Below are 57671 nucleotides of genomic sequence, written 5' to 3' on the forward strand. Positions count from 1 at the left end.
CGACGGCGGCGTCGATCTGGATCACGGCCATCCTCGGCATCCTGTGCGGCATGGGGTCGTGGCAGATCGCGGCCATGGCCCTCGTCCTTGTGTTCGTGCTGTTCGTCTGCGGCAAGTCCATCGAACGGGCGCTGCACCGCCGCTGGCTGGACAAGCCGGCCGACGAACAGCGGGCAATCAGCCTGCACGACGAATAAGCGGATCAGTCCCCGGCGGCGTCGCCCCCGGATGCGGAGCCCGGCGGCACGACCGGCAGGCGGATCGTGAAGACGGTGCCGACGCCCGGCTTCGACGCCACGTCGATGCGGCCGCCGTGCTTGTTGACGATGCTGTACGACAGCGACAGGCCGAGGCCCGTGCCGCTGCCGACCGGCTTCGTCGTGAAGAACGGCTCGAACACGCGCTTCAGGTTTTCCGGCGCGATGCCGGAGCCGTTGTCGCTGATCCTGATCCACACCCAGCCCTCCGACGCGCCGGTGGCGATCGTGATCACACCCTTGCTCTGGATGGCCTGCGCGGCGTTCACGAGCAGGTTCATGAACACCTGGTTCAGCTGCGACGCCAGGCATTTGATCTCGGGCAGCTTGCCGTAGTGCTTCTCGACGGTGGCCTTGTACTTGATCTCGTTGGCGACGATGTTCAACGTGGTGTCGATGCCCGAGTGCACGTCGGCATATTGCCAATCCATCTGCCCCACGTGCGAAAAGTCTTTCAAGGCCTGGACGATGTCCTTCACGCGCTTGAGCCCGTCCATCGACTCGCTGACGAGGTCGGCGATGTCTTCCTTCAGGTAGCCGAGGTCAGCCTTGCGCCCGATCGCTTCGATCTGCGCCGCGAGCGGCGAGCCGGGCGCCTCTTTTTTCACGGCGTCGCTGTACGCGTCCACGACCGACAGCAACGTGCCCACGTAGTGCCGCAACGTGCCCATGTTCGAGTTGACGAAGCCGATCGGATTGTTGATTTCGTGCGCCACGCCCGCCGCCAGCTGGCCGATCGACGCCATCTTTTCCGATTGCAGCAACTGGTCGTGCGCCTCGCTCAGCCGCGCGATTAGTAGCTGCTGCTTCTGCTCCATCAGCTTGCGCGCCGTGATGTCCGTCAGCGAGCCGATCACCTCGACGGGCGTGCCGCGGTCGTCGTAGATCAGGCGCAGCCGGTCGTACATCCACAGGAACTCGCCGCCCGCCGTGCGGAACCGGTATTCGTACGTCTTTTCGCCGTCGACGAACAGCTGGGCCAGGCTGGAAAAGATGCTGGGCGCGTCGTCCGGGTGGATGTGGTCGAACCAGAAGTTCGGGTCCGCCACCATCTCTTCCGGTCGATAGCCGAGCACGTTGTACGCGTTGTTGCTCACGAACGTCATCTTGAAGTCGCCGCTGGGCACCGTGGCATAGATGATGGCCGGCGTGTTGTCGATCAGATATTGCAGCCGGACCAGCGGCGACGTGGCGTCGGCTTGCGCAGGTGCGGGGCTCGACGTCAACGAGTCGAAAACTTCAAATTCCATGGCGGGGCTCGACGTAAGTGCGGAGTTCCATTATCCGGAGGAAACGGACAAAAATGGTGCTTTGTTGAAACTCTAATACGCAAGTGTCATGGACACTATCGCCTGATTACAACACTCCGCACGCAAGCGGCCCGTCAGTGGCCGCCGGCCAGCTTGTCCGCATGCAGGTGGACGAGTTTCCAGGCGCCCTCCTCGCGCCGGAACACCTCCGCGACGCGCAAGTCCATGGGCACGGGCTGCGGCTGGCCCGTGACGTTGACGACGGAACGCTGGATGCCGGCCCGGTACGCGAGGTCGCCGTCGACGGCGCTGTGCAGCACCTCGAAGCGGTTCTCGCCGCCGGGGCCGAAGAGGGTGGCGGGCGGGCGGTCCGTGGACATGGCGCCGAGCGGGCCGCAATCGCCGCCGACGAACGCGTCGGACGCCGCTCTCCGCTGGCGCATGAAGGCATCGAAATCATCCCGCATGGTTGTCCCCCGTGTCGATGAAGCCGTGGCGGGACAGTCCAGCCGAAGCCGTGCGCGTCGCCGCATGGTGCGGCGTCCGCGCACCAGGATGCGTCAGTGCGCCGCGCTGTCGAGCGTGACCTGCGCGCCTTCGAGGCCGTCCGCGCTCGCGGTCAGCGTCACCTTGCCGCCCTCGCCGGCGCGGGTCTTGACGATGGCCAGCGCCAGGCCGTTGTACGCGTTGCGCTCGTGCGACTGGAACGGTTCCAGGTTCGTCGCGTCGCCGTTGTCCGTCGCGACGATCTCGCCCGGGCCGGACAGCTTGAACCCGATGCGGTCGTGCGAGCGCGGCACCTGGCGCCCGTCCTTGTCGGCGATGGCCACCGTCACGAACGCGAGGTCGTGGCCGTCGGCCGTGAGTTTCGTGCGGTCGGCCGACACGACGAGCTTCGCGGGCTTGCCCGTCGTGGCCACGGTGTCCTCCGCCCAGCGCTTGCCGTGCTTGTAGACGACGGCCTTCAACGTGCCGGGCTGGTACACGACGTCGTCCCAGCGCAGGCGGTAGTCGCGCGGGCCGCGCTTCTTGCGGCCCAGCGACTTCCCGTTCAGGAACAGCTCCGCTTCGTCGCCGGACGTGTACAGGTGCACGGGCGTCACCTGGCCCACGCGCTCCGGCCAGTTCCAGTGCGGCAGCAGGTGCGCCATCGGCAGGTCCGGACGCCAGCGGGCCTGGTACAGGTAGAAGCGGTCCTTCTTGAAGCCGGCCAGGTCGACGATGCCGAAGTACGAGCTGCGCGACGGCATCGCGATCTTCTTCAACGCGGCCAGTTCCTGCGCGGCGCGCTGCTGCTGCGCGGGGTCGGTGAAGTTCAGCAGGTTCGTGTTGTCGTCGTTGTACGGTGTGGGCTCGCCCAGGTAGTCGAAGCCCGTCCACACGAATTCGCCCGCGACGAACGGATTGTCGTCCTGGCCCTTGAATTCCGCATCGGGCGTCGTCGCCCACGGCGGCGCCGTCAGGTCGTAGCTGCTGACCTGGAAGTTCGCGGCGCCCTTGGCCTTGTCGTCGCTGACGGGGAAGAAGTATTCGCCGCGCGAGCTGATCGTCGACGACGTCTCGCTGCCGAAGATCGGCAGGTACGGCGCGGACGCATGCACCTTGCCGTATTCGCCCGGCTTGTAGTTGTAGCCGAACAGGTCGACGACGTTCTGGAAGCCGTTATAGCCGGAGTCGACGTGGTTGTACGCCGACGTGACGGGACGCGTGCGGTCCTCGCCGCGCGCGATCTCCGCGAGATGCGCCGCCAGCTTCCAGCCTTCCGGCCTGCCCTGCTCCGGAATCTCGTTGCCCGTGCTCCAGGCGATCACGCTCGGGTGGTTGCGGTCGCGCCGGATCTGCGCGCGCAAGTCCTTCTCGTGCCACGCATCGAACGACAGGTGGTAGTCGTTCGGCGTCTTCGCCTCGTGCCACATGTCGAACGCCTCGTCCAGCACGACGAAGCCCATGCGGTCCGCGAGGTCCAGCAACTCCGGCGCCGGCGGGTTGTGGCTCGTGCGGATGGCGTTCGTGCCCATCTCGCGCAATACCTCCAGCTGGCGCTCCAGCGCCCGCACGTTGATCGCCGTGCCCAGCGCGCCGAGGTCGTGGTGCATGCACACGCCGTTCAGCGGCACGCGCTGGCCGTTCAGCAGGAAGCCGCGCGCCGGGTCGAACGTGGCGGTGCGGATGCCGAACGGCGTCTCGACGACGTCCGTGACCTTGCCAGCGTCCGTCACGGTCGTCACCGCGACGTAGCGCTGCGGGCTCGCGATGCTCCACAGGCGGGGCTTGGGTACGGTCAGCGTCTGCGTGAGCTGGGCCTGGCGGTCCGCGACGACCTTGGCCGGCGCCGATTGCGCCTGGCGCGCGACGGGCGCGCCGCTGCGCTTGCCGGCCGCGTCGAGCGCGTAAATCTCCGTTGCCACCTGCACCTGCGCGGCCCGGCCGTCGCTTTCCACCGTCGTCTGGATCGACACGGTCGCGGCGTCCTTCGACACCTGCGGCGTCGTCACGAACGTGCCGTACTGCGCGACGTGCACGGGCGCCGTCTTGACGAGCCAGACGTTGCGGTAGATGCCCCCGCCCGGATACCAGCGCGACGAATTGGGCGGATTGTCGAGCCGGATCGCGACCACGTTGTCGGCGCCCGGCTTCGCGTACGGCGTCAGGTCCACGCGCCAGGATGCGTAGCCGTACGGCCAGCCCCCGACGTAATGCCCGTTGATCCAGACGGCGGCATGCGACATGGCGCCGTCGATGTCCAGGTACAGGCGGCGGCCGGCATCGGCCGCCGGTAACGTGAAGTGCTTGCGGTACCAGCCCACGCCCCACCACGGCAGCTTGCCCGTCTCGCCCGGGTATTCCTGCTTGAACGGCCCTTCGATGCCCCAGTCGTGCGGCAGGTCGAGCTTGCGCCACGCGGCGTCGTCGAAGCCCGGCTGGGCGGCGGGAATGGCTGTTGCCGGGTCGGCCAGCTTCGCTTCGTCGAGCTGGGCGCTGCCGGCGGGGTCGCCTTTCGCGAAGCGCCAGTCGGCGTCGAACGACGTGCGTTCGCGTGCGGGCAGGTCGGCGGCATGCGCGGCGCCGCACAGCACGGCGACGCCGAACGCGATGGCGGTGAGGGAACGGGGAAGGAGCGTCATGGTCACGGATCGGTCGTTGGCGGGTTATCGAAAGGGAAAGCTGGAGTATGAGCCACCCTTCTGCACGCCAGCTATACGAATTGGCCGGGCGGGTATCCAAAAGCGCGATAGCACGCGGCCCGGCCGAACGCGGCCCGGCCGAACGTGGCCCGGCCGAACGCGGCCCGCTCAGTGGCCCGCCGTTCCCCGCTTCGCCTCGAACTCCACGAACGCTTCGCGCACGGCCTCGTCCAGCTCCTCGTCGATCCACGGCTTGGTGAGGAACTTGAAGATCGCGCCCCGGTTCACGGCGTCCGTCACCGACTGCAGGTCCGTGTACCCGGACAGCACCATGCGCACGGCGGCCGGGTACATCTGCTTCACGCGTGCGAGGAATTCGGTGCCGCTCATGCCGCGCATGCGCTGGTCGCACACGATGACGCCGACCTCCGTCGTCGCCAGGATCTCGAACGCCTCGCGCGCGCTGCTGGCCACGAGCACGCGGTAGCCGTTCTGGCGCATGGAGCGCCGGATCGCCGTCAGCAGGTTGACCTCGTCGTCCACGTACAGCAAGGTGCGGTGGTACGGCTGCGGCGAGAGCTTGCCGAGATCGAGCGCCTTGTCGTCGCGCAGCATGCGCGCGCACTCGTCCGCGGGCGAGGGGCGGCCGAACAGATAGCCCTGGATCTCGTTGCAGCCGTTCTGCGCCAGCAGCGCCAGCTGCCCTTCCGTCTCGACGCCTTCCGCGATCACCTCGAGCCGCAGGCCGTGGCCCATCGCGACGACGGCGCGCGCGATCGCCAGGTCGTCCGGGTCGGACGTCAGGTCGCGCACGAACGACTGGTCGAGCTTCAACCGGTCGACGGGGAAGCGTTTGAGGTAGTTCAGGTTCGAATAGCCGGTGCCGAAATCGTCGATGGCGAGGCGCACGCCCATTGCCTTCAGCTCGCACAGGATGTCGACGGTCTTCTGCGGGTCTTCCATCGACGCGCTTTCCGTCAGCTCCAGCTCGAGCAGCCTGGGCTCCAGCCCCGTCTCGGCGAGGATGCGGCCGACCGTCTCCACGACCCGTTCCGAAAACTGGCGCGCCGACAGGTTCACCGACACCGGCACGGCGCGCAGGCCCGCGCGCTGCCACGCGCAAGACTGCTCGCACGCGCGCCGCAGCACGCGCTCGCCGATCGCGAGGATCAGCCCCGTCTCTTCCGCCAGCGCGATGAAGCGGCCCGGCGGGATCAGGCCCTGCTCCGGGTGCTGCCAGCGCAGCAGCGCCTCGAAGCCGATGATCTTGCCCGTCGACAGACTCGCCTGCGGCTGGTAATGCACGACGAGCTCGTCGCGCTCGAGCGCGCGCCGCAGCGCGTTCTCGAAGCGGAAGCGCTCGTGGACGCCGTCGTTGAGTTCCGGGCGGTAGAACGCGTAGCGCTCGTCCTTGCTGGCCAGCGCGCGCTGCAGCGCGGCCTCGGCGTCCTGCGTGAGGCCATCGTAGTCGTCGGCGTCGTTCGGGAACAGCGCGATGCCGACGCACGGGTCCAGGTGGACTTCTTCGTCGCCGTGCACGAACACCAGGTCCATCCGGTCCAGCACGTCGCGCGCGAGCGCGGCCAGCTCCGCCTCGTTCGAGCGCAGCGCGACCAGCGCGAACGTGCGCTCGCCCGTGCGCGCGACCGTGAGATCGGCCTCGCCCAGATCGCCCAGGCGCGCGGCCACCTGGCGCAGCAACGACTGCTCCGCGTCCAGGCCCAGGCTCGCGCGGATCACCTGCAGGCGCGTCAGCCGCAGCAGCATGAGGCCCAGCAGCGGCTTGCCGTCGTTGACCCTGGCCTGCATCTGGCGCACGCGGTCGCGCAGCAGCACATCGTTCGGCAGGCCCGTCTCACGGTCGAAGTTCGAAAGGTAGCGCAGGCTTTCCTCGGCGCGGCGCAGCTCCGTCACGTCCATGCCCGTCGTGACGACGTATTGCACGGCGCCGTCGGCGCGGCGCAGCATCGTCGACGACCAGATCACGGCGCGCACGCTGCCGTCGCGCGCCACCCACTCGCCGCTTTGCTGGACGGGGACGGCGCCGGCGGGCGACGCGTTGATTTCCACGGGCGCGCTGTCGGCACGGCGGAACAGGTCGCGGAACGGCCGGCCCAGCACCTCGTCGGCGCGCCAGCCGGAACTCTGCTCACAGGCCGGGTTGAACAGCCGGATATTGCCGTCGCCGTCCAGCACGCACACGAGCGCGCCGCTCAGGTTGACCACGGCCGACAGCAACGCCCGTTCCGACTCCAGCGCGGCCGTGCGCTCGTCCACGAGGCGCTCCATGTTCCCGTACAGGTGCGCGCGCTCGATGGCGACGGCGATCTGGCTGCCGACCGTCTCGAGCACTTGCCGGTCGTCGTCGGCCAGTGCGCCGTCGGCGATCGTCAGGCACATCATCCCGCGGCTGCGCACGCCCGTCGTCAACGGCACGCGCACACTGGGCTCGCCGCGGCACGTGGCGCGCGCCACGACGGCCGGCTGCCCGGCCGCGGGCGCAGCGGCGCAGTCGCACGGGTCGACAACGGCGCCGCTGGCATCGCGCGCCACCGCGAACGACGGCCTGCCGTCATGGTCGAGCAGGTGGATCGTCGCGCCCGACACGCCCGGCAGGTCGAGCACGCGGTCGAGCGCGCGCTCGGCCACGTCCTGCTCCGACAGCACGGGGTTGATCGCCTCGGCGACGCGGTACAGGCCTTCGAGCGACTGGTACGAGTGGGCGATGCGCTCCTGCTGGGCGCGCAACTGCTCCGTCATGTGGATCGCTTCCTCGTACGTCGAGATCAGGAGGTCGAAGATCTGCTGGCGCTCCGCCGTGATGAAATGCGTCTGCCCGCCCAGGTTGATCTTCATGCCCAGCTGCACCCGCTCGTTCGAGCGCAGCGCGCGGTTGGCGAGGATGAAGCGGATGCGCCCCAGCAGGTAGTCGGCCTCGAACGGCTTGCGGATGAAATTGTCGGCGCCGCAGTCCAGGCCCTTGATCACGTCGTACAGGCTGCTGAGGGACGTCAGCAGGATCACGGGGATGTCGCGCAACCCCTCGTCGTGCTTGATCGCCTTGCACATCTCGAAGCCGTCCATGCGGGGCATGGCGATGTCCGTCACGACCAGCGTGGGCGGTTGCTGTCGGACCGACTCCAGGCCGGCGCGCCCGTCGGCGGCGACGCGCACGCGGTAGCCCGCCGTCTCGAGCAGCCGGGCCAGCTGGCGGGCCTGGGTCGCGCTGTCCTCGACGACCAGGATCTCGATGTCGTTGCGGTTGTCGGGTGACGTGCTCATAGCGGCTCACCATGCGCGCCCTGCCGCGGGCGCATCGACAAAGCCGCTTCGGGCGCAAAAGCGGATGAAACCATGACGGACTCCTGTCGGCGTGAGTGCCATGCGACCGATGGCATTCTGCTCACACGATTCGATCCTAGCGGACCTCGGCGAAGGCGTCTCAGGCGGACGCGACTGTCATGCACTACAAATGCGCACGTAAAGATCGCAATACTGAGCTTTACACGCGGATTTCATGAAATTTCTGTTAATAAGGCGCAATTCGGCGCCTTGCACGGCTCAAAAGCGGCATTTGTGTCGTAAATTAAACGACAGCCGTTATCGATAAATTGTTGCTAAAAATTGACATTCATCGATGCGGGCGCCATGCATACGTGCCCCCACATCAGGCTTCCAGATGGCTCAGCTTGCCGAGGCAGCGGCGCTGGAAGCTGTCGAGCCCATCCGTCACGAGGTCGTCGTCCTCAGCCACGACGGCCGCGTCGATCAGCAGGCGCAGCTTGGCGATGCGGTCGCCCAGCGAGAGGGCCTGCGCGAGGTGGAGCTCGCCCGGATCGCCCGCGTGCGCAATCGCCTCCGTGACTTCTTGCGGGAATTCCCAGTGGCGCGCGATGCCGGCCGACAGTTGCCGGCCGCACGCCAGCAATTCGTGGGCGAAGTCGTCCCCGCCGGGAATCGTGCCGTTCGGGCAGACGCCGTCGGCCAGGCGGAACGCAACGATCAGCCCGACGTTCTGCATCAGGCCCGCCAGATAGGCTTCGAACACGCCGGCCGTGAGCCCCGGCGCGACGAGGCTCGCCGCCAGCGCGCACCGTTCCGACTGCCCCCACACGTGCGGCGCGGCGCGGCGCGAAAAGCCGTCCGCCTGCATCTTGATGATGGGGCGGAATGCGACACGGGCCAGCAGCATGCGCAAGCCGTTCTGACCCAGCATCATGATGGCGGCCTCGACCGTCTTCACCTGCGTCATGGGGCGGTAGTAGGCGCTGTTCGCCTCGCGGATCACTTCCGCGGTGAGCACGACGTCCTGCACGACGAGGCGCGACAGTTCGGATGCCGACACGTCTTCCTCGGCCAGGCTGTTGAGCAGCTGCGGAATCACCTCGGGCACGCGCGGCACGAGCCCGGCCGCCTCTTCCGGGCGCGCCGTCAGGCCGCGCACCTGGTCGAGGATCGTCGCCTGCACCTCGGCAGCCGCCTCGTAGCGCGCGCTACCCGTCAGCCAGCGGTAGTACGCGGCGTCGATCTCGTGGCTGATGCGCTCGGCCTGCCGCGCCTGCTGCCGGGCCTGCGCGGCGGCGTCCACCTGGCTGGCGCCGCTGTCCGCGCCACCCATTAAACGAGATAAGAAACCCATGAGATATCACCCCTTGGCAAAACGGTTGAACCGATCGGTCCCGGATTATGCCAAAAAAATTCCGTATTGCAACTATATTAGTCCCGCGGCATCGGATTGCCAATGCCCGGGCATGAATTTGTCGGGGCCGTGCGGCCCGCGCGGTCAGAACAGGCGGATGTTGCCATCCTCGTCCCAATCCACGCGCGTGATGCCCGGCTCCTCCTGCTCGAGCCGGCGCAGCACGGCCTCCTGGGCGTCGTCCGGGGCGTCGTCGAGCACGGCGACAGGCACGGCGGTAGGCACGGCGGTAGGCACGGCGGTAGGCACGGCCGGCTTGGCCTTGTTTGACGCCGCCAGCTGGTCGCGCCGCGCGAACCCCTCCGTGACCGTCGCCACGAGTTCCTCCTGCTCCCACGGCTTGGCCAGGTAGCGGAACACCTCGGCGCGGTTGACGGCGGCGACGATGTCGAGGATTTCCGTCGTGGCGCTGACGACGATGCGGATCGCGTCCGGCTGCAGTCCCTTGACCAGCTGGAGCACGTCGGCGCCGTTCAGGCCCGGCATGCGGTAGTCCGAGATGACGACGTCGAAGTCCTGCTCGCCCGCGCGGTGCACGGCCAGTTCCGGCTCGTCGAAGGCTTCGATCACGACGTCGTCCTGCGGGAACGCGGCGCGCAGCGTGCGCCGCAGCGCGGCCAGCACGGACGGCTCATCGTCAAGAATGAGTATGCGGCGCATCCGCGGCCCCCGATTTCACGAACAATTGCAATTCACTGCCGGCGCGGCGTTCGAACTCGGCGAGCTGCTTCAGCATGCGCTCGCTCAGCACGTGGTCGGCCGACAGCAGCAGCGCGCCTTCCGCGGACAGCAGGTCGCGGCTCAACACCATGCCGGGCTTGAGCTGCGCCACGCCCACGGCGATTTCCGGGATCACCTCCGCGATGGTGCGGCCCGTGCGGATATCGTAGAACGCCTCGACGACGCTTGGGTCGTAGCGCTTGCCGCGGCTTTCGGCCACCAGCTCCGTCGCCTGCGCAGCGTCCATGCGCCGCTGCGCGAGCACGCCCTGCTGCAGCGACTCGAAGTCGTGGGCGACGGCGAGGATGCGCGCGCCGAGCGGGATGTCGAAGCCCGCCGCCCCTTCCGGGAAGCCGGCACCGTCGAACCGTTCGCGGTGGGCGCGGATGATGCGCGCGGCCTCGCGCAATTCCTCGAGCGGCATCAGGAGCTCCTCGCCGAGGTGCGGGTACTTGCGGTACAGGCCCAGGTTGTCGCCCTTCAGCAGCGATTCCGGAATGCCGATCAGCGTGTCGGGGAATCCCGTCTTGCCGATTTCGTGCAGCAGGCCGGCCACGAACACGTCCTGCGCCTCGCGCGCGGTGAGCCCCATGCGCAGCGCGATCCGGCGGGCCAGGTCGGCGACGCGGCGCCCGTGCCCGGCGACTGCGCCGCTGCGCATCTCGGTCAGGCTCGACAACACCTTGATCAAGGTGAGGAAGTTCGTCTTCAGGCGCTCGTGCGATGCCTGCAGGGATTTCTGGGCCGAGGTGAGCTCCGCCGTGCGCTCGCGCACACGCTGCTCGAGCGTCGCGTTCAATTCGCGCAGCTGGTCGTTCTGTTCCTTCGTCAGCGCTTCCAGCCGCACCTTTTCACGCTGCAGCGCCTGCCGTTCGAACGCGTCGCGGATGATCAGGAGGATGGCGTCCTCGTTCCACGGCTTCGTGATGTAGCGATAGACCTCGCCGCGGTTGATGGCGCCGACCGTCGCCTCGTGGTCGGCATGGCCCGTCAGCAGCAGGCGCAAGGTATCGGGCCAGCGCTGGCGCACGGTCTCCAGGAATTCCGTGCCGTTCACCTCGGGCATCTGCATGTCGGAGATCACGATGTCGACGCGCTCCTCCTCCAGCACGGCCCAGCCGGCAGCGGCGCTGCCCGCGCACAGCACGCGGTAATTCTCCCTGCGGAACAGGCGCCGCAGCGACGCCAGGATGTTCGGCTCGTCGTCGACGCAGAGGATCGTGCCCACGGGCTCGTCCAAGGTCATGGCCGCACTCGTATTCATGCCAGCTTCTCCGTACTGTCGTCCGCGTCGGGTTGCCGGATCGGCAGTTCGATGCGGAACGTCGTCCCGACGCCCTCCTCGCTCTGCATGTCGATCCGGCCGCGGTGCTTTTGTATGATGCCATAGGACAGCGACAGGCCGAGGCCCGTGCCGGTGCCGATGGGCTTGGTCGTGAAGAACGGGTCGAAAATGCGCGACTGGATCGCCTGCGGGATGCCGCACCCGTTGTCCGCGATCTCGATCCACACGTTGCCGCCGGACGCGCCCGTGCGGACCGTGATCCGTCCGCGCCGGCCCTCGATTGCCTGGGCGCCGTTGACGACGATATTCATGATGACCTGGTTGATCTGCGACGGGAGGCATTCGACCTCCGGGATCGCGCCGTATTCCTTGACGATGTCGGCCTTGTACTTGACTTCGTTGTTGACGATGTTCAGCGTGGAGTCGATGCCCTGGTGCAGGTCGGCCCACTGCCACTGCTGGTGCGCGTCGACGCGCGAGAAATCCTTCAGGTCCTGCACGATCTTGCGCACCCGTTCGATGCCGTCGCGGGACTCGGCCATCAGCGCCAGTACGTCCTCCTGCAGGAACGCGAGGTCCACCTGCTCGCGCAGGTCGGCGATGCCACGGGCGACGTCCGGGTCCGCGATGAACGGTTCGGCCTCCTCGTACCGGGCCAGCACGCGCAGCAGGCTCGCGACATACGTCTGCAACGTGCCGAAATTCGAGAACACGAAGCTGATCGGGTTGTTGATCTCGTGCGCCACGCCGGCCGCGAGCTGGCCGATCGACGCGAGCTTTTCCGACTGGAGCAGCTGTGCCTGGGCCATGGACAGCTGTTCGTTCAGCGCCGTCAGCTCGGCCTCGACCGCTGCCCGCTCCGCCCCGTCCACCTTGTCGATATCGACGTTATCGTTCATGATCCTTGCTTCCCATCAGCAGGCGGCACGCTTCCGCGAACTGTACTTCCGTCTCGCGGCAGGCGGCCAGCAGGTGTGAATCGGTGAGGCCCAGGCTGTCCCAGGCCGCGTCCAGCAGCGGCGGCACGGCGGCGTGCACTGCACCGTCCAGGTCGAGCGCCAGCACCACCGCATTGGCCGCGTGCACGACGCCGGGAATGTCGGCGAGGTCGGCGCCGGCCGGCGCGTGGTGGTTGCCGATCGCGCGCCGGATCACGGCCGGGAAATTCCACGCCTCGGCCAACATTTGCCCGGCACGCTCGTGGTCCACGCCGAGGATGCGCAGCTCGGCCTCGCCGAGCGTCGCCTCGTCGGCCCCACACTCGTCGAGCACGCGCGCGTACTCGACGGGAAAACCCACGGCCAATACGAGCCGGCCGATGTCGTGCAGCAGGCCCGCGATGAACGCGGCATCGCGATCCAGGCCCGCGTGGCGTGCCAGGCTGCGTGCGCACACCGCCGTTGCGATCGAATGGCGCCAGAATTCCGCGACGCGGGGATGGTGCGCACCGCCGAAGTGATCGATGACCTTGCTCGCGACGGCCAGCGCGCGCGCATTGTCGAACCCCAGCACGAGAACGGCCTGCCTGACCGTCTTGACCTTCGCGGGCAGGCCATAGAACGACGAGTTCGCGATGCGCAGGATCTTCGCCGCCATGCCCTGGTCCATCGACATCTTGTCCGCCAAGGTCGTCACGTCGATGTCGTCGCGTCCGAAGGCACTGATCAGGTCGAGCACGATGGACGGCAGGGCCGGCAGGTCGCGCAAATTGTTCACCACGAAGGCGACGTCGCGTGCCGTCATGACAGCCCCGCCAGGCGGTACTGCTCGACGACGAGGCGCAACTTGCCGTTCGCGGGCCCGTCGCCCGCGTGCCGGCACAAGTACGCCAGGCGCGCCCGCACGCGCGCGCGCTCCGCCGCGAGATGATCCTGCGCAGTGTCGCCATGGTGCACGTCGGCGACGACGAGGAGCGTCGCGACGCCGCGCCGGGCAAGCGCACGCAGCATCGCGCCGTCCAGCACCGTGGCCCGGGCCAGGAGGACGTTGCCCGCCGCGTCGCGCACGTCGTCGTGCAGGACCGTGCCTGCGCGGGCCTCGTCGACGGGAACTGCTCGGAACCGTGTCATCGTCGTCATGCCGCCAAGGTGACCGCGATCAGCCAGCCGCGCGACTGGCTGCCGCTGCCCATCGGCTGCACGCTGGCCGCGAAGCGCTTGCCGTCCTGCTCGTAGTCGAACGAAAACCCGACGCCGCGCGCCATGCGGTCCGGCAGGTCGGGGAACAGCTGGCGCACGTCGCCGCCAAGCAGCGGCCCGCGCCCCGCGAACATGCCTTGCGCGGCCCGGTTCGCGAGCACGACGATACCGAGGTCGTCGCTGGCAAGCACTGGCACGGGCACATTGTCCAGGGCCTCATGGACGATGTCCAGGCTGATCTCGCCGCGCTCGATTTCGCTTTGCTGGCGCGCCAGCACCGTCTCGAGCTGGCGGTTCACGGCGGCGAGTTTCTGGTTCGCCGTGCGCACCTGCAGCGCGAGCAGGCGGTTCTCGTTGGCCATCGCGCTGTACGCGACGGCTTCCTGGATGTGGCTACGAAGTTGCTCGTCGTCCCACGGCTTCGTGAGGAATTTGTAGATGGCGCCCGCATTGACGGCATCCGTCACCGTCTGCAACTCCGTGAAGCCGGACAGCACGATGCGCACGGTGTCCGGGTACGACTGTCGCACCTTGCGCAGGAATTCGACGCCGGTCATCTCCGGCATGCGCTGGTCCGACACGATCACGTCGACGACGTTCTCCGCCAGGATCTGCAGGCCCTCGCTGCCGCTGTTCGCCGTGAGGATGCGGTAGCCGTCGCCGCGCAGCAGGCGCCGCAGCGACGACAGGATGCTCGGCTCGTCGTCCACGAGCAGCAACGTGGGTTGCGTGCGGTTGAAGCGCAGCAGGCGCGGCGCCAGGCCGGCGCCCGCCTGCAGCATGGCCGTCATGGCGTCGAGGGGCAACGGAGGCGCCACGTAGCCGCCCTGCACCTCGTCGCACATGTGGCGCGACAGGAATTCGCACTGCGGTTCCCGCTCGACGCCGTCGGCGACGACGCGCATGCCCAGGCTGTGGCCCATCGTGACGATGGCGTTCACCACGGCGGCGGCGCCCTCGTCGTCCGGCACGCGCGTGAGGAACGAGCCGTCGATCTTGAGCACGTCGAGCGGCAGGCGCTGCAGGTTGGCGAGGCTGGAATAGCCGGTGCCGAAGCCCGCGAGGCACAGGCGGATGCCGAGGTTGCGCAGCGCCTGCAGGCACGCGACGGCACGCTCCATGTCGCCCATCAGGAGGTTTTCCGTCAGCCCCAGGTCAAGGCCGTCCGCCGCCAGGCCGGACTCCGCGAGCGCCGCCGCGATCGACTGCTCCAGGTCGCACATCGTGAACTGGTGCGCCGTCAGATTCACGGCAACGCGCACCGCCGTCAGGCCCTGCGCGCGCCAGAGCGCCGCGTGCGTGCACGCCGTGCGCAACACCCAGTTGCCCAGGTCGCCGCTCAAGCCGCATTCGTCGGCGATGCCCGTCAGGGTGGCCGGGGCCACGTTCTCGCCGTCGCGGTCCCAGTGCACGGACGCTTCCACCGCGGTGATCGCGCCCGTCACGAGGTCGACGCGCGGCTGGTAATGGACGTGCAGCTTGCCATCCGCCAGGGCTTCGCGCAGCGCGAAACCGAGGCGCAGCCGCTCGACGTCGGCGCCGTCCGGCGGCGTGTCGTCCCAACGCACCACCCCTGCACCCGCTTCCTTCGCGCGCGCGAGGGCGCGGTCGGCCGCCAGCAGCAGGCCGTCCGCCGTCTGTCCGCTCAAGGGAAACGCGGCGGCGCCGACGGAGCACGTGACGTACACGGCCTGGTCGGCGTGGTCCAACGGCTCCGCCACGGCGCGGACGATGTCCTGGATCGTGGCCGCCGCCTGCGGCTGCTGCCCGCCGTCCAGCAGGATCAGGAATTTGTCGCCCTTGTCGCTGGCGACAGTCGCCTCCGGCCCGGCCGCGCGCTCGATGCGGCGCGCGATCTCGTGCAGGATGCGCTCGCCGCCTTTGCGCCCGACGAGGGCGTTGACCCGTTTGACCTGGTCGGGACGGAGCGCGGCCACCTGCAGCGGATGCTGGGCCCGCGCCGCGCGCCGCAGCGCGTGCTCGAGCCGGTCGCGGAACAGCGCATGGTTCGGCAGGCCCGTCACCACGTCGTGCGTGAGGCTGAACTCCAGATCGCGCTGCGACACGGTTTCCATCGTGACGTCGCTGCCCAGGATCAAGAGTGCCGTGCCGCCTTGCGCCCCGCCGTGCGGGATCGGCTGGGCGACGAAGTCGACGTAGCGCAGCTGGGTGCCGCCATCGGGGCTCGCGAGGCGCACGGGGCGCGCGCTCTGCACGAGGCGTTCGCCCGTCGCCATGGCGCTCTTCAACAGCGGCATGACGCCCTGCGCCGCCACGTCCGGCAGCGCGACGTCGAACGGCAGGCCGACGAGGTCCGCGCGCCCTACCAGGCGCTTGTACGCGTCGTTTGCATGGACAAACACGAAGTCGGGACCGGCGAGGCAAGCGACGAAGCCGGGTGCGTGCTCGAGCCATTCCAGTGCGACGTACCCATCGGGGCACGGCGGCACCGATAACGGGGCGGACCTCGCCGGTCCGCATACGATGCCGCGGTCCGTGGTCGCTGGATGTTGGGTATTGGCTGCGGTCATGGCAGTGTCTAAAGAACTCTCAAGGCTTAAGATAAATCAAGCCGTACACCGGAACTATAAAACATTGCCGTAGAGAATGTTCGTGTATTGCGCCAACTGTGTCATAACAAAGACACTTTCGCTGTCTATATGACAAGCGCCATGCTCGTTTAGGCCATTTCGCGCACGGATGATGTCGCAATTTCTACGACAAAGGCCAAGGCTCCCGCCGACGCTACAGGCTCGAAAAAAATTGTGCCGGCTGCGGACGCGGCCGCGGTGGCTTCATCGCGCCGGCTGTGCCGAAGCCGATGAAACAGATGGCGCGCTCATGCGCGTTCAGGCCCAACATGTGGCGCATGCCGGGCGACTCCAGCGCGCTGCCGCTCGCGAGCCCGCTGGCGTGGCCCAGGGCCTGCGCGGCCAGCAGCATGTTCTGGACCGCGCAGCCCAGCGACACGAGCTTCTCGGTGCCCGGGATGGGCGTCGCGGGATCGTCGACGAGGATCGCGACGAGCAGGCATGGCGCGTGCTGCGCCTTCGCGCGTGCGGCCGCACGCGCCGCGTCGTCGGCCGCCGGGTCGCGCGCGGCGAGCGCTTCCTCGAACACGGTGCCCAGGTCGTCGCGTCGCGTCTGCGGGACGAGCACGAAGCGCCACGGCCGCAGCAGGCCGTGGTCGGGCGCGTGCGCGGCTGCCTCCAGGATGCGCGCCAGCGCCGCGTCGTCGGGCCCCGGCGCCAGGAGCCGGCGCAGGCCGACGTGGCGGCGCGCGGCCAGCAGGTCCCACAAGTCACCGTCCATGGGCGCGGAGACGACTGTTTTTTCGATGCGATGCATGGCCGGGATGCCGTTGAAGGAACGTAAAATATAGCAAGTTTCTCACAACGCGACGAGCAGGGTTGCGACTCCCGCCCCGGCGCGGGCTCACGTCACCAGTTCACGGCGCCGAGGCCGCCGGTCGGCTCATAGCTGTAGTACAGCCCGACCGTGTCGCGCCGCTGCTGCCGTTCCGGTACGCCCGTGAACGAGAACGTGCGGCGCGACGTGATGTACTTCAGCGCCACGGCGTGATGGGCGGCGAACCGATATGTCAGCGACGCGTCGCCGCGGAACACGCGGTCGGTGCCGCCCGTCTCGGGGCTCGTCAGCTTGCCATCGAAGAATTCGCGCGCGGTGGCATCGAGCGACACCTTGTCGCCGCCGATCAGGCGCACCATGACCATCGCCTGCGGCGCGAAGCCGTAGTTGTATTGCCCGCTCGTGCTGGCGCGGATCGTGCCCGTCGACGTATAGCCGACGCCGGCCGACGCATGGCCCTGCACCGCGAGGACATCGGCCAGCCGCCACTGCGCGTTGGTCCCCAGCGACAGGCCCGTGCTGGCCACGCGGAACAGTTGCGGCGCCAGGTAATCGTAGCTGCCGTACAGCCCGACGATGCCGCGCACGGCGCTGCCGGCCGCATACGGTGCGCCGACCAGCAGGCCGCGCGAGGCAAGGCTTTCCACACCCTGCACGTTCGACAGCCGCAGGCGGAACAGGAAATAGTCGAACGGCCGGTGGTACGTGTAGCCCGGTTTGCCGGGCAGGCCGTAGTCGAGGGCGAAATCGGCCGCGAGCTCGTTGCGGCGCGGCGCCAGCGACGGCCCGATGACGCGCCGCGAGATGCCGCCCGCCCCCAGCTGCAGCCGCGTGTAGACGGCCGGGCTGTTGCTGGGCCAGATCGCGCCGGCGCGCCCCGGCTGCACGTAGCGGTTGAACCCCACCGACGGCGCCACGGCGGCCGCGGCGGCCTCGCGCCAGCGCGGCGACAGGCCGTAGCCCTGCTCCAGCACGAGGTTCGCCATCCGGTACAACGACTCGCCGAGGAAGCTGCCGCCGAAGCTCGTCGTGATCTGGTCGTTGCGCGACGGCGTCGTCGTCTCGCCGGCGATCTCCCACACGGCGCTGCCGGCGAACGCATAGCCCAGCGATTCCCAGAACGTCAACCCGTTGCTGCGCGCGAGGCCGAAGTACACGGACCCCTGGTACGGGTGGCCCAGCTGGTTGATCTCGAACGGGTCCTTGTCGACGACCCAGCTGCTGCGCAGGTTGCGCCGGATCGACCCCACGCTCACGCCGTAGTCGTCCGGACGCACGAACGCGTGGTCGATGCGGTTCAGCGCAACCTGGAAGCCGACGATTTCCAGCGCGGCCGCGCCATAGCTTTTGTACGGCCGGTCATCAAGGGTTCGCGCTGCCGGATCGGCCAGCGGGTCCTGCGCGGGCGGTGGGACCGGGTCGTCTGCCCGGGCGGCGCCGGCCGCCAGCGCGAGCAGCACCGCACCATAGATTGTCTTTGTAGTCGTCATGTCGTCAACCCAACGATCGCTCGACCGCACGCGGCCGGATGTTGAATTAAATATAACGAATGTTATCGATTGACGTCGCACGGTAACCCAACGTGGATGCGATCGCGTCGGCGGATACACGACGTTACCGACCCGTCACGCTGGCGGACGCGGCCTTGGGCTAGGATGGCGCATCGTCTTTTCAGGAGTCCGCATGCGCTCAGCAGCCACCGCCCGTGATGGCCATTACGCCGACCTGGCCAAGGTCCCCGCTGTCACCTTGGGATTCTGGATCATCAAGATCCTCGCGACGACGCTCGGCGAGACGGCCGGCGACACCGTCACCATGTCGATGAACCTCGGCTACCTCGCGGGCACCTGCGTGTTCGCGGCCTTGCTGGCGCTCGCGCTGGCCGCGCAGATCCGCGCCAGCCGCTTCCACCCGTTCCTGTTCTGGACCGTCATCGTCGCCACGACGACGGTAGGCACGACATTGGCCGACCTGTGCGACCGCTCGCTCGGCATCGGCTACCTGGGCGGCTCCGCGCTGCTGTGCGCGCTGCTGGCGGCAACCCTGTATGCCTGGCACCGCAACCTCGGCTCCGTATCGATCCAGCGGCTCGACACCCGCGCGGCGGAAATCTTCTACTGGCTCACGATCCTGTTTTCCCAGACGCTCGGCACGGCGCTGGGCGACTGGGTGGCCGATCCGGACGCGGGATGGGGCTTCGGCTATGGCGGCGGTGCCGCGCTGTTCGGCGCCGGGCTGCTCGTCGTCGTCGCGCTGTACCAGTGGCCGCGGGTTTCACGCACCGCACTGTTCTGGGCCGCGTTCATCCTCACGCGGCCCCTGGGTGCGATGGTCGGCGATTATCTCGACAAGCCCGTCGCCGCCGGCGGTCTTGCGCTGAGCCGCTACGCGGCGTCCGGTGCGCTCGTCGCCGGCATGCTCTTGCTCGCGATCCTGCTGCCCCAGCGCGCGGAACGCCTGGAGCGCGTCGCCCGTGATTGAAGCCTTGTCGATCCTTATGCCTCGGCGTCGCACAGCCGGTCGCGCCCGGCGGACTTGGCCTGGTAAAGACGGCGGTCGATCCGGTCGAGAAAGACGCCGGGATCGTCGCCGGCGCCCGGAACGATGGTGCCGACGCCCAGGCTGACGGTCACCAGCCGGCCAGCCCCCGAGCGGGCATGCGGAATCTCCTCTTGTGCCAGCAGCTTGCGGCAGCGCTCGGCCTTGATGCGGGCACCTTCCGCGTCCGTTCCCGGCAGAAGCAGCACGAATTCCTCGCCGCCGAGCCGTGCGCACAAGTGACCGGGATGCGACGCGGCCGTGTCCAGCACCTGGGCCACACGGCGCAGGCACTCGTCGCCTTGCACGTGGCCATAGTGATCGTTGTACTGCTTGAAGTAATCGATGTCGACGATGACGAGCGACAGCGGGTGGCCCGTGTCGCGTGCCTTCGCCCATTGCGCGGGATAGACGGTGTCGAACATGCGCCGGTTGGCGACACCGGTCAGGCTGTCGCGGTACGAGAGGATTTCGAGCTCGCGCTGCAGTTGAAGAATCTTCTCTTCGGCCTGTTTGCGCGCCGTGATGTCGAACATGAAGCCGACGAGGGAACCGACGCTGCCGTCAGGACGACGAACCACATGGACCACGTCCCGGATCCAGACATACTCGCCGTGGCGCGTGATGGCCCGGTAGTCGGCTTCGTGGTCGACGCCCTGCTGCGATTGCGCCACGCAGAAATCGACCGTCTTCTGGCGATCCTCTTCGTGGATGCGGTCGGCCCAGTCGTTCACGGATTGCCAGCTTGCCGGGCTCCACCCCAGCAGCGCTTCGATTTGCGGGCCGATGTACGTGAAACGCATCGTGGCCCAGTCGATCCGCCACGGGATCGCCTTCGTCGATTCCAATAACGTGCGATAGACGCCGGGCTCGTCGCAAGCGACTGGCTGGAAATGGGGCGGTAAGGAAGTCATGGAGTGAGGGCGCGTGACGGTTACCACATTGTGCACCGGACGGGCTGACTTTCGTCAAGGGAAATATGCACCAGTAAGCCGCCCTGCTCCACTTTGCGGAACTACTTCCTATAGATATCCGGCCGATTGACCTGCCAGAACAGATCGGGATTATCCGGCTTCGAGAAGCCGAGCTTCTCGTATAGCCAGGCGGCCGTCGTCGTCGCCAGAAGCAGCCGCCGGTATCGTTCGATGCCCGGGTAGTCCAGCATGCATTCGACGAGCCAGCGTCCCAGTCCCCTGCCCCGATAAGTCTCGATCACGAAGACATCCGCCATGTACGCAAACGTCGCGTAGTCGGTAATGAGCCGCGCGTAGCCGATCTGCCGGCCGCCGTCGTACAGGCCGAAATTCAGGCTGTTCCCGACTGCGTTACGCACGGTCGCTTCATCGATGCCCGCAGCCCAGGTGCTGCGCGTGAGGTAGTCGTGGATCACGCCAAGCTGCAGTCGCGCGTTATCCGTCGACACCAGAAAATCCTCTTTAGTCCACTCCATGAATGTCGTACCCCGCTCAGTTCAGGCTCTGCAAAGTTGCAAATTGTATCGTAATGTTCCGGAAATTAATTTCTGGTTTGACAAGCGTATAGTTGCGCCCGCAGCGCCGATCCAAACACCATTCAAGACTGGAGCAACGATGAGACGCACACCCTTCGCCGCAAGCCTGTTGATGTCCGCCGTGCTGACCGGATGCGGCGGCGGTGGCGGCGCGAACACGCCGGCTCAGGCGTCACCGGCCACGTATTCATTCGTGCGTCCGAAGGCCGGCGCTCACCTGGTCTTTGCCCAAACGCTGACCGACAATCTGAACAGCACGATCAACAGGACGATGACGCAGGACGTCACCGCGGTGAGTGCCGACGGCAGCTTTGCCGTGCATGAGGAAGACCCGTCCCACAATCGAACCGTTTCCGGTTCGGTCGACCACAGCCTGTATCCCACGGACTATCAGTACAACGCCAACGGCCAGGCCGTGTCGTGGGCCGTCACGCCGTCGACGGGCGCCGCCGTCAGTTGCACGGTCACCCAAGGCTATCCGGGTGCGCCGTCACCGCTGACAGCCGGCCAGACGTGGAACACCAACTACGTCGAAACGTGCGGCGCCGGTGCGGGCACTGCAAATACCCAATCGGGGACCTTCGCCGGCGTCGAAACGATCACCATCGCAGCGGGCACGTTCACCGCGTTCAAGTTCACGTCCGTCGTCACGCAGACCGTCAACGGCACGACCCGGACCGAAACCGTGACCCTGTGGCGTGACGCCTCCGGGACGAGCTCGCGCGCGCTGAAATCCACGTCCACGTTCACCTACAGCGGGACCACGCCCGCGGTCCCCGGCGCACTGGTGTCGGAAACGGGCGAACTGCAGGCCTACCAATAGGCGTCGCTGCGGTCATGTCGTGCGCCGCGTGGCCGTCTCGGCGCCGCGCGGCGTCCGCCGCACCGCCAAGCCCCGGAACACTGCGGCCGATATCGCGGCATAGATTACCGCTACAAACAACTCGCCGAAAGGGATGGGTTGACCACCATGGATTGCAGGCAGATCGGGCAACAGATCAATGCCCGCACCGATGAGCCCACCCATGCCCACGTAGTCATCGCTTCCCTCGTTTCAAACCACGCCATGCTACACGCCATTGTGTCGTGATCGACCTCGTCGTCCGCGGACAACGCGCGACACCGTCAAACGCACCCTGCCGACACCGCGCTGACTCCAAAAGGCATCAATTTGGCCTCCAGGAACAAGCACAATCCAAAACAAGTTGTTGCCACTAAATTATTCTTGAGTGAACACCCCGTCGCGCCGCGATCGGCGAGGACAGGGGTGGGAATAAAAAGCACCGAGGAGCGCCCAAGTGAAGAGACAGACCGGCACGCGCATGACGCGGCGTGATTTCGCGTGGTTGCGCATGGATGGCGACCGTAACCTGATGGTCATCAACAGCGTCCTGCTGTTCGCCGGGCCGCTCGACCTGCAGCGGCTGAAGTCGACGATCGCGCAGCGCCTGCCGAACTATCCCCGCTTCACCGAGGTCGTGCGCACGCGCTGGGGCGTGCCGTACTGGGTCAAGGACGACACGTTCGACATCGACGCGCACATCGAGCACCTGCCCGTCGCCGGCGTCACGAGCCGCGACGCGCTGCAGGCGCTCGTGAGCCGCATGGCGCTGGCGCCGCTCGCGGACAACCGTCCGCTGTGGCACATGAGCGTGATCGACCGCGTGGAGGGCGGCCACGCGATCGTGTTCCGCGTCCACCACTGCATCACGGACGGCCTCGGGCTCGTGCACGTGCTGCGCCACCTGACGGACGACACGGACACCCACGGCGCGGCGCTGCCCGCGCGGCGCGACCATCCGCACTGGAGCGTCGGCGCGCGCAGCCCCGCGTGCTTCGTGCTCGGCGCCGGCCTGTCGTGGCTGAAGGTCGCGTACCACATCGCGCGGCTGGCCGTGCTGCCGTTCGATGCGCGCACCCGGCTCAAACACAAGATGGCCGGCGCCAAGCAGCTCGTCTGGCTGCCGCCGATCGCGCTGTGGCAGGTGCACGACCTCGCCCGCAAGATGGGCGCGACGATCAACGACGTGTGGGTGGCGGCCGTCTCCGGCGCGCTGCGCACCTACCTGCTGGAGCGCGGCGAGAAGGTCGACGAGGGCACCTTGCGCGCCGCCGTCACGTTCAACCTGCGCGAGAAGAGCAATGCGTTCCAGCTCGGGAACGAATTCGGGCTCGTCGCAGTCGCGCTGCCGACCGACGTCGCCAGCCCGCTGGAGCGGCTGCGCCTGTCGAGCGCGCGCATGAACGCCATCAAGCGCTCGCACCAGCCGCGCGCCACGATGGCCTTCCTGTCGATCGCCGGCGCCCTGCCGCGCGCACTGCAGCGGCTCGCGCTGAACCTGTTCACGTCGAAGGGCTCCGTCGTGCTGACGAATATCGAAGGACCGGCCAGCACCCGCTTCCTCGCGGGCGCGCGCATGACGGACGTGATCTGCTGGGTGCCGCAGGCGGGCATGATCGGCGTCGGACTGGCCCTCATTTCGTACGCGGGCCAGATGCAGCTGGCACTGTTCGTCGACCAGGCCATGGTGCCCGATCCGGAGCGCCTGATGGCCTTGACGCACGACGCCTTCGAGGAACTCGGCCGCGAGACGGGCTCCGGGCTGGACGTGCGCCAGCGCCGCTCGGCCTGACCTAGCGGGCCGCGCCGTCGATGGCGTACGTCACCCTGTCGACGTCGACGTACCCCCGTTCCCCGTCCGGATTGAACGTGAACAGCCCCACGCGGCTGCCGCGGTAGGCGCCCCACGTCAGGCGGAAGTCGGGCAGCACAGGCACGAACCGCTGGCCGTCGGCGCTGACGGCCAGCGTGGCCTTGCCGTCGAGCCCCCACGCGGAGCGCAGCCAGATCAGGTCGTACGGCCAGGCCTGCAGCCGCTTGGTCGTGCCGTCGCGCGACACTTCCAGGTACCGCCTGCCCGCCACCATCACGACGCCGGCCGACGCACTCGACGCGGCCGGATTGCCGGACCACGGCTGCGCGGTGAAGTGCGCCAGGCCCGCATGCTGGCCGTCGGCCATGCCGGCGAGGTCGAGCCGCGCGACGAACGCCGGCGCGCGCGCGCGTACGACCCGCTGTGTCAGCACGTTGCCGACCTTGAGCAGGTTGCCGCCGTCCAGGCCGGGAAAGGCGTGCAACCGCAGATGGCCGGGACGGGCCGCGAGCGACCACTTGTCCGCGCGCGGCTGGTAATTCCACTCCCAAACGGGGCCCAGTGCGGCGCTATCGAAGCCGTCGGTGCCGCCCTGCGGGAAGCGCCGCGTCGAGGGCGCGGCCGGCATCCGGCCTTCCAACACCATGGTGCCGATGCCGGCGGCGTCGGGCTGCCCGATCACGGGCCAGCCGTCGATCCAGTGGACGGGCAACAGGCTCGCCGCCCGCCCCGACCAATCGCCGCTGCCGTGGTGCGTGAAGAAATACCAGTTGCCGTCGGGGCCCTGCACGATGCCGCCCTGGTTGGGCTCCATGGCCGCCGTGTCGCCCCGCATCAGCTGGCGCTTTTCCGACCATGGGCCGTGGATGGACGGCGCGCGCCGCATCATCATCACGCGCACGTCGCCCCGCACTTCGCTGAAGAAGTGGTAATAGGTGCCGTTGAACTTGTACAGCTTGCTCGCTTCGCTGCCCTTGGCCTGGTAGATCACCTCGTCCGTCCCCGGCACCAGACTGGCGTTGTCCGCGCCCAGTTCCCACAGGTGGATCTTGTAGCCGTCGCTGAAATGCGTGCCGACGAGGTATCCCTTGCCGTCGTCGTCCCAGAACGGCGCGCAGTCGTCCCATCCCGCCGCCGGCAGCACGCGCTGCAGCGGCGTCCACGGCCCTTCCGCCTTGGCGGCGCTCGTCATGAAGTAACCTTCGTCCGGCGTGCCGAAATAGATCCAGAAACGGCCGGCGTGGTGGCGGATCGTGCCGGCCCAGATGCCGCGGCCGTAGCGGTTCATCCGGCGCCAATCGAGTTCCGGCGAAATCTGCGTCAGGTCGGGCACCGCGTGGCCGACGGTCTCCCAGTTGACCAGGTCGCGCGAATGCAGCACCGCCATCCCTGGCGAAAACTGGAACGTCGACGAAATGGCGTAATAATCGTCGCCGACGCGGATCGCATCGAGGTCGCTGTAATCGGCCGGCAGCACGGGATTACGGTAGCGGCCGTTGCCCAGGTCGCCCCATTGCGTCCAGGCGCCCCACGCCACTGCCTCCCCCGCCCGGCAAGGCACCGTCGCGATGGCGGCTGCGGCCAACAGGCCGGCGAGCGCGGCGGCGCGGCGGCGAAAAGAGGCGGGACGATGGGCTGCGCGTTGGGTCGACATGGTGTTCGTGATGAGCAGAATGGCGCGTGTTATCGATCGCGGATACTAGCCGTCCGTTGCCTGCCTGTCCACGGATTTCTCGTCCGCCCGGCGCCAATCGGCAAATCCAGCAACCGCCCGCCGGGCGCGACAAGAATGCAAAAAAAAATCGTGTGCGCAGGTTGCAATCGGGTCTACAATTGCGTGGTATCGATAACGCAAACCTGCAGATGCGTCCCCGCCGCGTTCGTCGCGCGGCGCGGGGCCTGCGGCGGCATGGTCCGGCACGCAGCCGCCCGGACGGTGCGGGACGTCGTCGATATGCCTTGGATTCAACCGTACTTCATCAAAGAATACCGCTGGAACCCGGTGCCGGGTCGCAGCCGGCGCCGCCGCGCCCTGCGTGTCCGCACCGTCTCCGGCGCGATTTGTTATCGGTAACAACACCCATAGCGAGGTCGAACAATGAGGGGACAAACATGAGTACATTCAAATTGGACCATGCGTGCAGGCGTATCGCGTGCATGGCATTGGCGATCGGTATCGTCGCGACGCTGGTACCGGCCCGGGTCGCGCTTGCCGCCGACCCGATCGATACGCTGGTCACCAGCTACCAGCCGGTCATCAGCGAATCCGTCGACGCCAGCGGCTTCAGGCATCCGGGCGTCGGGCTCACGAAGGACATGCTGGAAAACATGCGGGCGGAAGTGCTCGCGAAGAAGGAACCCTGGAACACCCACTTCAACATGATGCTGAAGTCGGGCAAGGCATCGCGCACCCCGGGCATCTCGAACGTCAACGGGTCGGATCCGACCAAACCGCGCATCTACGGGATCGATTCACAGGGCGCCGAAGGCATCTTCATCGCGGACGCGCTCACCGCCTACACGCAGGCGATCCTGTACTACGTGACGGGCGACTCGGTCTATCGTGCCAACGCCATGCGGATCATCCGCCTGTACGAGCAGATGGATCCGGCCAAGTACGCGTACTACACCGATGCGCACATCCATACCGGGATCCCGATGCAGCGCATGGTGAGCGCAGCGGAAATCCTGCGCTATTCCAGCACCCAGGACCCTGCGCTCGCGTGGACGGACGACGACACCCAGCGATTGTCGGCCAACCTCTTCGTGCCGGTGATCCTGACCGACGACAACTGCAACTGCCGGTTCATGAACCAGCACCTGTACACGACGATCGCCAAGATGTCCGGCTCGATCTTCATGGGCGACCGCGACGGCTACAACCAGGCCGTCGAATGGTTCATGGTCAACAAGGACGCGCCCGACCCCGCATGGACGGGCTCGATCAAGCAGTTGTTCCGGTTGGTGACGAAGAACGACGCGACCGGTGAAGCCATTGCCCCGCAAATCCAGCACGTCGAAATGGGACGCGACCAGGCCCACGGCGCCGGCGACCTCACGAACTCGGAAATCCTGGCACGCCTGATGATGGCGCAGGGTACCAAGGTCGACCCGGAGACGGGTACGCCGTCGACGGAAGCGAACGCCGTCGGTCCGTACGAATTCCTGGACGACCGCCTGCTGGCCGTCCACGAGCTGTTCGGCAAATTCATGATCGGCTACGAGATCCCGTGGGTGCCCGTCGCCATGAGCGTCAACCCGGACGGCAGCATCCGTGCGATGTACACCAACGTGTCGCAGTCGTATCGCGGCCGCCTCACGCAGAACACGTGGGAAGCCTTCTACTACTACAAATACGTGCGCGGCATCGACCTGGAACAGGTGGCGCCGGGCTACACGACGATCTACGCCAAGCGCAAGGCCTACAACTGGGACGGCGCCGATGGCGGCGGCGATTTCTGGCTGACGATTCCGAAAGCGGCCGAAGCGGAGGGCGGCAAATACCTGGGCATCCCGATCGTCGATCCGTACCGTGAAGTGGAAGACCGCTTCACGCCGCTTGCCGGCGAGTCCGTCGCGCAGAACGACGGCACGACGTCGTACGTGCGCAGCACGGCCACGACGGACGGCACGCGCTATGCCGTGTACAGCTACAACGGTGCCGCCGTGCCGAACATCGGTTTCCGCATCCGCACCAATGGCCAGGCGTCGATGGACGTCTACGGCAATGCGCTCGCGCTGCCGAACACGCGGGGCCAGTGGCGCTATGTCGTCGCACCCGTCAACCTCGGCGACTTCCTGCCGCTGACCATCACGGGTGCCGGCACGACGGTCGACGTCGACCACATCAACGTCCAGTCCAACACGCTGCTCAGCCCACCGGTCTTCAAGTCGGGCAGCGGCGACATGACCGTGTACACGTATGCGGGCGCAACCGTCCCGACCACGATCGACCTGTCCGCGACCGACCCGGCCGCAGGCGACGTGGTGACCTACAACATGGACAACCTGCCGCAGGGCGCCACGTTCGATGCGAACACGGGCGCGTTCTCGTGGCAGCCGACGCAGGCCGGCACCTACACGTTCATCGCCGAGGCGTCGGACGGCACGACCGTTACCACCAAGCGGGTCACCATCTTCGTCGGTGCGGACCGGCAGACGACCGTGGGCGCCATCACCGCGCCGTTCAAGCCGGGCACGCTGTACGTCACGTCGACGAAGACCGCGTACGACAACGCGTATGCGGACATGGAAAACACGATCGGTTCCAGCACGGACGCCACCTACTTCCAGAAGCTGGCGACGCTCAGGACCGCCGTCACCGGGCTGCAGGAACTGACCCCGCTGCTGAAGGACGGCAGCATGGACTATACGAACCTGTTCTTCAAGTCGCGCCTCGCGACGAACTTCGGCGACTGGCCCGCCAACGGCGTCGACAACAACACGGACTCGTTCATCGCCTACACCATCGCGCGCGACAGCAATCGCACGCTGATCCTGGACTTCGGCCCCAGCTTCAAGGTGGCGGCGAACGCATTCCAGATCCAGCCGCGCACGAGCTTCCCGGAACGCGTGGGCGGCGTGACCATCTTCGGGTCGAACGACAACGAGAACTGGACGCGCATCACGCCCGACGAAACCCAGGCAATCGAAGGCGTGCAGACGCTGAACGTGCCGGACAACCTGCGCAGCCAGCGCTACCGCTTCTTCAAGATCTCGATGATCGACCTGATCTCGTCGTATAACATCCTCGAAATGGGCGAATTCAGGATCTTCGGCACGCGCTACGAAACGGTGAACAAGCTGACCAACGTATCGCTGACGTCCGACCAGGCGCTGAAGAACCGTGTCGTGACGGGCAATACGATCAAGCTCTCGTTCCAGTCGTCCGAACCGATCAACACCGTGAGCGCCACGCTCCAGGGCGAGCCGGCCACGCTCACGACGAGCGACAACCTGAACTGGACGGCGACGGCACTCATCAAGCCCACGACGGCGCCGGGCACGGTGAAGTTCCTCCTCAACTACCACACTGCCGATGGCACGCCCGCCGAACCCGTGCTGTTCTCGACGGATTCGACGTCGCTGTTCATCGCCGACCAGACGAACTACATCGCCAACCTGTTCGACATCGCGACCGTGACGGATTCGAACGGCCGCAACGCGACGGACGCGCTGGCGAACGCGGGCAGGCTGTTCGACAACAACCTGACGACGGCGACGGACCTGCGCCTGAACGGCAGCGGCAACAACGGCTGGCTCATGTTCGACTTCCGCGGCGGCGGCACCGCGGCGCTGACCCGCGTCGAGGTCATCGGCCTGCAAAACCAGTACGCCAGCCGCATCGCGGGCGCCGTCGTGCAGGGCTCTAACGACAATGCGACGTGGACGACGATCTCGAACGCCACCGCGAACACGTCGGATTGGCAGACCCTGACGATCACCGACCCGACGCCATACCGCTACATCCGCATGGTCGACGCGGGCGCGTGGTTCGGCAACATGACGGAGTTGCGGCTGTACGGCGTGACCGCGTCGACGAACCGCATCGCCAGCGCGTCGCTTACGTCCGCGCAGGCGCTGCGCAACCGCATCGTCCCCGGCAATACCGTGAAGCTGAATTTCACGGCGAAGGAAACGATCGGTAACGTGGCGGTGACCATCGCCGGCCTGCCGGCCGCGCTCACCACGGCGGACAACCTGAATTACACGGCCACCGTCACGCTGCCCCAGGGCACGCAGACTGGCCCCGTCAGGTTCGCCATCGACTACCTCACGCAGGACGGCAAGACCGGCTATGAAGTCACGGAGACGACGGACGGCACGCTGCTCAATCTCGTCGACGAGAGCGACACGATCAAGAACGTGCCCGCCATCGCGACATTGATCGACTCGACGACGAACCGTACGGCCGCCACGACGCTGACGAACGTGAACGCGCTGTTCGACGCGAACCTGGGCACCGGTTCGGACTTCCGCAACGGCTCGGCCGGTTCGGGCACGGGTTCGTGGATCACCTTCGACTTCAAGGCCGGTAATCAAGTCACGCTGACCGGCGCCGAAGTCATCGCCCGGCAAGACCAGTACTACACGCGCGTCAACGGGACCGTGTTCCAGGGTTCGAACGACGGCGCCGTCTGGACCACGTTGACGCCGGCGGCGAAGTCGACGGCCGATTGGCAAGCGCTGCCCGTCGCGAGCCTCGTCCCTTATCGCTACATCCGCGTGTACAACCCGAACACGTGGTTCGGCAACATGAACGAGGTGCGCCTGCACGGCACGCTGCACGGCGCCGACGCGACGCCGCCCGTCACCACGGCCGCCGCGCCGCAGGGCGTGGCGACCACGGATGCGACCGTCACCTTCACGGCGACGGACGACCAGGGCGGCTCCGGCGTCGCCGCGACCTATTACACGGTCGACGGCGGCGCCCAGCAGACCGGCACCACGGCCACCCTGACCACCAGCGGCACGCACACGGTGAGCTACTGGAGCACCGACTGGGCCGGCAACAAGGAGCAGCCGCACGCGGTTACGGTCACCATCGATAAATCCGTCGACGTCACCGCGTACGCCACGATCTCCCGTTCCGGCCTGACGGTGAACCGTTTCACCGGCAAGTACACGGGCACCGTGACCCTCACGAACGCCAGCGGCCAGACCCTGGCCGCGCCCCTGCAGCTGCGCCTGCAGAGCCTGACGGCCGGCGTCACGCTGGACAACGCGACGGGCCTGCAGAACGGCGTGCCGTTCATCGCCCTGCCTTCCGCGCTCGCGCCGGGACAGAGCGTCACGCTGACGACCACGTTCTCCAATCCATCCAAGACGGGCATCGGCTATGCGCCCCTGCTCTTCAGCGTCAAGTAAAGGACATCACCATGCTCGACTTCAAGCACACCTTCTCCCGGCTGGCCATCGCGGCCGCCATGATCGGCGCCTGCGCGCAGGCGGCGGCCATGCCGATCTACCACGTCGACGTCGACACCGCGTCGCTGGGCACGGGCCCGGCATTCCTCGACCTGTATTTCCTGGGACTGGACGGCGCACCCGCGGCCACCGCCACCGTGTGGAACCTGAACGGCGCGCTCGCCGGCGCGCCGGACCTGACGGGCGCCGTCACCGGCGGCACGCCGGGCCCGTTCACGTTCACCAATGCGGCCGGCGGCGGCGAACTGGTCCAGGGCATCCAGCTCGGGGGCAAGTTCAGTTTCGACGTCGGCTTCACGATGGCGCCCGGCGACACGGGCACCACGTTCGGCTGGGCGTTGTTCGACGCGACGCATTACCTGGGCGCGGACGGCGACCTGGGCGACTTGTTCCTGCAACCGGATGCGCCCGTCGGCAACCAAGTCCTCGTCGCGGCACCGGCGGGCCAGCTGGGCAGCGTGACGGCGGTGCCTGAGCCGTCGACGGCGGCACTGGTGCTGGCGGCCATGCTGGCGTTGGTGGCGTGGCGGGCACCGGCGGCACGCCGGCGCTGATCCCGCAGGGGGTTCCGGCCGCGGCCCGGCGCGGGCGCGGCCGGGCTGACGGTATCAGGCGGTCGATGCCGGCGCAGGCACCGTCGCCCCGTACACCCGGTTCCTCCCGGCGGCCTTGGCGGCATACAGCGCCGCGTCGGCCGCCGCGAGCAACGTCGCGTCGTCGTTGCCGTGCACGGGATACAGCGCGACACCCGCCGAGAACGTGCGGCCGATGTCCGTGCCGTTCGACGCAAAACGCAGATCGGCGAAGGCGCGGCGCACGTCGTCGATGCGCTCGACGGCCTGGTCGAGCGTCACGTCGCGCATGACGATGACGAATTCCTCGCCGCCATAACGGCATGGGGAATCCGTCGGCCGGACCTGCTGCCGCAGCAGGCCGCCGAGCGCGCGCAGCATGGTGTCGCCGAGCGCATGGCCGTGGTCGTCGTTGACCGACTTGAAGTGGTCGATGTCGATCATCACGACGGCGAACGACCGCCCTGTCCTGCCGGCCCACGTCAGTTCGCGCGCGAGCGCGTCCGCGAGGTAGAGGCGGTTGTACAGGCCCGTCAGAGGGTCGCGGATGACCTGTTCCTGCAACTGCGCCTGCATCGAGCGGATGGTGTCCAGCTGCGCCCGCAGCTGCTTGTTCGCCTGTTCCAGCGCGAACGACGTCGTGCGCGCGTCGGTGACGTCGCGCACGATCAGCACGTAGCCCAGGATCGCGCCGTCGTCGGCGCAGATCGCGAACGTGCGCAGTTCGAGATGCCTGCCGGCGCCATGCACGAACTCCGCCGTCGTCGGGACATAGCCCTCGCCGGCGACGTGCGCATCGAGTTCCGCCATCCTCTCCCCGAGCAATTCGCCCGGTTGCGCGGCCGGCTCGATGTCGAAGATGCGCCAGATCGCCGCATTGCTTTCGACGATATGCCGCTGCGCGTCGACGACGACGAAGCCGTCCGTGATCGCTTCGCTGATCTTCTCGCGCGCCACCGAGACGAGATCGAACAGGCCGCGCCGGAAGATCGCCAGCGAGACGAGGACGCCGCTGGCGACGAGGCCGAGCGGCGTGGGGTCGATGTCCGGCGGCGACAGGCCGGCAATGAACGTCACGTTGGAGACAATGGGGACGATCAGCGCGCCCAGCAGGATGCGTGTCTGGCGCCGGACCTGCGTCGTGCCGTGTTCGTAGGCGGCGAGCAGCGCGAGGACGGATTTCGCGATCAGCGCATAGCTGTACAGCGAATGCACCCAGAACAGCGGTCCCATCTGGAAAATGCTGTCCGTGGCCACGCCGCGCCAGGTGCCGAAGCACCAGTCGTACCGCGGCGACAGCGCGACCGCCAGCACGACGGTCGGCACGCTGGCGAGGGCCAGCAACCGGGACGGGCGGAATGCGTTCGTCCCGCGCGTATAACTCAGCACGAACAGCAAGGTGATCGGGGCGATCGCGACGACGGCCGGGAAGATGACGCGCATGCGCAGGAACAGGCCGCCCTCGGGCACGAATCGCGCGAACGGCAGCGCATAGCACGTCAGCCACCAGGCCGCGCACAACTGCATCGCCAGCAGCGCCGGCGCGCCGGGCGCATGACGGCGCTGCCATGCAACGGCCGCCAGCAGCAGCGCGGTGACGGCACCGACGAGGAGAATGAAATTGAAGATCTGCATGGTCGCGCGAAGAAGCAGGCCTCATCTTAGCACCGCGCCACCTTTAGTTTCATTGTAGAACTATTATTTTCCTCATATAAACAACATCATATTATCGGCTTGGCGCCGGCGCCGGCAGCGCGACCCGGTCGATGACGACGCCGGGATCGATGGCACGGATCGTCACGACGTGCGGGCCGGCAGCGAGCGCCGGCATGGCCACCCGCGCGCGCACGACATTGTTCTGCACACCTTCGCGGCGGATGGCGCCCGACTCGTCCTCCTGGCCGCTCGAGCCGGGCACGTCGACGACGAGTGGCGCCCCGTCGTCGACGCTGACGCCCACACGCAGCTTCCTGCCCGGGTAGATGCGGAAGGTCGGCATGAAGTCGATCAGCACGTCCCCGCCGGCGCCGGGCGCGGCCGCCAGGACATCGAATGCGAGCGCCGGCGCCTTGTCGTCCGTGACCGCCCACGACGACTCGAGGCCGGCCGGCGTCAGCGCGACGGCGCGTCCGGTGCGTCCGAGCCCCGCGACGGGCGTCCAGCGCGCGCCGCCGAGCGCCGACTGACGATCCGCGTCGGCGGCCGCGCGCCAGACACGTCCCTCGTCAACGGGCCGGGCCACCGGCGCGCCGCCACCCGCCGGCTCGCCCCACGGCCAGCGCACCTGGCTGTTCCAGGCCATCAGGTTGTCCGCCGTGACGAGGCCCGGCATCATGCCCTTCCACTTGCCGTTGGCCACCGTGTGGTTGTACGCATCGACTTCGCGTTCGAGGAATGCCCGCTGGCGCGCGATCTCCGCGGCTTGCGCGGCGGGATCGTCGCCAAGCCGGGCGGCGCGGTCGGCCATGAAGATCGCGCCCGTGGCGCCCAGCACGCGCGCGGGGAAGCCGATCATTTCGACGTACGCATCGCGCCTGTCGGCGGGGACCTTGGCGGCCAGTGTCGCCTCCTGCTCGAGGAGGCGTGCATAGCTGCGGCCCAGTTCGGCGGCCTCTTCGCGCGGCAGCGAAAGCGCCCACGCGCGCACCATCAGCTCGGGCTTGCGGATCGTGCCAAGCCGGTAAAACTCCGTCAGCAGATCGGCGACGGCCGGTGCCAGCGCGTCGCCGACATGCTCGGCCGCGAACGATCGCAGGAACGCGGGCTGGGAATCGGGCCCGAACGCCGTCGGGCTCCACGCGAAGCGCGCGAAATAATCGACGCCGATTTCCATCGGCTTCAGGTCGCCCACGTTGAGCATCCACATCGTGCGCGCGTCGTTGTCCCACGCCTTGTGCAGCTCTTCCCACAGCAGCGCGGGCGCCGTCGAATTGATCCACAGGTAGGAATGCGGCCCGCCGTAGTAGGACAGGTGCCAGTACACGCCCGCGCCACCCGCACGTTTGCGCTCGTCGGGTGAACTCAGACGCCGGATGTAACCGAAATTATCGTCCGTCCACACGAGCGTCACGTCGTCCGGCAGCGCCAGGCCGGCGTCGTAAATCGGCAGCACTTCCTTGTACGGCACGAAGGCCTGGGCGACAGGGCCCCATTTCGTCGTCACGTGCCGCTGGATCAGGCTGCGCTGGTCCCGGATCACGTCCCCCATCAGTTTCAGCTTGCCCGGCATGTCGCCGGGCGGCGTCTGCATGCCCTGGTCGTGGATGCCGCGGATGCCGAGGGTCCACATGCCCTCCATGCCGCCGCGCGTGGTGGCCTGCTCTTCCCAGGTCTTGTAGATCGCGTCGCGGTTGGTGAGGTAATTCCAGGGTCCGCGCGTCTTCTGGTTCCACTTCACGTTGTTGTACAACATGGGCTCGCAATGCGATGCGCCCGCGACGATGCCGTATTTGTCGGCCAGCACGACGTTCTCGCGCACGGCATGGAATTCCCGGCTGACTTCATGCATGGCGGGCCAGATCGTGTTCAGGCGCAGGCGCAACATGAGTTCGAAGATCTTCTCGTAGGTCTTCGGGCCGATCCCGCCGGCCTCGGGCTCGAACGTCTGTTTGGCCCAGGCATGCATGCCCCAGTCCTCGTCGTTGACGAAGATGCCGCGGTATTTCACTTCCGGCGCCGTGGCCTCGGGTGTGCCCGACCGAATCGCCAGCGCCGTCCTGCGCCGGACAGGCGCATCGGCCCACCAGTACCACGGCGATACCCCGATCCGTTCCGACAACTGCGTCAATCCGTACGCGGCGCCGCGGCGATCGCTGCCCACGATGACGAAGGCGCGCTCCACGCCGGGGAACGGGCGCTCGACCATCTGCGACACCGTGGCCTCCCAGCGGCCGCGGACCTTGTCGAGGTCCTTCAGCCTGCCCCTGGCGGCCAGCTCGTCGATCAGCCCGTTGTGTCCCAAGGTGCCGGCGACGATCAGCGGGCGCCCGCGCACGGCCTTCGCACCGATGACGGGACGCCTGCCCGTCACGCGTTCGACGTCGTCGGCGAACAGGCGGGCCGCGACGCCCACCAGCGGGTCGTCATGGGCATCGACCGCGACCGCCGCCACGCCGGCGCCGCCAACGAGGTTCAACGAACCCGGCCCGGAGCGCGCGATCTCCGTCACTTCCACTGCGTGGGCCGCGGGCAGCACGGCGAGCGATGTGCAAGCGGCGAGGATGGCGGTACGGAGCGGTTTCAGCTTCATCACGGTAGGGCCTTTCGACAGGTGGACGGGCGGCGACGCGGGTCCGTCGGCGACTGGCAGGACTATAGTGAGATAGCGCTACCAAGTAAACGACTTTTTGGGTATTTACGGCCCCGTGCGTCCGCCCGCCGAAAGGCTCCCCTCGGACTATTTTCCGGCCGGCGTGCCGAGGCTCGACATATACGCGACGCGCAGCTTGGCCGGACCTTCGACGGGCGCAACCTTCCCGTCCCTGCCGCGCAGCGCCACGCCGGTGACGGTCACTTCGACCATCGCCTTGTGCGGGTCGATCCCGCTGAACAGCACCAGGCCGTTCGCCCCGAGCGGCATGCCCATGGTTGCCGCATCGGGGCGCCAACGCAACGCGCGGAAGTAATCCGCCAACTGCACGCCCGCCGTCACGATGCGCGTACGGTCCGCCTCGGCCGGCTTGTCGCCGGTGCTCCACAGCACGTTGACCTGCACGAGCTTGTGCTCCGGGCCGGCGAACAGATACGTCACGCCGGCCGCGCCGGGCCCCGGTTCCAGCGACGGCAGCGGCAACACGAGCATGCTGTAGCGCGGATCGGGATGGCGCGCGGTCTGCAGCAAGGTCGCCTGGTCCTTGAAGTCGCGCGCCACCGCGGCGCGCACCTCGTCCTCGTTCATGCCGAAGCGCGCGCTGCGAAAGCCCGCGATCTCGTGCAGTGGCTTGGCGGCCGGCGCGCCCGGCACGTCGGCGGCATGGGACACGCCAGGGACCAGGGCACACAGCATGGTCCCGGCAAAACTCGTGTTGCGTAACAAAGAAAACATGGGGTATCCGATCTTGAAAGTTCAGAAGGCGCCGGGCGGGATGGTGTAGATGTCCGGATGGTCGATATCCGCGACCAGCGATTTGCGCAGGTGCGCCGGCCCGGCCGGTGCCGCCCGATGTTCCTGCTTGCGCACCGCGCCAGGCAATTCGACGTCCAGCGCGACGCCGCCCACGCGGATCTCGACACCGCCGCCGTGGAAGTCGCGGCCGGCGAACAGGATCAGTTCGCCCGGCGCCGTCACGCGGCCACGCGTCGTCGCGAAGTCCGGCCACTGGTAGCCCACCAGGTCGCTCGCCAAGGTCGTGGCGGCGCGCAGCAATGCCGCGCGCTGCACGGCGTCCGGATTGCCGGGGAGGGTCCAGGTCTGGTGGACCGCGACCAGGCGGTGGCTGGCGGCGCCGAACACGTAGCTGACTTGCGCCGGCCCCGGTCCCGGCGCCAGCGTGGGCACCGTGACGGCCAGCGCGGTCGTGCGTGCGGCATCGTCGACCTGCACCTTGGCCGTCGCCAGCGCATCCGGCCACGCGGTCGCGATGGCAGCCTTCACCTCGTCCATGGTCATGCCCCAGCGGGCGCCCTGGAAGCCGTCGGCTTCGAACGGGACGCCCTGCACGTCCCACGAGCGCGGCTGGCCCGTCAGCGCAATCTCGTCACCCTTGGTGGCGCACGTTGCCGCCACCGGCCACGCCAGCGCACAGGCGAGCAGACCGCGCGTTACACATCTCAAACGTCTCATTATTGTTCCTCTATCGCGGTAGGTTCGCATACACGAGCTGGCCGTCCTCCACACGCAGCCGCACGCCCAGGCGCCCCGCCTGCATGTTCACATCCCAATACTGGCGCGTGAAGTCCGGCTTGGCGCGCGAGAACGCGACGGCCTTGGCCGGATCCGTCTGCAGCAGGTTGAGGAACGTCTTCTGCCAGGTCTGCTGGTCCGTCACCATCTTCGCCGTCGCCTTCAGCATGTCCGTGTACTGCTGCAGGAAGACGGCGTTGTCGCGGCTGCCGTCGCCGTCGTGGTTCCAGTCCGCGTTGCCGCTCAGGTAGGCGAAGCGCGCGGCCGGATCGTTCGCGAGGCTCAGCGCGTGGCTGTCGGCGTCGCGCTGGCGCTCGTAGATGTCCGGACCGCCGCCGCGGGCCAGGTCCGAGAACACCTGCCCGACCTTGCCCACGTCGACGCCGAAATTCAGCTTCAGTTCCAGGCCGCCGATGCCGATCTGCGCGCCCAGGTCGAGGCTGACCTCGATGACGCCGTTCGAATAACCAGCACCGACGGTGAAGTTGCCGCCGACCGAGCCCGGCGAGTACACCGTCGCGCCGCCCTGCACCGCGCCCGCCTCGCCCGAGAAGCCGCCGCTGACGCCCGTCGACGCGCCCACGCCAGCATGCGCGCCCGTCGTCATGGTCAGCACGCCGTTCGTGACGCCGTAGTTGTAGCTGGTCGTCGCATACGCGAACGTGCCGGACGTCAGGTTCACGTTGCCGTCCAGGCCGCCGCCCAGGCCGCCGTGGACGCCGGCGCTGGCATAGGCACCGGCCGTGGCATCGGCCTCGATCTTGACGCCGGTCCTGCCGAGCTTCATCTGCACGCCCGTTTCGGCCTGCGCGCCGACGCTGGCTTCCACGGGACCGCTGCTGATCGTGATGTCGACGTGCCCGTCCGCCGTCGCGCTGACGGTCACGCCGCTCACGCCGAACGATGCGAGTGCCGTGGCGACGCCGCTGGCCTGCGCATTGACGTCGACCGTGCCGCTCGCGAGGTCCGTCCCGGCCGCGCCGCCGACCGCGGCGCTGACGCCGCCCGGACCGACATGGGTTTCGAAGACGCTGCCGCTACCGGTGACGGGGCGGTCGTAATCGGGCGTCGGCCTGTTTTCGTGGCCCGTCGTGCGCTTGAAGCCGGAGCCGCCCGGCTGCTCCGCGAACTGGGCGCCGCCGGCCTGATAGGTCTCCGCAAAGTTCGACGGATCGGGCGGCGTTACCACCGGCAGCGCCGGCAAGTCCTTGGCCGCCACGAACGGGAGGCCGAAGCGGCTGTCCTTGTACACGTCGAGAGCGCCGAGGTCGTTCAGGGTGACGGGGATGTTGTAGCGCCCGTGATTCTGCACCGGGAGCAGCCGGTAGTTGCCTGCGTACTGGCCGGTCAGCCCGATCGCCTCGTAGTAATACCGGCCCTCCTCCAGCGCCGTGCCCAGCCGCGCGTACCCGTCCGCCGGCGCCGGCACGTAGATGGCGACCGCCGCGTCGGGCATGGTGTCGCCGTTCGGCAGCGGCACGCCGCCGATCGTCTGCAAGGTCGCCTTGCCGGCATCGCCGATCTGGCCCTGGCCTTCGATGACGACGCTGCTCGCGGTCGAATAGCGCAGGTAGAGCGGATTGATGGTCAAGGTGCCGGGCAGGTTGCCGCTCGTCGCCAGCGTGTAGTTCTTCGCCTGCGCGCCGGTCAGGCCGGACACGACTTCGAAGTACTTGCCGACCGGCGTCTTCGCATCGACCGTCATCGGCGCGCCTTTGAGGTCCAGCAGCACGACCGAGCCTCCCACGTCGTCGCCGGGAATGACGCCGTTGTAGACCGGCTTGCCGATGTCGACGCCCGGCACGAGGGACGTGCAGCTGAAACCGTCGCAATCCTTGTAGTAGCCGTACTGGCCACTGCCCGCGGAAACGGTCCAGGTCAGCGTCTTGGGCTTGACCGCCCACGTGCCGCCCGTCGCGCCGGTCAGGACGTAGTTGCCGGGCTTGGCACCTCCCAGGCTGATCGTGTAGGCATACTCGCCCGCATCCACCAGCTGGTCCAGCACCAGCGTGCGGTTGAAGCCGTTGCCGATCGACGGTTCCTGCTCCGTCAGCGCCTTGCCCGGCAGGCCGGCCCCGGAGATCACGTACGTCACGGCGTCCTTCGGATAGGTGCCCGCGACGGCGAAGACGGGCGAGCTGCCATAGGTCGACGTCTGCGTCGCCGGCAGGTGGAGGTCCAGCGGCATGGGCTTGATGACCACGGAGGCCGTCTTGACCAGTGCCGGGTCGAGAACGTAGTTGGCGGCGGCGGTGCCGCCCAGGTCCGCCAGGCGCACCTGATAGGTGCCCGCGTCCGTGTACAGGTTCGGCTGGATCTGGCTGCCCTTGCCGTCGACATAGACCTGCTTCACCGTCAGGTCATCTCCGGGCACGATGCCGCTGAGCGTACCCGTCAAGGCCTGCCAGGCATACAGCCCGTTGAGGTCCGTGTACACGAAGGACGCGCCGGCCGCCGCGCCGCCGATCGCGCGCCGCGCCACCGTCAGGCCGGGCAACTTCGCGGGCACTTCATAGTTCTTCGCGAGCGCGTCGCTGAGCTGGACGCTGAAGTCATAGGTGCCGGCCGGGACGTGATTCTTCCACCTGGGATCGAAGGATTTGCCCACGTCGGCCGGTGTCGGGGAAGCGGTCGTGGTGAGCCAGGGGCTCCAGTCCTGCACATCGCCGGGAACGAATCCGGTCACGGTCGGCCTGGTCGGATTGGTGCCGTAGACCATGTCGGTCGGCCCCGTATAGCTCACGGCCAGCCGCGCCTTGTCCACCTGGACCTTGGCCGTGTTCGACGGCCCGACGGTGAGCGTCATGCCGCTGGCCGAATCGAGCCAGCTGGTTGCGTCGCGCACGAGCGTGTAATTGCCCGCCGCGCTGCCGGTGAGGCCTGTCGCCTGGTACGTGTAGCTGCCTGCCGGCGTGTGGAAGCCGGCGTCGACGGCGTTGCCGGCGCTGTCCAGCAACTGGCCGGCGGCCTGCACGCCCTGCCCCGGCAGCACGCCGTTGAGCAAGGCGGACGGCTGCGGCGTGATGCCATACGTGTCTTGCCAGTCCTTGTAGGTCACGCTCACGGGGCGGGGCGTGACGTCGATGCGCCCCACTTCGCCGTTCACGCCCGTGTCGCGCACATAGTAGTTGGCCGCATCCTGGCCGCCCAGGGCCGCGGTGACGAAGTAGCTGCCGACCGGCTGCTGGCCGGCGAGCGCCGCGGCGGGCCCGCCGGGCAGCTGGATCTGCGCCGACAGCGAGACCTTGTCGCCGGCGAGCGGCGTGAAGCCCGTCATGCTCGGGTGGGCGCCGCCGCTGCTGCCGTACACCACGCTGTTGACCTGGCTGCTCCCCATGTCGATGCCGCCCTGCGACAGCAGCGACCAGGACGGCGACACGGCGCGCGGCACAACGGTCAGCAAGGCGATCTCGTTGCCCGTCGTGGCCAGGCGGTAGTTGCCGGCGTCCGGACCGGACAGGCCCGCGACCTGCGTCGCATACGTGCCGGCGTTCAGGTAGCCGCCGGTGGAATACGAGGCGCCCGCGAGCGACGCGGCGCCCAGCGACACCCGGTCGTCCGCGAACGCAAGGCCCATGACGTCCGACTGGATGGCGACCTGGCCTTTGACGTCGCCGTACTGGCGCGTCGCGCTGTCCAGGAACCAGGTCTTGTAGTTGATGGTCTTGGGCACGATGGTGATCAGGCCATCTGACGAGCCGACGCTCGTCACGCTGTAGTTGCCCGCATCGCGGCCCTGCAGCCCGAGGATCAGCGACACGGGGAACGGATAGTCGCCGACCTGGCGCTTGGCGACGGTATTGGTCCAGCTGCCTTGCAGGATGATCGGCAACGTGACGTCGTCGCCGGAAAGCACGCCGTTCAGCGTGTTGTGCAGGTCGACGCCGTTGACGACGGCGCCGTACTCGTACGTGCCGGTGGGACCGGTATAGGTGAGCACCTTCGGCTTGACCGTCAAGGTGGCCGTGCCGGTATTGTTCTGCAGCGTGTAGTTCGGATTGCTGTCCACCTGCGCGGTGGCCTGCACGGTGTAGGTGCCGGCCGGCGTGCGGTCGCTCAGCGCGACCGCGCTCCCGTTCTTCGACAGCGAGACCTGGGCGTGAATGCCGAGCGTATCGCTCCCCACCAGGCCGTCCAGCGCCACGGCGGGCGCGCCCAACGTGCCGTACACGGACTGGCTGTCCTTGACGACCAGGCTCAAAGGCTTGGGCGCAATCGTCAGCTGGCCGGTGACGTTGCCCGTCGCGACGGACACGTAATTGCCGCCCGCCGCGCCGCCGAAGCCCGTCACGCCCGCCGTGTACGTGCCCACGCCGGGCAGCGCGATGCCGGCGCCGTGGCCGTCCAGGGCCTGCACTCGCGGCACCACGTCGTCGCCCGGCAGCGCGCCCGTCAGCGTGACGGGATTGCCCGGGGCGTTGCCGTACAAGGCCGTACCGCTGCCGACGGTCCAGCTGACCGGGCGCTTCGCGATCGTCACCGTGCCGTTCGTGTTGCCGGTGTTGCTCAGGACGTAGTTGTCGCCGCTGTGCGGGATCCACACCCCTTCCACACTGTACGTGCCGGCCGGCGCGCGAGCGTCGATCGCGGTGGCGCCGAACGCCGTGAGGTTGCGGACGTATGGCCGGACATCGAAGACGTCGCCGGCGAGCACGCCGTTCAGCGTCAACCCGGGCACCGCACCGCCGTCGCCATAGGTCACGTTCAGCGAACCGGTCGCATACGTCACGACCTTTGGCGCCACGGTGACCACGGCGTTCTGGTTGCCGGAGAGGTCGAGGATATAGTTGCCGGCGCCCGTTCCGCCCAGTCGCCCGAGTCCCAGCTCGTACTGTCCCACGGACGGCTTGCCGGAAGGCGACGGGTCGCCCGTCACGGTCTGGCGCACGATCTGCGCGACGCCGGCGACGTCGTCGCCATTGATCACGCCGGTCAACGCCGGCACCGGCAAGTCCTGGCCGTACTCCTGGGTGCTGCTCGTGCCGGCCCAATGCACGGGCTTGCGCGCCACGACCATCGCCGCGCCGGGCGCCGAGCCGGCCAGCGTGTAGTTGGTCGCATCCGCGCCCGCCACGCTCGTGATGGATTGCGTGTACGTGCCGGCCGGGGTGGTGGCCGTGGTCGATCCCGTCAACCGCGCGCCGTTGACGTCGATGCCGACGGCACCCGGCGTGACAGCGTCCCCGGGCAGCACGTTGTTGAAGGTCACGGCACCCAGCGCGGCCGGCGAACCGTACGTGCTGCCGGCGGCGGCGACGGCGTAGTCCAGCACGCGCGGCGTGACGGTGAACGGCGTGTCCAGGTTGCCGCTGGCGGCGATGCGGTAGTTCGCCGCATCCGCCCCGCTCAAGCCGGCGACGACGTAGTCGTAGCTGCCGACCTTGAGGCGCCCCGCGGGCACGGCCACGCCGCCGGACATGACGGCCGGCACCGGCGCGACCGTGTCGCCGGCCAGCACGCCGTTGAGGCTGGCCGATTCGTAGCCCGTGTCGCCATAGACCAGCGTCGGGCTGTGGAACGTGTCGTAGGTCACCGTCTTCGGCGCGACGGCCAAGGTGCCGGTCCAGGAACCGGGCGCCAGCGTGTAGTTGCCGGCGGCGGCGCCGGACAGGCCCGTCACCGCGTACGGCCAGGTGCCTGCCGCCGTCCGGTCGCTGAAGCCGTAGCCGGCGCCGACGGCATTCAGCACCTGCCCGGCGCCGCCGTTCAGCGTGCCGAGCACGGACAGCGTGTCGTTGTTCACGACGTTGGACAGCGTGACGACGGACGCCGCCGTGCCGTACGTGCCCTGCACCGCGCCCACGTTCGCGGTGACGGTGCGGCGCGTGACGGTCAACGGGATCGCGACCGGCGTCATGTCGATGAAGTAGCCGCCGGACAGGCCGCCGTTGAACGCCAGGCCGGCAGTGCCGCCAAGGGTCAAGGTATGGCTGCCCGCGTTGGCCGTGACACCGGGACCGCTGGCCGCCAGCGAGCCCGCGGCCAGGATGTCGCCCATTGCGTCGGGTGCCGTGCCCGACGTCACGTGCAGCAGCGGCGTGCCCAGGGACGCCGCGTCCGGGTCGGCATCGCCGTACACGCGGCTCGTGCCCGCATTGATGCCGTCGCCCAGCGCCAGGCGCGTGGCCTGCCCGCCGTTCAACTGGCCGAAGCGTGTGATGGTCCCGTTCTCGACGAACTTGAACGCCCCTTCGCCGCGCAGCGCGTCCGTGGCTTCCGTGGTCCAGTTCACGCGGTTGCCGCTCAGCGTGGCCGATGCGGCCGACACGCTCAGGTTGCCCGTCAGCGTGATGTTGCCCGCGACCGTGACGTCGCCGGTGAGCGTGATGTAAGGCGCCAGGCCGCCGTTCGTTGCGCCGGGCGCGATCGCGGCGGACAAGCCGTTGCCGCTGTAGCTGCCCAGGAAGATGCCGCCCGCGTCGCGCTCCGTATTGCCGGCGCCGTCGGACAACGTCAACGTCAGCTTGCCGTTGCTGTTGATGAAGTTCGCGCCGCCCAGGTTGATCTGGGCCATGCCCGCGCCGCGCTCGCTGTCCACCACGCCGTGGGCCGCGGTGTCGTTGGCGACGATGGACCAGTCGGCATCGGCCGTGCCGAACACGCCGTTCAAGGTGACGGAGCGGCCGGCCGCCAGCGACAACGCACCGGCGGCCTGGTTGAACGGACGCGTGACGACGGCGCTGAAGGTGTTCCACTCGATGTCCTGGCTGGCCTTCAGGCTCACGCTCGTGCCGCTTCCCAGCAGCGACACGAGGTCGGCCGAGTACAGGTGACTCACGCCGCCCGGATTGTCGCCGTAGCCGATATCGCCCGCGGCGCCGCCCGGCACGTCGTCTATCTGGATGTCCTGCGGGTCGAGCAGCAGCTTGCCGCCCTTGCCGAGCGCGATGCGATTCAGCGCGACCGACTGCACGGTCGATGCCGACGACACTTCCACGGCACCCGCGGCCTTGGCGCCGCCCGCCGCGATGCTGCCCTGCATGGTCGTCGCCTTGTCGCTCCACACGACGACGGTGCCGCCCTCGCCCGCCGCGCCGTGCGCGGACACGTCGATCCGGCTGGCCGCATCCACGGTCGTCGTGGACGCATTGGCCGGTGCGGCCGCCGTGCCGAAGCGGCCGACGTAGCGCTGCGCATCCTCCGACGCCGGCGGCTGTGCCTTCCCGCCCTGGAACGTGCCGCCCACGCGCACGAGGCCACCCCGCTCGGCCCCGGTGGCATCGAGCCGAGCGCCGGCCAGCGCCACCTGCGCGCCGCCGACGTCGATGCGCCCCGCCACGCCTTGCGCGGCGGACGTGTCGAGCGTGCCGGACACGCGCACCGCGCCGCCGTCGCCCCCTTCCAGCACGATCGCGCCGTCGTGGCCCGACACGGTGCGCGCGCGGATCGTGCCCGGCATGTTCACCGCTTCGCGCAACGCGTCGCTCACGGTGGACGCCTTCAGCATCACGACGCCGCCGTCCGCCTCGATCACGCCTTGATTGCTCACCAGCGCCTGCCCGTCCGCGCTCTTCGCGTCGGCCGGCAGCAGCACCTGCAGATAGCCGTCGCCGGACAGGTCCAGCGTCGCCGCTTGCGCCGCGCCCAGCGCGACCTTGCCCAGCGGCGCGCTGATCACGCCTTCGTTGCCGGCACTGGACCCGAGCAGCGCCACGTTACCGCCCGGCCCCGTGACGATGCGGCCCCGGTTGACGACGGCGCCCCCTTTGCCGCTGAAGACGTTGCGGCCCGCCATGAAGTCGTCTTCCGACATCCCCAGCGTGGATGCGACGAAGCCGGCGCGCGTGTCGACGACGCCGGTCGCCGAAATCGCAATGCCGTTCTGGTTGATCAGGAACACGGAGCCGTTGGCCTTCAGGGTGCCGGCGATGTCGGTCGGCGTCGCGCCCTTGACGACGTTCAGCGTCGCCGCGCCGGCGTCAGGCTGGACGAAGCTGACCGTGTTCCCCTGTCCGATATTGAACGAGGACCAGTTGACGACGCCGCGCTGCGAGTCCTGGCGCACGACCAGTGCGTTCGCGTTCGGCGTGTTGATGGTGACCTTGCCCGCCGTGACCGTCGCTCCCGTCGGCAGCGCTTGCGCATACGTGGGCAGCGGCGCGGCGAGCGGCAGGCTGGCCGCGACCATCATCGGCCAGGCCATGTCGCGCCGTACGCGCGAGCTGCGCAGGATGGTTTTTTTTCTCAAAATTGCACCTGTGCTTTAAAGAAGGCCTGGCTCGTGTGGCGGCCGCTCGGTGTGATCGATGCGCGGCCCCATTCCGCGGACAGGCTGACGTCGCGCCAGCCGGAACGCAGGCCGCCCCCCCACGAGGTGGCATGGCTCTGCGCCGTGACGCCGGGGAGGCGCGTGTAAGGGCGGGCGCACGCCCAGTAGCCATACGGCAGGACGGCGACGGCGCCCGGCAAGGCCCATAGACGGGCCACTTCCTGGCGCAGCACCCAGCCGCCGTCGTCGGACAGCGCGCCGGCCGTCAGCGCGGACAAGCCGTCCTCGCCATCCATGCCGAAGATCTCCGCGCTGGGCAGCACGCCGCGCATCGCCTTCTGCGCCCGCAGTACCGTGTGGCCCTGCAGGCCCCATTCCAGCGGCGCGTCGTAGCTTGCGTTCGCTTCCACCTTGGTGAAGGCCGCCGTGGCGCCGGGGCGCGACATCGGCAGGCCGGTCTCGTCGATCTCGGCACTCCCGCGCCCGCCGAAGCGGCCCGTGCCTTGCGACAGCGTGGCGCCGGCGCGCGCCTGGCCGCCGGCGGCGGCGCCGCTCCAGTCGGCGGAAAAACGGGCGACGCGCAACCGGTCGAGGTCTTGCGTGAACTGGAAGAACGGCAGCGAATCGCTCTGGCGGCTCGCTTCCACAACGCCGGTCAGGGTCAGCTCCTGCGACCGCGTGACGATGGCCGGATAGATCAGGCGCAGCGACCAGCGCTTCAACTGGCTGCGCGACGCCAGGGGCACGATCGGCGCGCGCGGCCGCGTGTCCGACACGGTGAGTTCGGGATTCAGGCTGAGGCCATTGTCCAGCAGCGGCACGATCAAGCCCCCGCCCGCCACACGGCGCCGCGCATCGGCATGGAAGGCCGTGCCCAGCGGGTAGCCGCCGGACACGTACAGGTATGCCTGTTCACCCAGGCCGAGCGGCTGGTTGGCGCGCACCTGCGCCGTGAACGCCCAGGGACCGATGGCGTCGGACTGGCGATTGTCGGACGAGACGCTGGCCGCCAGCGGCACCAGGTTCCCTTGCAGCACGAGCACGGTGCCGCCGGTTTCGCGCCCCGCGCCCAGCGCGCTGCGCAGCCCGAGGCCCGGGCCGCGGCCCGCCAGCGTGAGTGCGCGCTCCAGTTCCTCGTCGCGCAGATGGCGCCGCCCGACCAGCGGCTGCAATGCCCTGGCGACCGCCTTGCGGGCGTGGGCGGGAACGGCGTCCAGGTTCAGGCTTTCGATGAAGCCGTCGAGCACCGTGATCCGCACTGCGGCATCGTCCGCCACCGACTGCGGCGGGATCACGACGCGTACCAGCGGATACCCGGCGTCCCTGTACAGCGCCTCGATGGCGTCGCCCAGCGCGTACAGGTCGGCCACGGAAATACGCTGGCCGCGCAGCGGCGCGACCAGGCGCTCGGTCGGGTCCGCGAACCCGTCGAACCCGTCCTGCACGCGTACCTCGCCCAGGCGCACGAACAGCTTGTCCGCATTGGGCGGCGGCGCCGAGCGCAGCGGCTGCGGCGGCAAGGCGAGCGGCGGCTGGACCGGCGCCTCCGGGCGCAGGTCGCGCGGCGTCACTTGCGGCGCCTGCGGTACCTGTTGTTGAGCGATCGCCGCGCCATGAGACAGCCCGATCAGGGCAAGGGTGAGCAGTGGGAATGGAAACTGGCGGCACAGCCGGCCGGGATCGAGGTCGACGGACATTCGGGTGGGCAGTGGGCCGGAAGGCCGCGCGTTGTAAACAGGCAATATCGTAGGCACAATAAATGTCGCTGTATGTAGCACAAAAGTACTACACCGCATCAGCCGCCCTTTCCCGTCCCGGCCGCCGTCGTACAATATGTCCATGAAGCAAGCAGACCGTTCGTCCCCGTCCCCGATCCACGTCGCCATCGTCGAGGACGACCCCGACTTCAGCCGCGCACTGGGCGCCGTGATCGAGGGCGCGCCGGACATGCGCCTCGTGGGCCTGGCCGGCACGCAGGCGGACGGCCTGGCCATGCTGCTGGGCCCGCCGGCCGACGTGCTGCTGGTCGACCTGGGCCTGCCGGACGGCTCGGGAATCGCCGTGATCCGCGCTGCCGCGCGCCAGTGGCCCAGCTGCAGCATCATGGTCAGCACCAATTTCGGCGACGAGACCCACGTCATGCGCTCGATCGAGGCCGGCGCGGCCGGCTACCTGCTGAAAGACAGCTCGCCGGCGCGCATGGGCGACGAAATCCGCAGCCTGGCGGGCGGCGGCAGCCCGATCAGCCCCATCATCGCGCGCCAGGTGCTTGCCCGCTTCCGCAACGCGGCGCCGGCATCGGCGCCCGGCACCGCCATGCCGGGCGGCGAAACGCCGGGCGACGAAGCGCCGGGCGACGAAACGCCCCAGCTGTCCCAGCGCGAGAAGGAAGTGCTGGACTACATCACGAAGGGCTTCACCGTGCAGGAGATCGCGGGCCTCATGCAACTGTCGCACTTCACGGTCAAGACCTTCGTGCGCCGCATCTACAGCAAACTCAAGGTCACCTCCAAGGCCGAAGCGATCTTCGAGGCACGCAACCACGGCCTGCTGCCCTGACGATCCATGAACGTCCGTTCCCAGCGCCTGATCGGCGGCATCCTGCTGTTCTTTTCCTGCGCCGTGTTGCTGGCCGGCGCCATCCTCAGCGTGGACAAGGGCCACGGCGAAACGGCCGGCCTGCACCTGATGCGGGCGCAGTGGCTGCAGCAGCAGGTTGCGCGCGACACGGCGCCGCCGGCCACGCTGGACAGCCGCAGCCTGCCGGGCGCCTGGCGTGCCACCGCGCTGCCGTTCCGGCCCACCATCGCCCTGCTGCGCCAGGCGGAATCGGGCACGCGCGCCGACTACGAAAACGGGGCGCGCATCACGTGGATCAAGGTGGACGTCGCCCCGCAGTCGCTGCGCGCGGAGACGCTGGCCCTGTACGGCGCCCGCATCAAGACGGACGGCACGGTCGCGGTCTACATCGACGGACGCCTGGCCTACCGCGCGCAGCAGCACGGCCCGCTGTACAACAGCACGCGCACGCCGCTCTGGCTGCTGGTCGAGCAAGGTCCCGGGCAGGCGCCGGTGCGGGAGATCCTGCTGCGGCTCGAACACACGCCGCAATCGCAGGTGGCCTTGTCGTCGCTGTGGCTCGGCCCCGCGGATGCGCTGCACGCCGGCTACCAGGTGCGCCAATGGCTGCAGCAGGAATTGCCCGCCCTGCTGAGCGCAGCGTTCCTGGCCGTCGGCGTGTTCGCGCTGTTCGTGTGGTTCCGGCGGCCGCACGACATGGCGTACCTGCTGTTCTTCAACCTGTCCGCCAGCGCCTTCATGCGCGGCCTGCATTTCTACGTCGGCCTGCCGATCGAGAACGACTGGTTCGCCTGGCTGACCGTCAATTCCCTGTTCTGGCTCGTGCTGTCGGTGCACTTTTTCCTGCGCCAGCTGCACGGCCAGCCGTTGACGTGGCTGACCCGCGCCATGGTGACGATCACGTCGCTGGTCGGCGTGCTGACCTTGCCCGTGCTGGCCGTGCTGCCCAATATGCCGACCGTGACGCCGCTGATCTATCTGGTGGCGGCCGTCATGAGCCTCGTCGCCTGCGTGGTGTCGGGCGTGTACGCATGGCGCCATTCCGGCGAAGGCCGCATGGTGGTGTGCGGCGTGTTCGGCTGCACGGCGCTGGGCATGACGGACTGGATGTTGCAGAACAACGTGATCAGTCCGGAAGGCTGGTATTTCGGCGCCTACACGCCCGCCCTGTGCTTCATCGTGTTCGGCGCGCTGATGTACCGCCGCTACGTGGCCGCCATCGCGGAAGTGGAACGCGTGAACGCCAGCCTGGCCGAGCGCCTGAAGGCGCGCGAGGCGGAACTGGAAGCGAGCCACCGCCGGCTGCGCGACATCGAACTGCGCCAGACCATCAGCGACGAACGCCAGCGCCTGATGCAGGACATGCACGATGGTCTCGGTTCGTCGTTGATCAGCGCCATCCGCTCGGTGGAGCGCGGCGACCTGAGCGACGCGCGCGTGTCGCAGATCCTGAAGGATTGCCTGGACGACCTGAAGCTGACGATCGATTCGATGGAGCCCGTGGACGCCGACCTCCTGCTGCTGCTGGCCACCCTGCGGTTCCGCCTGGAGCCGCGGCTGGAAGGTACCGGTGTGAACCTGAACTGGGAAGTGCGCGAGATGCCGACCTTGGCCTGGCTGAACCCGTCGAGCGCGCTGCACATCCTGCGCATCGTGCAGGAGAGTATCGCCAACATTCTGCGCCATACGCATGCGACCGAGATTCATGTGAGCACGGCGGTCGTCGACGACGGTGTGTGCATCCGCATCGGCGACAACGGCCAGGGCTTCGATCCCGACGTGGTGCTTGCCCAACGTGCCGGACGCGGATTGCAGAACCAGCGGCGGCGGGCGGCGGCGCTGGGTGGCAAGGTGCAGTGGCAGTCCGGACCGCAGGGGACGGTGTTTACGTTGTGGTTGCCGATGGAGATGGGCGCTCCGGTGGCGTGACGAACGGACATGCAGTCGGGCCCTGCAAATGTCAGGCGCGCCGCATATTCTCGAAAAAGAAATCTCCGTACGCAGTGTTGGCGCGCGCATTGAACGGTTCGGGAAACATGTGCAGCACGACGCGAGATGCTGCCCACCCGTCCAGCGGGGAGAACGGCCCGCCTGGCTCGCAATACAGTCCAAAATCACCCTGTTTCATGCCGCAAGCTGCGCAGTGGTTCATCCAATAAGCGCTGTTTGTCGTCTTCCTGAAGTCGATGCGATAGTGGCGCGTCATCGCCTCGATCCTTCCGACGACGGCCGGTTGCAGCTCACCGATGTAAGACAGGACCGACGGCTCATCGTGCCGAAACCACCTGCCTTGCTGTTCGTCCTCGCCACCCGGCTTGAGCGACTCGTGCCCCCTGGGCAGCAAAATGCCGTGGACGCCTGTTACCTCACCTATGCCCCCATCGCAATGCATTGACACACGGACGGAAATCCGCCAGACTCAACGAGTATGTTAGCGCTATTTGTTTGATGGTATAAGATGTTATAGCCTATCACTGGATGCCGGTGCGCCCCGTCACCGCCACGTTCCAGCCGCAGGACAACAACGGCCGAGGGGTGATCGACTGCGCCACATTCACTGAACCCGCGCTCGCAGCAGATGTAATAACAAACCAAGGAGACTTTTATGAACGGCGTCGCTCTAGAGAGCACCAAACCCATACAAGAGGCGGAAAACACCGGCCTCATCATTCTGATCAGCTGCGTCGCCACCATCGGCGGCTTCCTGTTCGGCTTTGACAGCGGCGTCATCAACGGCACCGTCGACGGCCTGAAGCAGGCGTTCCATTCGACCGACGCCGAGCTCGGCTTTGAAGTGGCATCGATGCTGCTGGGCTGCGCGCTCGGCGCGTTCTGCGCCGGCCGCCTGGGCGACCTGTGGGGCCGCCGCACCGTGCTGCTCATCTCGTCGCTGATGTTCCTCACGTCGGCGCTGGGTGCCGGCTTTGCGACCACGTCGGTGGTCTTCGTCGCCGCCCGCGTGCTGGGCGGCTTTGCTGTCGGCGCCGCGAGCGTGATGTCGCCGGCGTACATCGCCGAAGTGGCCTCGGCCCGCTACCGGGGCCGGCTGGCGACGGTGCAGCAGATCGCCATCATCAGCGGCCTGTTCTGCGCTTTCCTGAGCAACTATTTCCTGGCGCACGCGGCGGGCGCGTCGACCGGCGTACTGTGGCTGGGACAAGAGGCATGGCGCTGGATGTTCTGGATGATGGCGATTCCGTCCGTGCTGTTCCTGGCACTGCTGCTGACGATCCCGGAAAGCCCGCGCTTCCTTGTCGCGAAGAAGCGCAAGGACGAGGCGCTGGCCGTGCTGCAACGCCTGTACGGCGCCGCTTCGGCCCGCACCAAGTTCGACACGATCGACGTGTCGCTGGCGGAAGACCACCACCGTCCGCGCCTGTCGGACCTGATCAACAAGGCGACCGGCAAGCTGCGCCCGATCGTGTGGGTCGGCATCGGCCTGGCGACGTTCCAGCAGCTGGTCGGCATCAACGTGGTGTTCTACTACGGCGCGGTGCTGTGGCAGGCCGTGGGCTTTTCCGAGAGCGATGCGCTGCTGATCAACGTGCTGTCGGGCGGCCTGAGCATCGGTGCCTGCATCGTCACGGTATTCCTGATCGACCGCATCGGCCGCAAGCCCCTGCTGTGGATCGGCTCGGCCGGCATGGCGGTGACACTGGGCCTCGTGACGTTCGCCTTCGCCAGCGCCTCGCTGGACGCCAACGGCAAGCTGGCACTGTCCGGCACGATGGGCGTCGTGGCGCTGGTCGCGGCGAATGTCTACGTCATCTTCTTCAACATTTCCTGGGGCCCGGTGATGTGGGTCATGCTGGGCGAGATGTTCCCCAACCAGATCCGCGGTTCCGCGCTGGCCGTCGCCGGTGCGGCCCAGTGGACGTCCAACTTCATGATCACGGTGACGTTCCCGATGCTGCTCACCAGCATCGGCCTGGCCGGCGCTTACGGCCTGTACACGGTGGCCGCGGTGATCTCGATCTTCTTCGTGCTGCGCTGCGTGCATGAAACGCGCGGCAAGGAACTGGAGCAGATGGAAGGCTGACGGCGCGCCGCGCGCCTGCAAAAAAGCCGTTGACGATCGAATCGGTATCGTCAACGGCTTTTTATCTTTTTGCGGCATGCCGAGCAAGGCCTTGCTCGCACTGCTGCACTGCTGTTCCGAGTGAGGACAGTCGGACGTCGGTGGACGGGTCAATCTGTCGCCGGCGTCGAATCCTGCGCGCTTATGCGTTTTTTGCGCGACGGCGCAGTACAGTACCGAGGAGGCCAGCTCCCAGCAGCGCGAGCGTACCCGGTTCCGGGACACGATTGGCCGGGGTGTAGTCGAGGCTGTCCATGATGAAGTCCCGACCGGTGATGCCGTTGAAGCGGATTTCGTCAAAGTTGCCGGTGAAGCCGACGAACTGGGCCGAATCGCAGCAGCTGCCATTGTTATACGTGTAGGACTCTTGCATCACGTTGCCAAGATAGCTCGAAAACGTGGCAGCGGGCGACGACGTGTTGAATTCGAACCATGCGCCCGCGGCGCTGACTGCCGACCCGAACTGAATTCTGTATTCGCTGGCAGCCGGACCGCCGCTAAAGGAATCGAGATACGTTCCTGAAAAATTGGCAATGCCAGAGTAGCCGCCAGGATTGCCCGACGCGTACCAGTTACCGGAACCATTGGTCGAGAAAGTCACACCCTGCGCGGCGAACTGGTTCGTCACCACGTTGCCCGCACCGGTGGCGACTTCGTCGAAGGTCACGGCAGTGCTCAGACCAACGTTCGTGAGAAGCGGAGCAGCGTCAGCCTGGGCAAACGCCGAGACGATGAACAGTGCGATAAGTTTTTTCATGGTAAGCCCTGTGGTTTTGGTAATAGTAATTGAGTATAGGCAATATCTATGCCAGAAAAACATTTCCCAAAATAATCAAGAGCTTACCCGAGGCAACATTTTCGCTACGGGTTGTTCCGTAAAAATTTCCGACAGGGTGCAGTAGGGATCGAGAGGGCGCGGCACGCATCGTCGCTTCTCATGAGTTAGCTCGACGATGCGTATGACCGCTGCAACAGTGTCAGTTCACTTAATTACCGCGAACACAGCCTTCGTGGGGAACTACTTGAACCGATCGAAGAAGGCCTTGGACTCCTGCGCCGAAAAATTCGGGTACCAGTGGCCGCCCGTCTCGGTGCCGCACCACAGCACGGGCTTGCCGCTGTCGCAACCCTGGTACTCGACGCAGCCGTTACTCCCCACGGGCACCGTGATGGCACTGCAGCTATTGCGCTTCAGGAAAACATCGCGCGCCTCCATCCCCGCCGAGTACGGCACGGTGTTATCGTCCTTGGCGTGGATGAACATGGCCGCCACCTTGTAAGACGAATTGGCACAGCCGCTCCACAGCGAACCGGCCATGGGTACGATCGCTCGCACCACGTCGCCCATCTGGCAGCCGATGGCGTTGGACATCATGCCGCCAAAGCTGAAGCCGGTCGCGAACACACGCTGCGGGTCGGTGCATGCGCCCTGCTGGACCTCGCTGATCATGGCGCGCATGAAGCGAATGTCGCGGTCGCCCGTGTTGGCCCACCCCTTGTCCAGGCCCTCCGGGGCGATGAAGATCGCATTGTCGCCGTATAAATTCTTCAGCCCGAAAAAGCCGCTCCAACCGTAGACATCGGCGGCGCTGCCATCACGCCAGTGCAACCCGATGATCACTGGATAGATCTTGTTGCGATCGTACGAGGCCGGCATCTCGATCCAGTAGCCGCGCTGGATACCGTCGCTGGTGAGCGTATGCATGCCGGTCGTGAGCTTGGAACCGCTGCCGCAGCCCGCGGTGCTCGTCGCCGGCGCGGCGACGGGAGGCGGCGGTGGCGATGCCTGCACGGGTGCAGATGCCGACGTGCCGGTGGCGCCTGTCCCGCCTCCGCAAGCAACGAGCGTCGTGAAAAGTAATATGGCCCAACTATGTCTCATGTCTTCTCCTCGTTTGATCAAGCGCTCTTGGTGAAGATTGAAACAATAATGGCCGCGCCCGCGGCCGTGTTTTACATTTTTCGCGAATCGCCGACATGTTTTTCGAGCGATTAGCGTGAGCGAATTCCGGCGGTCGGGAAGCGGACAGTGAATGCAGAAAGCCCTGTTGAAACAGGGCATTGGATCATCGAGCCGGTCCCACGCGACCTGCGGCAACCGGCGCCCGCGCACAGGAACAGCTTTACGCGCGAGAAGAACGTGGCGCGCAGCGCGGCGTCGCGCTCGAGCGCTTCCGTCAGCATCTCGACACCCTTCGGCACGTTGAAGTAGACGGTGGGCGCGATCTCGCGCAGGTTGTCCAGCGTGCGCGCGAACTCCACCGGCGGCGCCTCGCCAAGGAACGGAAACGCATGCAACAGCATCTGCTGGTGATGGGCCAGCATGCCGTGCGTCGTGACCACCGCCTTCGGTTGTTTCGTCGAGCCCGACGTGAACAGGAATTTCAGGATCGTGTCCGCGTGGACGGCCTCGCTGGCCGCATCCACGTCGGTGACGGTCGTGTCGAGCAGGTCGCCGAAGCGGGTCACCGGCGGCCCGCGTGGACGCCCGCGCCCAGGATCAGCTCCGCATCCGCGGGCAGCGCGGCGTCGAGCGCCAGTGCGGACAGGGCGCCGTCCGCCGCGTACACGGCGCCCGGCGTCAACTGCACGATGAGGTCGCGCAGCTTGCCGTAGTCGGTGGCGACGAGCGAGTACGCGGGCGAGATCGGCGCATAGGGAATCCCGGCGTAGGCGGCGCCCAGCGCGAGCTGGAAGCGTTCCCGGTCGTTCCCGGACAGGATCGCCAGCGACCGCTCGGCAGACAGGCCGCGGTCGCGCAACGCCTGGCCGATGCGGATCCAGGCGCCATCCGGGCCGCGACGCGCGACGGGCGTGCGCCCGGGATGCGCGGCAGCGCCGCGCCCGAGCGGGCCGGTCCAGCGCAGCGGCAGCGGTGCCAGCGGAGTGACGGCGTCGACGTGCCAGACGTCGCCCTCGCGCCAGGCGCGGATCTCCGGATGGCCGAGGTGGACGGCGCGGCAGCGCACCGCGGGCCGGTCCTGGCGCCGCTGGGCATGAACGTCTCGCACTACACGGCGCTGTCCGTGTTCCGCGCGCTGGGCACGATCTCGAATGCCCAGCTGGCGGAACGCACGATGATGTCGCCGCAATCGGCCAACGAAATGGTGAAGGCGATGGAAGCGAAGGGATGGATCGAACGCAGTCCCGATCCGTCCCACGGCCGCATCATCCGCATCCGCCTGACGGAAGAAGGCACGGCGTGCCTGCGGCGTTGCGACGGCGTCGTGCGCGACGTCGAGGAAGCGATGTTCCCCGACCTCTCCGCGGACGAGCGGGCGCGCCTGCACGCGCAACTGCGCGCCGCCGTGCGCGCGCTCAGCCTGCAGGGCATCTGACGGCGCCCTGCTGCGCCAGCCAGGTCAGCGCCGCAGCTCCGACATGATCTTTTCGGCGAGGAAGTCGCACGGCGGCCGCTTCGATTTCGTACTGCGCGCGAGGACCACCTCCAACGGATCGATTTCCGGCAAGCCCTGGGCCTGGCCGAGCAAGGAGAAGTGCGCCGGCACCGCGCAGCGCGCGAGCGGCGCCACCGCAAGCCCGGCTTCGACCATGCTGATGAGCCCCATCAGGCTCGGGCTCTCGTACGACGTCCGGTAGGGAATCTTCGCCCGTTCGAGGCTGCGGATCGCGTTCTCGCGCGCGACGCTGCCGGGCAGGAACACGGCGATCGGCAACGGCCGCTCGCTCCAGATGCCCCGTGCGCCGGGCGACGCCGCCCAGACCATCGGTTCAAAGCGGATGAACTCCCCCGACAGGCCTTTCACGCGCGTCGCGCAGACCAGGTCGACGGATCCGTCCTTGACCATCGGCGCGAGCGCCACGCTGGGCAGTCCCACGACCTGGATCTGGACCTTGGGATACGTGGCCGAGAACTTCTTGAGGATCGACGGCAGCAGCGACGACGCGTAGTCGTCGGGCACGCCGATGACGACGCGTCCCGTGATGTCCGGGCGCACCACCGCCGCCCACGCTTCGTCGCGCAGCGCGAGCATGCGCCGGGCGTACGTCAGCAGGACTTCGCCATCCTGCGTCGGCGTCACGCTGCGGGCGCCGCGCACGAACAGCGGTTTGCCGAGCGCCGTCTCCAGTGTCTTGATCTGCATGCTCACCGCCGACTGCGAGCGGTGGACGACTTCGGCCGCGCGGCTGATGTTGCCGGTATCGGCCACGGCCACGATCATGTTCAGGACGTCGAGATCGAGTGCTTTCATAAGCTTCAGAAAATCTGATTGATATGATCAATATTATGCGATTTTCTTGATGCCAGGTGTGGTGCATAGTATCGGAAAGGAGGCCACACATGAACGCACGCACCGACCAACACGCCCTCGCCCGTCCGGAAACGTACTTTGCCACCCTGCCCTCCGGCGTGCGCATGCCGTACGTGACGCACGGCGCCGGCGAACCGCTCGTGTTCGTCCACGGGTCGCTGTGCGACTACCGGTACTGGAACAGCCAGGTCACAGTCCTGTCGCAGCGCTTCCTGTGCGTATCGGTGAGCCTGAGCCACTACTGGCCGGCCGACGACATGTCGATACCGGGTGCGTTCGGCTGGAGCACGCACGTGGCCGAACTCGCCGAGTTCATCACGGCGCTGGGCATCGGTCCCGTGCATCTGGTCGGCCACTCGCGCGGCGGGTGCGTCGCCTTCCAGCTGGCGCGCGAATACCCGTACCTGGTGAAATCGCTGACGCTGGCCGACCCGGGCGGCCCGCTGCAGGTCGACGGCGTGGACGAGGCGGCCTTGCCGGCGGCGACGATCGCGTTGCGAGCGCAGGTCGCCGACCTCATCGAGGATGGCGCGACCGACGCGGGCCTGCAGATGTTCGTCGACTCCGTCAGCATGCCCGGCATCTGGCGCAAGAGTCCGCCCGCGTTCCGCGCGATGGCGATCGACAATGCCGACACGCTGCCGAAACAGTTCCGCGATCCGCTGCCGGCCTACACGCAGGCCGGCGCGGCCGGCATCCCGTGCAGGACACTGCTGATCTCGGGCGCGAACAGCCCCGCGATGTATCGCGCCAACGTGGAGCGCCTGGCGGCGTGGATTCCGAGCGCCGAACTGCGCACGATCGCAGGCGCATCGCATGGCATGAACGTGACGCACGCGGCGGAATTCAACCGGTTGGTCGACGCGTTCGTGAGCGGCGTGGAGGCCTGAACGCCGGCCCGCGCCGGCGTCACGGCGGTGCCGCCGCTATGGCCTGGCATCCTGCTTGCGGAAATACGCCGGCGAGCACAGGACGCGGAGCGCCACCGACCGCGGCACCCCCGCCTGTTCCATGAACAGCAAGGCGGGGTGAACGCCATCCCGACGGCAACGCTGCAACCCTTCCTCGACGGATCGGGCGGTCATGACGTCGGTCCTCACATCGTTCTCTTTTCGTGCATCCATGCGGTCCTCCATGCGAGCGAAGGATGCTAGCAGAGCCCCGAGTGCACTTAAAGTAGTTTATGAAGACTTCATTCCAAGTGGATGATTTCGTAGGTTGTCTGCAAATCTTGCGGGTTTGGTATTGCAGGCCTCTTCAGTATAAGTTATTTCCGGAACAGCACGGCGGTGCCGACGCGGGTTGTCGACGCCAAGCCCCTGCGCGTCGTCCGCGAACAGGTCACGGGTTCGTCATGAAGCCGCACTACGATACATCGACGCGGTGTCCACCTGCTGCGCCGCTCGAACGGGTGGCTGCTGCAGGTGAAACACCTCGTGAAAGGATGCGGAATGAAATACACGTATCGCACCCGCGCGTTCCGATTGCTGGCCGAAGACGCGCGCCTGCCCAGCCGCACGACCCGCGTATTGCAAGCGCTGCTGACGGCCAGTCCGGTCGCGCTGCGAGGCGAACCGACGATGGTGCCGCGCGCCGCCCTGATCGAGGCAATGCGCGACGATGCCGCCAACGGAAGCAGCATCG

At 67.7% G+C, this 57671-nt stretch carries 41 protein-coding genes (2 of these 41 running past the window's edge); 12 read left to right on the top strand and 29 right to left on the bottom strand.

Going from position 1 to position 57671, the window contains the following annotated elements:
- Window positions 1–197 carry the final stretch of an MgtC/SapB family protein gene (locus HAV22_RS00945; protein WP_166855572.1) on the top strand. The gene continues 286 nt to the left of window position 1, outside the view, so 197 of the gene's 483 nt are visible here — the last part of the coding sequence; its start codon lies off the left edge, out of view; it ends in the stop codon at window positions 195–197.
- A 5-nt stretch (window positions 198–202) separates the two neighbouring features.
- On the opposite strand, the gene HAV22_RS00950 is transcribed toward HAV22_RS00945, so the two are convergent.
- The 13 genes from HAV22_RS00950 to HAV22_RS01010 form a co-directional block, all read right to left on the bottom strand.
- Window positions 203–1507 carry an ATP-binding protein gene (locus HAV22_RS00950; protein ID WP_166855574.1) on the bottom strand — a complete coding sequence of 435 codons (1305 nt, stop codon included), beginning with the start codon at window positions 1505–1507 and terminating at the stop codon, window positions 203–205.
- A gap of 134 nt (window positions 1508–1641) precedes the next feature.
- A complete protein-coding gene (locus HAV22_RS00955; protein ID WP_208296001.1) occupies window positions 1642–1950 on the bottom strand; it encodes a nuclear transport factor 2 family protein in 309 nt (102 codons plus the stop codon).
- 117 nt (window positions 1951–2067) lie between these two features.
- Window positions 2068–4632, bottom strand: coding sequence for a beta-galactosidase GalB (gene galB, locus HAV22_RS00960; protein ID WP_166855578.1), 2565 nt, complete (start codon window positions 4630–4632; stop codon window positions 2068–2070).
- A 168-nt stretch (window positions 4633–4800) separates the two neighbouring features.
- Complete coding sequence (locus HAV22_RS00965) at window positions 4801–7914, bottom strand: EAL domain-containing protein (RefSeq protein ID WP_166855580.1); 3114 nt, start codon at window positions 7912–7914, stop codon at window positions 4801–4803.
- 385 nt (window positions 7915–8299) lie between these two features.
- On the bottom strand, window positions 8300–9271 hold the full coding sequence (locus HAV22_RS00970) for an HDOD domain-containing protein (RefSeq protein WP_229420998.1): 972 nt from the start codon (window positions 9269–9271) through the stop codon (window positions 8300–8302).
- Between the two features lie 144 nt (window positions 9272–9415).
- The gene (locus tag HAV22_RS00975) at window positions 9416–9991 is read right to left on the bottom strand and encodes a response regulator (protein ID WP_166855582.1); all 576 of its coding nucleotides are present in this window, start codon (window positions 9989–9991) and stop codon (window positions 9416–9418) included.
- The gene (gene nosR, locus HAV22_RS00980) at window positions 9969–11315 is read right to left on the bottom strand and encodes a response regulator c-di-GMP phosphodiesterase, NosR family (RefSeq protein ID WP_166855584.1); all 1347 of its coding nucleotides are present in this window, start codon (window positions 11313–11315) and stop codon (window positions 9969–9971) included. Before nosR ends, HAV22_RS00975 begins: the two co-directional genes overlap by 23 nt.
- Window positions 11312–12235, bottom strand: coding sequence for an ATP-binding protein (locus HAV22_RS00985; protein WP_166855585.1), 924 nt, complete (start codon window positions 12233–12235; stop codon window positions 11312–11314). The genes nosR and HAV22_RS00985 overlap by 4 nt, the downstream gene beginning before the upstream one ends.
- The gene (locus HAV22_RS00990) at window positions 12225–13079 is read right to left on the bottom strand and encodes an HDOD domain-containing protein (protein ID WP_166855587.1); all 855 of its coding nucleotides are present in this window, start codon (window positions 13077–13079) and stop codon (window positions 12225–12227) included. Before HAV22_RS00990 ends, HAV22_RS00985 begins: the two co-directional genes overlap by 11 nt.
- Window positions 13076–13405: a hypothetical protein gene (locus HAV22_RS00995; protein ID WP_166855589.1), complete on the bottom strand. Its 330-nt coding sequence runs from the start codon at window positions 13403–13405 to the stop codon at window positions 13076–13078. The genes HAV22_RS00990 and HAV22_RS00995 overlap by 4 nt, the downstream gene beginning before the upstream one ends.
- A 5-nt stretch (window positions 13406–13410) precedes the next feature.
- Complete coding sequence (locus HAV22_RS01000) at window positions 13411–16005, bottom strand: EAL domain-containing protein (protein ID WP_166855591.1); 2595 nt, start codon at window positions 16003–16005, stop codon at window positions 13411–13413.
- A gap of 214 nt (window positions 16006–16219) precedes the next feature.
- Window positions 16220–16822 carry a nitroreductase family protein gene (locus HAV22_RS01005; RefSeq protein ID WP_229420999.1) on the bottom strand — a complete coding sequence of 201 codons (603 nt, stop codon included), beginning with the start codon at window positions 16820–16822 and terminating at the stop codon, window positions 16220–16222.
- Between the two features lie 92 nt (window positions 16823–16914).
- Window positions 16915–18333, bottom strand: a complete 1419-nt coding sequence (locus HAV22_RS01010) for a DUF3943 domain-containing protein (RefSeq protein ID WP_166855593.1) — start codon at window positions 18331–18333, stop codon at window positions 16915–16917.
- Between the two features lie 193 nt (window positions 18334–18526).
- On the opposite strand from HAV22_RS01010, the gene HAV22_RS01015 reads away from it, so the two are divergent.
- Window positions 18527–19324 (top strand): COG4705 family protein, encoded by a 798-nt coding sequence (locus tag HAV22_RS01015; RefSeq protein ID WP_166855595.1) that lies wholly within the window; start codon window positions 18527–18529, stop codon window positions 19322–19324.
- Between the two features lie 14 nt (window positions 19325–19338).
- On the opposite strand, the gene HAV22_RS01020 is transcribed toward HAV22_RS01015, so the two are convergent.
- A complete protein-coding gene (locus tag HAV22_RS01020) occupies window positions 19339–20295 on the bottom strand; it encodes a sensor domain-containing diguanylate cyclase (protein WP_166855597.1) in 957 nt (318 codons plus the stop codon).
- Window positions 20296–20396: 101 nt separating this feature from the next.
- Complete coding sequence (locus HAV22_RS01025) at window positions 20397–20831, bottom strand: GNAT family N-acetyltransferase (RefSeq protein WP_166855598.1); 435 nt, start codon at window positions 20829–20831, stop codon at window positions 20397–20399.
- Between the two features lie 139 nt (window positions 20832–20970).
- On the opposite strand from HAV22_RS01025, the gene HAV22_RS01030 reads away from it, so the two are divergent.
- Together HAV22_RS01030 and HAV22_RS01035 are read left to right on the top strand one after the other, a co-directional pair.
- Window positions 20971–21714: a hypothetical protein gene (locus HAV22_RS01030; RefSeq protein WP_166855600.1), complete on the top strand. Its 744-nt coding sequence runs from the start codon at window positions 20971–20973 to the stop codon at window positions 21712–21714.
- Between the two features lie 475 nt (window positions 21715–22189).
- Entirely contained in the window at window positions 22190–23524 is a 1335-nt protein-coding gene (locus HAV22_RS01035) for a wax ester/triacylglycerol synthase family O-acyltransferase (protein WP_371869498.1), read from the top strand.
- Between the two features lies 1 nt (window position 23525).
- On the opposite strand, the gene HAV22_RS01040 is transcribed toward HAV22_RS01035, so the two are convergent.
- Window positions 23526–25199: a glycoside hydrolase family 43 protein gene (locus HAV22_RS01040; RefSeq protein WP_166855602.1), complete on the bottom strand. Its 1674-nt coding sequence runs from the start codon at window positions 25197–25199 to the stop codon at window positions 23526–23528.
- A 458-nt stretch (window positions 25200–25657) separates the two neighbouring features.
- Here HAV22_RS01040 and HAV22_RS01045 point away from each other — a divergent pair, with 458 nt between their 5' ends.
- Window positions 25658–30412 carry a discoidin domain-containing protein gene (locus tag HAV22_RS01045; RefSeq protein ID WP_166855604.1) on the top strand — a complete coding sequence of 1585 codons (4755 nt, stop codon included), beginning with the start codon at window positions 25658–25660 and terminating at the stop codon, window positions 30410–30412.
- An 11-nt stretch (window positions 30413–30423) separates the two neighbouring features.
- A complete protein-coding gene (locus HAV22_RS01050; protein WP_166855606.1) occupies window positions 30424–31026 on the top strand; it encodes an NF038129 family PEP-CTERM protein in 603 nt (200 codons plus the stop codon).
- 54 nt (window positions 31027–31080) lie between these two features.
- On the opposite strand, the gene HAV22_RS01055 is transcribed toward HAV22_RS01050, so the two are convergent.
- The 6 genes from HAV22_RS01055 to HAV22_RS01080 form a co-directional block, all read right to left on the bottom strand.
- Complete coding sequence (locus HAV22_RS01055) at window positions 31081–32679, bottom strand: histidine kinase N-terminal 7TM domain-containing diguanylate cyclase (protein WP_166855608.1); 1599 nt, start codon at window positions 32677–32679, stop codon at window positions 31081–31083.
- Window positions 32680–32770: 91 nt separating this feature from the next.
- Window positions 32771–35293 carry a glycosyl hydrolase 115 family protein gene (locus HAV22_RS01060; protein ID WP_229421031.1) on the bottom strand — a complete coding sequence of 841 codons (2523 nt, stop codon included), beginning with the start codon at window positions 35291–35293 and terminating at the stop codon, window positions 32771–32773.
- A 147-nt stretch (window positions 35294–35440) separates the two neighbouring features.
- On the bottom strand, window positions 35441–36088 hold the full coding sequence (locus HAV22_RS01065; RefSeq protein ID WP_166855612.1) for a hypothetical protein: 648 nt from the start codon (window positions 36086–36088) through the stop codon (window positions 35441–35443).
- Window positions 36089–36109: 21 nt separating this feature from the next.
- Window positions 36110–36826, bottom strand: coding sequence for a hypothetical protein (locus tag HAV22_RS01070; RefSeq protein ID WP_166855614.1), 717 nt, complete (start codon window positions 36824–36826; stop codon window positions 36110–36112).
- Between the two features lie 10 nt (window positions 36827–36836).
- Entirely contained in the window at window positions 36837–45074 is an 8238-nt protein-coding gene (locus HAV22_RS01075; RefSeq protein WP_166855616.1) for a two-partner secretion domain-containing protein, read from the bottom strand.
- Window positions 45071–46792: a ShlB/FhaC/HecB family hemolysin secretion/activation protein gene (locus HAV22_RS01080; RefSeq protein ID WP_166855618.1), complete on the bottom strand. Its 1722-nt coding sequence runs from the start codon at window positions 46790–46792 to the stop codon at window positions 45071–45073. Before HAV22_RS01080 ends, HAV22_RS01075 begins: the two co-directional genes overlap by 4 nt.
- A gap of 142 nt (window positions 46793–46934) precedes the next feature.
- Between HAV22_RS01080 and HAV22_RS01085 the strand changes: the two genes are divergently transcribed.
- Complete coding sequence (locus HAV22_RS01085) at window positions 46935–47654, top strand: response regulator transcription factor (RefSeq protein WP_166855620.1); 720 nt, start codon at window positions 46935–46937, stop codon at window positions 47652–47654.
- Window positions 47655–47660: 6 nt separating this feature from the next.
- Complete coding sequence (locus HAV22_RS01090; protein ID WP_166855622.1) at window positions 47661–49604, top strand: sensor histidine kinase; 1944 nt, start codon at window positions 47661–47663, stop codon at window positions 49602–49604.
- A gap of 31 nt (window positions 49605–49635) precedes the next feature.
- Here the strand turns inward: HAV22_RS01090 and HAV22_RS01095 are convergent, their stop codons facing one another.
- Window positions 49636–49881 carry a hypothetical protein gene (locus tag HAV22_RS01095; protein WP_166855624.1) on the bottom strand — a complete coding sequence of 82 codons (246 nt, stop codon included), beginning with the start codon at window positions 49879–49881 and terminating at the stop codon, window positions 49636–49638.
- Between the two features lie 399 nt (window positions 49882–50280).
- Here HAV22_RS01095 and HAV22_RS01100 point away from each other — a divergent pair, with 399 nt between their 5' ends.
- Entirely contained in the window at window positions 50281–51714 is a 1434-nt protein-coding gene (locus tag HAV22_RS01100) for a sugar porter family MFS transporter (protein WP_166855626.1), read from the top strand.
- Between the two features lie 181 nt (window positions 51715–51895).
- Here HAV22_RS01100 and HAV22_RS01105 read toward each other — a convergent pair whose 3' ends face one another.
- From HAV22_RS01105 to HAV22_RS30995, 4 genes are all read right to left on the bottom strand, one after another.
- Window positions 51896–52510: a PEP-CTERM sorting domain-containing protein gene (locus tag HAV22_RS01105; RefSeq protein ID WP_166855628.1), complete on the bottom strand. Its 615-nt coding sequence runs from the start codon at window positions 52508–52510 to the stop codon at window positions 51896–51898.
- Window positions 52511–52771: 261 nt separating this feature from the next.
- Window positions 52772–53458: a CE1 family esterase gene (locus HAV22_RS01110; protein WP_208296002.1), complete on the bottom strand. Its 687-nt coding sequence runs from the start codon at window positions 53456–53458 to the stop codon at window positions 52772–52774.
- 287 nt (window positions 53459–53745) lie between these two features.
- Window positions 53746–54222 (bottom strand): hypothetical protein, encoded by a 477-nt coding sequence (locus tag HAV22_RS01115; protein ID WP_166855631.1) that lies wholly within the window; start codon window positions 54220–54222, stop codon window positions 53746–53748.
- The gene (locus tag HAV22_RS30995) at window positions 54219–54764 is read right to left on the bottom strand and encodes a hypothetical protein (RefSeq protein ID WP_229421000.1); all 546 of its coding nucleotides are present in this window, start codon (window positions 54762–54764) and stop codon (window positions 54219–54221) included. The genes HAV22_RS01115 and HAV22_RS30995 overlap by 4 nt, the downstream gene beginning before the upstream one ends.
- Between HAV22_RS30995 and HAV22_RS01125 the strand changes: the two genes are divergently transcribed.
- The gene (locus HAV22_RS01125; RefSeq protein ID WP_229421001.1) at window positions 54750–55091 is read left to right on the top strand and encodes a MarR family winged helix-turn-helix transcriptional regulator; all 342 of its coding nucleotides are present in this window, start codon (window positions 54750–54752) and stop codon (window positions 55089–55091) included. The two genes, HAV22_RS30995 and HAV22_RS01125, sit on opposite strands and share 15 nt — an antisense overlap.
- Window positions 55092–55115: 24 nt before the next feature.
- Here HAV22_RS01125 and HAV22_RS01130 read toward each other — a convergent pair whose 3' ends face one another.
- Complete coding sequence (locus HAV22_RS01130) at window positions 55116–55967, bottom strand: LysR substrate-binding domain-containing protein (RefSeq protein ID WP_208296003.1); 852 nt, start codon at window positions 55965–55967, stop codon at window positions 55116–55118.
- A gap of 89 nt (window positions 55968–56056) precedes the next feature.
- Between HAV22_RS01130 and HAV22_RS01135 the strand changes: the two genes are divergently transcribed.
- Window positions 56057–56917: an alpha/beta fold hydrolase gene (locus tag HAV22_RS01135; RefSeq protein ID WP_166855637.1), complete on the top strand. Its 861-nt coding sequence runs from the start codon at window positions 56057–56059 to the stop codon at window positions 56915–56917.
- A gap of 36 nt (window positions 56918–56953) precedes the next feature.
- Here HAV22_RS01135 and HAV22_RS01140 read toward each other — a convergent pair whose 3' ends face one another.
- Window positions 56954–57151, bottom strand: coding sequence for a hypothetical protein (locus HAV22_RS01140; protein ID WP_166855639.1), 198 nt, complete (start codon window positions 57149–57151; stop codon window positions 56954–56956).
- 327 nt (window positions 57152–57478) lie between these two features.
- Between HAV22_RS01140 and HAV22_RS01145 the strand changes: the two genes are divergently transcribed.
- Window positions 57479–57671, top strand: the 5' portion of a protein-coding gene (locus tag HAV22_RS01145) for a hypothetical protein (protein WP_166855641.1). Its footprint extends 218 nt past the window's final position; the window shows 193 of its 411 coding nt (coding positions 1–193); the start codon lies at window positions 57479–57481; the stop codon falls past the right edge of the window.

It is taken from the genome of Telluria antibiotica (genome assembly GCF_011682055.1).
Classification (GTDB): Bacteria; Pseudomonadota; Gammaproteobacteria; order Burkholderiales; family Burkholderiaceae_D; genus Telluria; species Telluria antibiotica.

Bases quoted from the DNA above. Each gene is read 5' to 3' on its own strand.
- HAV22_RS00950 (WP_166855574.1), bottom strand. From the start codon at position 1,507: ATGGAATTTGAAGTTTTCGACTCGTTGACGTCGAGCCCCGCACCTGCG.
- HAV22_RS00955 (WP_208296001.1), bottom strand. From the start codon at position 1,950: ATGCGCCAGCGGAGAGCGGCGTCCGACGCGTTCGTCGGCGGCGATTGC.
- galB (WP_166855578.1), bottom strand. From the start codon at position 4,632: ATGACGCTCCTTCCCCGTTCCCTCACCGCCATCGCGTTCGGCGTCGCC.
- HAV22_RS00965 (WP_166855580.1), bottom strand. From the start codon at position 7,914: ATGAGCACGTCACCCGACAACCGCAACGACATCGAGATCCTGGTCGTC.
- HAV22_RS00970 (WP_229420998.1), bottom strand. From the start codon at position 9,271: ATGGGTTTCTTATCTCGTTTAATGGGTGGCGCGGACAGCGGCGCCAGC.
- HAV22_RS00975 (WP_166855582.1), bottom strand. From the start codon at position 9,991: ATGCGCCGCATACTCATTCTTGACGATGAGCCGTCCGTGCTGGCCGCG.
- nosR (WP_166855584.1), bottom strand. From the start codon at position 11,315: ATGAATACGAGTGCGGCCATGACCTTGGACGAGCCCGTGGGCACGATC.
- HAV22_RS00985 (WP_166855585.1), bottom strand. From the start codon at position 12,235: ATGAACGATAACGTCGATATCGACAAGGTGGACGGGGCGGAGCGGGCA.
- HAV22_RS00990 (WP_166855587.1), bottom strand. From the start codon at position 13,079: ATGACGGCACGCGACGTCGCCTTCGTGGTGAACAATTTGCGCGACCTG.
- HAV22_RS00995 (WP_166855589.1), bottom strand. From the start codon at position 13,405: ATGACACGGTTCCGAGCAGTTCCCGTCGACGAGGCCCGCGCAGGCACG.
- HAV22_RS01000 (WP_166855591.1), bottom strand. From the start codon at position 16,005: ATGACCGCAGCCAATACCCAACATCCAGCGACCACGGACCGCGGCATC.
- HAV22_RS01005 (WP_229420999.1), bottom strand. From the start codon at position 16,822: ATGCATCGCATCGAAAAAACAGTCGTCTCCGCGCCCATGGACGGTGAC.
- HAV22_RS01010 (WP_166855593.1), bottom strand. From the start codon at position 18,333: ATGACGACTACAAAGACAATCTATGGTGCGGTGCTGCTCGCGCTGGCG.
- HAV22_RS01015 (WP_166855595.1), top strand. From the start codon at position 18,527: ATGCGCTCAGCAGCCACCGCCCGTGATGGCCATTACGCCGACCTGGCC.
- HAV22_RS01020 (WP_166855597.1), bottom strand. From the start codon at position 20,295: ATGACTTCCTTACCGCCCCATTTCCAGCCAGTCGCTTGCGACGAGCCC.
- HAV22_RS01025 (WP_166855598.1), bottom strand. From the start codon at position 20,831: ATGGAGTGGACTAAAGAGGATTTTCTGGTGTCGACGGATAACGCGCGA.
- HAV22_RS01030 (WP_166855600.1), top strand. From the start codon at position 20,971: ATGAGACGCACACCCTTCGCCGCAAGCCTGTTGATGTCCGCCGTGCTG.
- HAV22_RS01040 (WP_166855602.1), bottom strand. From the start codon at position 25,199: ATGTCGACCCAACGCGCAGCCCATCGTCCCGCCTCTTTTCGCCGCCGC.
- HAV22_RS01045 (WP_166855604.1), top strand. From the start codon at position 25,658: ATGAGTACATTCAAATTGGACCATGCGTGCAGGCGTATCGCGTGCATG.
- HAV22_RS01050 (WP_166855606.1), top strand. From the start codon at position 30,424: ATGCTCGACTTCAAGCACACCTTCTCCCGGCTGGCCATCGCGGCCGCC.
- HAV22_RS01055 (WP_166855608.1), bottom strand. From the start codon at position 32,679: ATGCAGATCTTCAATTTCATTCTCCTCGTCGGTGCCGTCACCGCGCTG.
- HAV22_RS01060 (WP_229421031.1), bottom strand. From the start codon at position 35,293: ATGAAGCTGAAACCGCTCCGTACCGCCATCCTCGCCGCTTGCACATCG.
- HAV22_RS01065 (WP_166855612.1), bottom strand. From the start codon at position 36,088: ATGTTTTCTTTGTTACGCAACACGAGTTTTGCCGGGACCATGCTGTGT.
- HAV22_RS01070 (WP_166855614.1), bottom strand. From the start codon at position 36,826: ATGAGACGTTTGAGATGTGTAACGCGCGGTCTGCTCGCCTGTGCGCTG.
- HAV22_RS01080 (WP_166855618.1), bottom strand. From the start codon at position 46,792: ATGTCCGTCGACCTCGATCCCGGCCGGCTGTGCCGCCAGTTTCCATTC.
- HAV22_RS01085 (WP_166855620.1), top strand. From the start codon at position 46,935: ATGAAGCAAGCAGACCGTTCGTCCCCGTCCCCGATCCACGTCGCCATC.
- HAV22_RS01090 (WP_166855622.1), top strand. From the start codon at position 47,661: ATGAACGTCCGTTCCCAGCGCCTGATCGGCGGCATCCTGCTGTTCTTT.
- HAV22_RS01095 (WP_166855624.1), bottom strand. From the start codon at position 49,881: ATGACGCGCCACTATCGCATCGACTTCAGGAAGACGACAAACAGCGCT.
- HAV22_RS01100 (WP_166855626.1), top strand. From the start codon at position 50,281: ATGAACGGCGTCGCTCTAGAGAGCACCAAACCCATACAAGAGGCGGAA.
- HAV22_RS01105 (WP_166855628.1), bottom strand. From the start codon at position 52,510: ATGAAAAAACTTATCGCACTGTTCATCGTCTCGGCGTTTGCCCAGGCT.
- HAV22_RS01110 (WP_208296002.1), bottom strand. From the start codon at position 53,458: ATGCATACGCTCACCAGCGACGGTATCCAGCGCGGCTACTGGATCGAG.
- HAV22_RS01125 (WP_229421001.1), top strand. From the start codon at position 54,750: ATGAACGTCTCGCACTACACGGCGCTGTCCGTGTTCCGCGCGCTGGGC.
- HAV22_RS01130 (WP_208296003.1), bottom strand. From the start codon at position 55,967: ATGAAAGCACTCGATCTCGACGTCCTGAACATGATCGTGGCCGTGGCC.
- HAV22_RS01135 (WP_166855637.1), top strand. From the start codon at position 56,057: ATGAACGCACGCACCGACCAACACGCCCTCGCCCGTCCGGAAACGTAC.
- HAV22_RS01140 (WP_166855639.1), bottom strand. From the start codon at position 57,151: ATGGATGCACGAAAAGAGAACGATGTGAGGACCGACGTCATGACCGCC.